Raw genomic sequence first — 55,781 nt, 5'->3', positions numbered from 1 at the left:
CGCCGCCGCTCCGCTGCGGACCGCCGCCGTCCCGGCCAGATCGGTGCCGAGGGCAACGTCCAGGCGGCACTGAACCGTCGCGCGGGACCGGTTCACCAGTCTGATCCGCTCGGTCATCCCGTCGGTGCCGACCTCACGGGTGCGGTACAGCATCACGGTCGGGTCGTGCCGGTTGGAGTCGCCCAGTCCTTCGACCACAGCGACGTACTCATGGGACGCGGCGGTGCGTTCGTCCGCGTGGATCGGGACCGGCGGCGCGCCGTCGATCGTGACGCTGAGCCGGGACAGGATCCGCCGGTCGCGGGCGTAGACCCCCTCCGCGCCGGAGCCGGTGAGCTGACCCGAGCGCGGCGACAGAACCACCCAGGGCGCGGCGAGTGCGGTGACGAGTTCATGCAACTGAGGCATGTGTCCACACTAGGGGGCCGGTTTTGCGGCAGAGTGGTCCGGGTGAACAGTGTTGCGACGCTCCTGGTCGGGGTGGCGATCTTCGTCGGCATCCTGGGCATCGTCATCCCGATCCTGCCCGGCGCCCTGCTGAGCCTGGCGGCGATCCTGGTCTGGGCGCTGGAGGAGCAGAGCCCGACCGGCTGGATCGTGCTGGCCGCCGCGGTCGTCCTGATCGGTGCCAGCCAGGTGGTCAAGTACGTCGTACCGGAGCGGCGACTGCGGGAATCGGGAGTGCCACGGCGCTCCATGGTGGTCGGCGTGCTGCTCGGCATCGTCGGATTCTTCGTGATCCCGGTGGTCGGCATGTTCGTCGGCTTCCCGCTCGGCGTCTACCTGTCCGAACGGCAGCGGCTCGGCGCCCACGCCAACGCCTGGCAGTCCACCAAGCACGCGTTGCGGGCGACCGGCCTGTCGATCCTGATCGAGGTCATCGGTACGTCGCTCGCCGCGGCCGTCTGGCTGACCGCCGTACTGTTCCTGGTCTAGTCACGCTGTGCAGCCTTGCGATTGCCAGGGTTTTTCCAGAGCCGCCCAAGGGCCGTGCCAGGTCTGCCGGTGACGGTGGGAAGGACCAGCGCTGGGCATCCTCCCGGCGCGCAACGGAAGGCACGACAGCATGGCGTTGCACCAGAAGCTCATCGACAACCGCTGGCGGGCGGCCGGCACGGTCGCCGCGGTGGCGGCGACTACCGTCGCCGGCGGCGTCGCGTGGGCGTCCACGGGCGACAACACTCCCGCACCCTCGACCGGGACCCAGCAGAACGCACCTCAGCAGGACAAGGGCCCCGGCCCGCGCGGCGGCCAGTTCGGCGACGCGCTGCACGGTGAGTTCGTGACCGCGAAGGACGGCGGCGGCTACGAGACCGTCGCGACCCAGAAGGGTGAGGTGACCGCGGTCAGCGCGACCTCGATCACGGTCAAGAGCGCCGACGGCTACAGCCGGACGTACACGGTCAACGCGGACACCAAGGTCAACCGCGACGGGAAGATCGCCGACATCACGACCGGCGAGACGGTCCGGGTCCGGGCGGTGGTCTCCGACGGTACGGCGACCGCCACGACGATCAGCGACAGCACCGACCGGCCGGAGCGGGGCGCCAAGCCTGGTTCCGAGGAACGCCAGCCGGAGGGCTCGACGCCGAGCGCCACGCCGACGAAGTAGTAGCAGCCGCGCGGGTGAGGACCGGCAATCGCCGGTCCTCACTCTCCGCGTCCGTGCGATTGCCAGGGTTTTCTTATCCGCACCGGAGCTTCGTCCAAGGTTGGCGAGGCAGGGTGGGATGGACCAGTGCCAGGTGCTCGGCCTGGCACGCAGTACGGAAGGTACTTCAGCATGGCGTCGTACCAGAAGCTCATCGAGAATCGCTGGCGACTGGCCGGCACGGCGGCAGCGGTGGTGGCCACCAGCATGGCCGGCGGAGTGGCGTGGGCATCGTCCAACGCGGACCCGACCCCATCGCCCTCGGCCTCCCCGTCCACTCCGTCCACCACGCCGGACCGGCCGGCTGAGCCCGGCAAGGGTGGGCCCGGTCACCGCGGCCAGTTCGGCCTCGGCGGCGCGCTGCACGGCGAGTTCGTGGTCAAGAAGGACGACGGGAGCTACCAGACCGTCGCCACCCAGCGCGGCGAGGTGATGGCCGTCAGCCAGGACTCGATCACGGTCAAGAGCGAGGACGGCTACAGCCGGACCTATACGATCACCGAGGACACCTTGGTGAACGCTGCCCGGGACGGCATCGACGACGTGAAGACCGGCAATTCGGTCACCGTGTCGGCCGTGGTCGCCGACGGCAAGGCCACCGCCGCCTCGATCAACGACGGCACTGTCCGGCAGGCCGCCGGCGAGAAGTGGGGGTTCGGCCGCGGTCCCCGCTGAGCACGTGGCGACTCACAGCTGATTGCCAGGAACCTTCCAGGCCTCCCACGGGTAGGAGCGGCAGACTGAGGGCATGAGCCCGCATCTGCTGGTGGTCGACGACGAGCCGAACATCGTCGAGCTGCTGTCCGCGAGTCTGCGTTTCGCCGGGTACGAGGTCACCACGGCGACCCACGGCGCCGAGGCGCTGCGCAAGGCCCGGGAGGTGGAACCCGACCTGGTCGTGCTGGACGTGATGATGCCCGGCCTAGACGGCTTCGAGGTGGTCCGCCGACTGCGCAGTGAGGACCGGCACGTGCCGGTGCTGTTCCTCACCGCTCGCGATGCGGTCGAGGACAAGGTGCTCGGCCTCCACACCGGCGGGGACGACTACGTCACCAAGCCGTTCAGCCTGGACGAGCTGGTCGCCCGGGTTCGTGCCCTGCTCCGCCGGTCCGGTCACCGCGAGCAGACCACGACCGAGGCCGCCGTACTGCGGTATGCCGACCTGGAGCTGAACGAGGACAGCTACGAGGTCTTCAAGTCCGGCCAGGCCGTTCAGTTGTCGCTCACCGAGTTCAAGCTGCTGCGCTGCCTGCTGGAGAACGCCGAGCGGGTGATGTCGAAGGGCCAGATCCTGTCGGCGGTCTGGAACTACGACTTCGCCGGTGACGCGGGCGTGGTCGAGTCGTACATGTCATACCTGCGCCGCAAGGTCGACACCGGCGACCAGAAGCTCCTGCACACCGTCCGGGGCGTCGGCTATGTCCTGCGCACGCCGCGAGGCCCCAACTGATGCAGCTCACCCACCGGCGTTTCACCGACCGGTACCCCCTCCGCGTCACCATCGTCGTCGTACTCCTGACGCTGGTGGCGCTGGCCCTTCTCGCCTCCGGTGTGCTGGCGACGACGATCATGCGCGGCTACCTGGTCGACCGGGTCGACACCCAACTGACGAAGACGGCCGCCGCCTTCCAGCAGGACGACGGCCAGTCCAATCGGCCGCCCCGGCCCGGTCCTGGCCGGAACCGGCCGCTGCCGAGCCTCATCGTGATCCAGTTCAACGACTCCGAGGGCACCCCTGACGAGTCGCCGTTCCGGGCACCGCTGGCCGAGACCGAGCCGCTGCCGGACCTGCCGAAACTCAACCTCAACCAGGTGCGCGCCCTCGAGGGGAAGCCGTTCAACACCGACGCCGTGTCCGGCAGCGCGACGTGGCGCGTCGTGGCGTTGCCGCTGGACAACGGCAATGGTTCGGTGACGGTGGCTCAGAGCCTCGGCGACATGGATCGCACGATCCAGCGGCTGATCGGAGTACAAGCCGCGGCCGCCGTCATCCTGCTCGTGCTGCTGGCCGGCGTCGGGACCTACGTCGTACGGCGAAGTCTGCGCGGACTCGAGGACGTCGAGCACACGGCCGTCGCGATCGCGGGTGGCGACCTGAGCCAACGAGTGCCGCAGCGCGATCCGCGCACCGAGGTCGGGCGACTGTCACTCGCGCTGAACCAGATGCTCGGACAGATCGAGAATGCGTTCGCCCAGCGAACCGCGTCGGAGTTCGCCGCCCGCCGTTCCGAGGACGCGGCCAGGCAGTCCGAAGACCGGATGCGGCGGTTCGTCGCGGATGCCTCGCACGAACTGCGGACACCACTGACCTCCATCCGTGGGTTCGCGGAGCTCAGCCGGCAGCGTGGCGACACGACGGAATCGGACACCATGCGGCGGATCGAGGACGAGGCCAAGCGGATGGGCCTGCTCGTCGACGACCTGCTCCTGCTGGCCCGCCTGGATCAACAGCGGCCGCTGAAGATGGAACCGGTCGACCTGCTGCCGGTCGCGGCGGACGCGTTGCACAACGCCCAGGCGATGCAGCCGAACCGGGACATCTCACTGAAGATCCTGCCGGACTCCGAAGCACCAGTCGTCGAGGGCGACGAGGCGCGCCTGCGCCAGGTGCTCGGCAACCTGGTCAGCAACGCACTCCATCACACCCCAGCCGACGCACCCATCACAGTCTCGGTCGGCACCCGCGACGGCGCGGCGATTCTCGAGGTGAGTGACACCGGTCCCGGGCTGACCGACGAGCAGAAGGCCCGCGTCTTCGAACGCTTCTACCGCGCCGACTCGGCCCGCGCCCGCACCACCGGCGGCTCCGGCCTCGGACTCTCGATCGTCGCCGCCCTGGTCGCCGCGCATCGGGGACGGGTCGTCGTCACCGACACCGTCCCCCATGGCGCGACCTTCACCGTTCACCTGCCGCTGAGCACTTAGTGCACTGGTGTGCGGTCTCGAGGCCCGGTCGGCCCGTAGCTGAAGCCGTCTTCGGTCAGCGAGTGACGGCCACCTCGGAGCCGATCCTGGCGGACTCGTAGATCGCCGTCAGGATGCGAGCCATCTCCAGGCCCTGCTCCGCCGTGGCGTCGGCCGGGATCTCCCGGCGGCAGATCCGCAGGAAGTGGTCGATCTGGTTGGCGAACCCGACGGTGAAGTCGAACCCGAGTGAGTCGATCTGCGGCTGGATGTGCAGAAGGGTGTCGTGGCGCTCGGTGATCATCAGCAGCTCGGGCTCGATCTCCGCCCCGCCCTTGTCGCCGTGGATCTTCACACTCGTCGAGTTCCGCGCGTGCAGGGAGTACGACGTGTCCACGTCGAGGACCGCCCCGTTCTCGAACCGGACCTGCGCGGTCGCGTAGTCCTCGACATTGTTCACCCGCGACTCGGACGCGGCCCGGTACCGGGAGAGGTGCTGGATGTTGTCCCGGGCACCGAGCGGGGAGAACGTCGCTCCGGACACCGAGACCACGGTCGGCATGCCCATCAGGTACCAGCACAGGTCGATGATGTGGACACCCAGGTCGATCAGCGGGCCACCACCCGAGATGTCGACGTCGCCGAACCAGCCACCGGGGTTGCCGGCGGCACGGATGATCGTGGCCCGCGCCGCGTAGATGTCACCGAACTCGCCCTCGTCCAGGAAACGCTTGGCCACCAAGGCATTCGGGGCGTGGCGCCGGACGTAGCCGATCTGCAGCGCCTGCCCGGTCTCCTGGGTCGCGCGGACCAGCGACTCGGCCTCCTCGACCGTCACCGACATCGGCTTCTCCACTAGCACGTCCTTGCCGGCCCGCAGCGCCGCCTCCGCGATCTTCGCGTGCAGGAGGTTCGGCACGCAGATGCTGACGGCGTCGACATCGGGATCGTTCAGGACCTCGTCGACGACATCCGTCGCCCGCGGTACGCCGAACTCGTCGGCTCGCGCCTTGGCCCGTGTCCGGTCGATGTCGCACACGGCCACCAGCTCGGCCTGTGGGTTCTGCTGGTACGAGATCAGGTGCTGGGTCGCGATGGCACCCACACCGATGACAGCAATTCGGGTCGTCATGTCAGGCAGCTCCTGCCAGTCTGAGGATGTTGTTGAGCGAGCGCTCGATGGCGTCCGGAGTCGACTCCAGGCCCTCGAACTCGAGGCTCACCGGAAGGTCGGGCTTGGTGCCGACCAGAGCAAGCAAACCCGCCAGGTCCAGGTCGCCGTGTCCTGAGATCGTGCCGAGCAGGTAGTCCCCGGCCAGCGTCTTGAGCCAGCCGTCCCCTGCCGACCGGCGGATGTGGAAGTCCTTCACGCCCACGGAGGCCGCGATGTCGAGTAGTCCGGCGGCGGTCTTGCCGGGCACCTCGCCGACGCAGAGTCCGTTGCCGAGGTCGAGGGTGACCCGGAAGTTCGGGCGATCCACGGCGTGGACCAGCCGGGCCAGCCGGTCGCTGCCGTTCATGAAGAAGCCGTGGTTCTCGATCGTCGACACGATGCCCAGCTCGGCGGCATGGTCGGCGACGGCACGGCAGCCTTCCACGACCTGCTCGAACGTCGTCTCGAACTCCTCCGGGTCCTGTTCACGCCAGGCCCACGGGGCGACGTCGTGCCGGAAGATGCGTGCTCCGAACCGGTGCGCGACATCCAGTTGCCGGCGGAGGCGGTCGATCTCCTTGTCCTCCGCCGTCCGCAGGTCGCCACTGACCAGGTAGTTCACGATCGGTACGCCGACATCATCGGCGTGCTTGGCCGTATCGCGCACGACGTCGTCGCGCTCCAGGTAGTACTCCCCGTCCATGGCGGCGATCTCGAGATGCCCGGCCGGCGATTTCGCGACCCAATCCAGGACAGCGATCAGGTCCATCTCGCCGCTGGCCATGAGCCCGCGAAAGCAGTATGAGCTGACTCCTAGCTTCACTTACTGGTCCTCTCGTTGGTGAGCTGGATCCACGGACTCGGGTAGTCGTGAACCCCGTAGATGGCGGAACTGAACTGGTCGAACGCGTTTCCGGCCGCCCCGAGCACCACGGCCTCACGGCCCAGGGCCGAGGCGACGAACGGTGGGCGCTCGGGGAAGACCAGCTCCTTCTCGACCGCGGCCGCGAGCGGACGAAGGAGCGCGCCGGTGTGCTGCGGGAGCCCGCCCCGCACGACCACGACCTCCGGATCGACGACCAGCAGCACGGTGGCGATGCGTCCGGCGATCTGCTCGCAGAAGTCCTCGACCTCTGCCTGGGCGGCCGGATCGCCGCCGGCTGCCGCCGACAGGACGGCCTCACCCGTCGGGTGTGATGTCCAGGTCAACTGGCCCCGCTGCGCATTGCGGGTCCAGCGCATCCCTCGCTGCGCGCCGAGTTCACCGGCGAGGCGGTGGCGTCCTTGCCGGATGACTCCGTTCAGGACGATCGACACGGACAACCGGCGACCGATCTGGAGGTAGACGACATCGGAGTACCCGCGCCCGGAGCCGCCGCGCTGCTCGGCGAGTGCGGCCAGCTTGATGTCGTTGTCGACGGCCACTGGACAGCCCAAGTCCTGGGACACGGTCTCCGCGATCGGCAGGCCGACCAGTTCGGGCAGCGCGAGACTGGCGCGCAGGTGACCGCTCGTCTCGATCACACCGGGCAGAGCGACGCCGACCGCACGAAGTCGCCCGACATCGATCGAGCTCTCTTCGGCCGCGGCGTGGACTGCGCGCTGGATCATCGAGACCTCGGCGCGCCGGTCGCGCTTCAGCTCGGTGTAGCCCAGCCGGCGGCCGGACAGGTCGCAGATGACGGCCCGTGCCCCGCGCGGGCCGAGGTCCACACCGGCGACAAGCCCAGCCTCCCCGGCGAACCGAAAGGCCCGCGCGGGCCGTCCTGGCCCGGCGGCCGACGGCTCGGTGGACACCACCAGACCCGCCTCGAGAAGGTCGTCGAGGACAGCATGCACGGTGGGTCGCGACAGTCCGGTCCCCGCGCTGATGGCCCCGACCGTCTGGGCGGCATCGGCGTCGGCCAGGAGTCGCAGGCAGGCGACCTGGTTCTCCGAGCGCTCAGCGTGCATTGGTCCCCAGTCGTTATGAAACCGGCTTTATTAAAGACCGTATCAGAATCTCCTCATCGGGAGCAACGAAGTTCAGCGCTGAAGGATGGTGCGTTCCACCACGGTCCACGTGGTGGTCGTGAGGAGGTACAGCCCAGCGGCGAGCGGGACGAAGGCCGCCGTCGCCAACGTGCCGAACGGGAGGAGCTGAGCGAGCCGCCGAGTCAGCGGGGTTGCGGTCTCGTCCAGCTGGCGCACTTGCAGGCGGGCGGAGAAGAACGCGACGACCGCGAGCAGTACGGCGAGCGCGAGGAACGCCGGCGTCCCGGTGAGGACCGGCCAGTGCTGACCGAGCGGCGCACCGAGCAGGCTGCCGCTGATCAGCTGGTTCGACTCCCCCGCCACCGCCGCGCGGGAGAACAGCGTGTACATCAACCAGAAGAACGGCAGCTGCGCGAGCATGGGCAGGAACCCGGCGAACAGCGTCGTCCCCGACTCCGCCTGCAGCTTCGCGACCTCACGCCGTACCCGCTCCGGATCTTTCTGATGGCGTTGGGTGATCTCACGAAGTTGAGGCATCAGCTCGGCACGGGCTTTCAGCCCACGATGTGCCCTGAGGCTGAGCGGCAGAAGCAGCAGGCGTACGGCGAGAGTGCACAAGACGATCGCGATGACCGCGGCGTAGGCACCGGTGAGCGGCTCGATGGCGGTGACGAGTGAGGTGATCAGGTGATAGGCACCGGCGACCGGTGCCTCCAGGAAAGAAGGCATGGCAAAACTCCACGAGTGAGACGGAACGGTGAGCGAGGCAGCGCTCTACCGTCCGGGTGCTCGTGGGCGGGGCCGTCCGGCGGCGTCGGGATCGCGAAGCCGCAGGAACGCGGTCTCCTCGGCGACTTCACGGACCGAGGTGGCGATCGCGAGAAGTGGAGCGGTCGCGGGCGCGGACGTCCGGGCGACCAGCAGCAGTGTGAACAGCAAGGCCGCCGCCGTGAGAACGGCGGCGGCCAGTGAAGCCGTGTCGAGGACAGGGATCACCAGCGCGAGCACGCCGGCGATCCACTGGCCCATCGATGGGGCGTGTCTAAGGGTCCCGCGCCGTAGCGAGCAGGTGCTCGGTGCGGTAGCTCGGCGTGCTGGAGTGAGGGCCTCGATGCGGTTCCATCGTGGCCTTTGCTCCAGTGCGGCGAGATACCGTGCCGAGTGCCGCGCAGTAGGCGGGGGACCCTTGGACACGCCCTAGTCCAGGTAGTCCCGCAGAACCTGCGAGCGGGACGGGTGACGCAACTTCGACATCGTCTTGGACTCGATCTGCCGGATCCGCTCCCGGGTCACCCCGTAGACCTTGCCGATCTCGTCCAGCGTCTTCGGCTGGCCGTCGGTCAGACCGAACCGCATCGAGACGACACCCGCCTCGCGCTCGGACAGCGTGTCCAGGACAGCGTGCAACTGCTCCTGCAGCAAGGTGAACGAGACCGCCTCGGCCGGCACGATCGCCTCGGAGTCCTCGATCAGGTCGCCGAACTCGGAGTCGCCGTCCTCACCGAGCGGAGTGTGCAGGGAGATCGGCTCGCGGCCGTACTTCTGCACCTCGATGACCTTCTCCGGGGTCATGTCGAGCTCCTTGGCGAGCTCTTCCGGAGTGGGTTCGCGCCCGAGGTCCTGCAGCATCTGCCGCTGGACGCGGGCCAGCTTGTTGATGACCTCGACCATGTGCACCGGGATCCGGATGGTGCGGGCCTGGTCGGCCATCGCGCGGGTGATCGCCTGCCGGATCCACCAGGTGGCGTACGTCGAGAACTTGTAGCCCTTGGTGTAGTCGAACTTCTCGACCGCACGGATCAGGCCCAGGTTGCCCTCCTGGATCAGGTCCAGGAACAGCATGCCGCGGCCGGTGTAGCGCTTGGCCAACGACACCACCAGGCGCAGGTTGGCCTCGAGCAGGTGGTTCTTCGCGCGGCGGCCGTCCTCGGAGATCCAGTCGTACTCGTCGCGGACCTTGTCCTTGAGCTTGGCGGCCTCGTCGCCCAACTGCTCCTCGGCGAACAGGCCGGCCTCGATCCGCTTGGCGAGCTCGACCTCCTGCTCGGCGTTCAGCAGCGGGACCTTGCCGATCTGCTTCAGGTAGTCCTTCACCGGGTCGGCGGTCGCACCGGCGACCATGACCTGCTGCTCGGGCTCGTCGGTCTCGTCGGCCTCGGAGACGACGAAGCCCTCGTCCTCGGTGAGCTCCTTCTCCAGCGGCTTCACGGCGTCAGGGCTGAAGTCGGCCTCGTCGACCTCGTCCAGCGCGCGCGGCTTGCCGGTCTTGGGATCAATCGCCAAACCGGCTTCGGAGACGGCCTTCTTCGCCGGCGCCTTCTTCGCGGCGGCCTTCTTCGCGGGGATACCGTCCTCCTTGGTGGCGGCAGCAGACTTGGCCGCGGCCTTCTTCACGGCCGCCTTCTTGGCGGGCGACTCGGTCACTCGGGCGCTGGTCCTCGGAGCCGTGCTGCGGGCAGTGGCGGCCACGGCCCGGGCTGACTCGGCGGGAAGATTCTCGGACGAGCTGGACGACACGAATTACCTCTCGTCTGACGCAGGGTTTGTAATACGGCGGTACGACGTTGTTGGTGCTGGCGATGCTGATTCCGGATACGACTCAGTGCGGCTGCTCGCTGGTCAGGCGGCGGCAACACTACATTGTAATCCGCGAACCAAGCCCGAGCGCGCCGCGACCCCCCGAACGACATACTCAGGCCCCTGCCGGTCGGGTGGTCCCGCGCCGGCAGAGGCCTAGGTCGGGTCTGATCGTCCCCCGCCGTAGCGAGCAGGTGCTCCGTGCGGTAGCTCGGTGTACTGGGGTGAGGGGCTCGATGCGGAGCATCGTGACCCTCGCACCAGTGCAGCGAGATGCCGTGCCGAGTGCCGCGCAGTAGGCGGGGGGCCATCAGACCCGACCTCAGCACTTCAACGTTCAAACGTCGCCTTCTCAGTCGTCCTCAGCCGTTCCGGGTCCGCCGCAGCGGCCGGGCCACCACGCGTTGCTGGACCAGCTGCTGTTCCTGCTTGAACTGCCTCACCTTCACCAACGACGCCACATCGATCACGTCCGCGACGGACTTGTACGCGCCGTCCTCGCCGTACGGCTCGGATGCCTCGCGCCAGCCCCGCGGCCGGACCTTGAGCTGCTTGCCGAGCAACGCGACGAAGATCTTCGCCTTCTGCGCGCCGAACCCCGGCAGGGCCGACAGCCTGGCCAGCAGGTCGTCCCCTGACTTGACATCGGACCACAGGGCCGAGGCGTTACCGCCGTACTCCTCGTCGAGGTGTTTGGCCAGGGTCTGGATCCGGGCGGCCATCGCGGTGGGGAACCGGTGCACGGCCGGCGGGCCGGCCACCACCTCGACGAAGGCGTCCGGGTCGTAGTGCGCGACCGTGGACGGATCGAAGGGACCGGCCATCCGCTTCGCGATCGCGACCGGGCCCGCGAACGCGCGCTCCATCGGGATCTGCTGGTCGAGCAGCATGCCCACCAGCAGTGCGAACGGATCTCTGCTCAGCATCTCGTCGGCGTCGGGCTGCTGTGCGAGGCACAGCTTCTTGCTGCGTGTCGAAGTCACCTCAGTCCTCCCCTTCGTCGGCCTTCACGGCCAGCACCGGACACGGAGCGTCGAGCAGCACCCGCTGGGCGTTGCTGCCGAGGATGAGCTTGCCGACCGGGGACCGGCGCCGAAGGCCGATCACGATGAACTCCGCGTGCACCTGCTCGGCGACGGCCACCAGGTCCTCCGCCGGATCGAGTCCACGCACCAGCTGCCGCACCTCGTAGGGCACGCCGGTCGAGTCGAGTTGCTCCCGTACCTCCATCAGCGCGGCGTCACTCGCCGCAGCCTCGTCGCTGTCGAAGCTGCGTCCGCCCCGGTGCGAGTTCACCACCACCAGCTTCGCGTCGCGAAGCGTCGCCTCTTCCGCCGCGCGTCGAAGGGCTGCACGGCCCTCCGCCTTCGGCACGTAACCCACGACGATGGTCGTCATCGCCCTGCCTCACCTCCGGGTGTCGTGTCGACCCGTTCCGAACGATACTGCTCCCGACCGTGGTCGGCATCCGCTGGATTTACACCAGCTGTGTCGCGGTCGTGACGGACGGCTGATCGTCGTACGGGTAGTACTCCACCATCGGCGCAGCGACCGTTGCGGCTGCCGCGCCGGTGCCCGAGTACTACCCGCGACGGGTCTCTCTAACCTTCCGGTGGCCACACCTTTGCAGGGCTGTCACCCAACGCGCCACCCCTGTAGTCCGGGTCGTTATCGAACTCCTCACCCAGTTGCCTTGGGCAAGTGCGCGGCAGTTCCGTCCGGCTGACCGAAGTTCCGCGCTCAACCCCATTGGCCACCAATCGAAATGAGGCCGCGCTTGTCCCACGTTGTCTGCGTGACTAACCGGTTCAGTCGACCGGCCACTCATGGACGGGAGTGTTCTCGTGCATGTGGTCGGCGTACCGGCGGAGCATGCCGCGCAACGCATCGCGGCGTCCATGCGAGCCCTTTGTATACAGTCGATGGAACTCGTCGGCCTGCCACGCGGCACCGTTGCGGTTCAACAGGCAGCGCTGCTCGATGATGCCGAGCAGGCGATCCCGCACCGCGGCGTCCACACCCCAGGCGTCCAAACCCCGAGACGCCAACGGCAGCAGGCGTCGCAGCACGAGCTCGGTCGCGCGGGCCGTACCGACGCCGGGCCAGAAGACCTCCGCGTCGATGCCGTGCCGGGCCGCTTCGTGGAAGTTCTCTTCCGCCGCGCTGAACGACATCTGCGACCAGATCGGCCGTTCGTCATCGGCCAGCGCGCGGACCAGGCCGAAGTAGAAGGCGCCGTTGGCCATCGTGTCGACGACGGTCGGGCCGGCCGGCAACACGCGATTCTCCACCCGCAGATGCGGCTTCTCCCGGACAACGTCGTACACCGGACGGTTCCAGCGATAGATCGTCCCGTTGTGCAGCCGCAATTCCGAAAGGGCCGGGGTGTCGCCGCGGTCCAGCACGGCGATCGGGTCCTCGTCGGTGATGACCGGCAGCAGTGCCGGGTAGTAGCGCGAGTTCTCCTCGAAGAGGTCGAAGATCGAGGTGATCCATCGTTCACCGAACCAGACCCGCGGCCGGACGCCCTGGGTCTTCAGCTCGTGTGTGCGGGTGTCGGCGGCCTGCTCGAACAAGGGGATCCGGGTCTCCCGCATCAGCTCCTTGCCGAACAGGAACGGCGAGTTGGCGCCGACCGCGAGTTGCACCCCGGAGATCGCCTGGGCCGCGTTCCAGTAGCGCGGGAACGCTTCCGGCGTGACCTGCAGGTGGAACTGTGTCGACGTACAGGCGGCCTCCGGCACGATGCTGTCCGCGGTCACCGCCAGCCGCTCGATCCCGTCGATCGAGATCTGCACGTCCTCCCCGCGGGCGGCGAAGATCTGGTCGTTCAGCAACGCGTAGCGCGGGTTGGTGCTGAGCGCCTCGCGGTGGATGTGATCCGTCATCAGCGTCGGCAGGATCCCGACGATCACCATCGACGACCCGGTCCGGGCCGCCTTCTCCTCGGCGGCGTTCAGGCTGTCGCGGATGTTCGACTCCATCGTGTCCAGCCCGATGCCGTCGATCTGGCCGGGTGGCACGTTGATCTCGATGTTGAACTGGCCGAGCTCGGTCTGGAACGCGTCGTCCTCGATCGCGCTCAGCACCTCGGTGTTCTTGAACGCCGGGTCGTTGTGCTCGTCGACCAGGTTCAGCTCGATCTCGATCCCCGTCATCGGCCGCTCGGGGGCGAACCGGGCCTCGCGCAACATCCGTGCGAACGCGTCCAGGTTGCGATGGACCTGGTCGCGGAACGCGGTCCGGTCCGCCCGGGTGAACTCGACCCGGTCGACTTCCTCACCCATGATGGCCTCCCCTGCTGGCTCCTGGCCTCAGTGTGCCTGAAGGTGCCCGCAGATGTGAGGCGCAATCGCGTGGTGCCTCAGACCGGGTAGACGATGAAGTCGTCCCGCACGATCCGGGCGGGTTCCGGGCCGGCCGCGTCGAGCACCGCCGCGAGCTCGGTCAGTACGGCGGGCGCGAGCTGCAGGACGTGCTCGGCCGGGTGCTTGTCCGCCCCCATCTCGTAGTCCTCCCCCGGTCGCTCGGTCAGCTCGATGTGCGCACCCAGGACCCACTCGACAGGATTGCCCTCGGCAACAAAACCGGCCAGCCGGGACATACTCGCCCGGAACGCGGGCCAGTCGAAGACGTACAGCCGGCCCGGGTACAACGAGTCGCCGCTGAACAGCAGCCGCGTCGTCCGGTCGTAGACGGCGATGTGGGACGCGTGGTGCCCCGGGATCGGGACGATGTCGAGGACTCGGTCGCCGAGGTCGAGCTGGACCACGTCGTTGGGCCAGTCGCCGACCCCGAAGTACGTCGCCACGTCCTCGGCCGACTTCCCGACGACGTCGTCGAACTCGGCATCGCCGCCGACATGATCGCCGTGGCTGTGCGTGTGCGCGACGATCAACCGCTGACCGGACAGCAGCCCGTCGACGACCGGCCGCAGCTTCGCGTGACCCGTGCCGGTGTCGAGGAGCAGGGCCCGCTCGGTGCCGAGCAGCAGGTAGATGAACGGCCCTTCGAAGTTGGTCCGCAGGGCCTGCCGGATGATGACGGTGCGGTCGTCGTACCAGTGGATCTGGTGTTCGGGACCGGCCGGGTCGGTGCCGTCGTCCCACTGCTCCGGGAAGCTCGTCATGACCGATAGATAGCACGTGGCCGAAATTGTCCGTGCTACCGGCGAGACTGGGTCCGTGCGTGGTGAACCGTCGGTGCTGCATGTCGATCTGGACGCGTTCTTCGCGGCCGTCGAGCAGCGGGACAAACCGTCGTTGCGGGGGAAGCCGGTGGTGGTCGGCGGGATCGGCCTGCGCGGAGTCGTCTCGACCGCGTCGTACGAGGCACGCAAGTACGGCGTCCGGTCGGCGATGTCGACCGCGGAAGCACGATCGCGGTGCCCGCACGCGGCGTACCTGGGGCCCCGGTTCGAGGTGTACCGGCGGACCAGTCAGGCGGTGATGGCACAGATGCGGGCGCTGTCGCCGCTGGTCGAGCCGCTGTCGCTGGACGAGGCGTTCGTCGATCTGTCCGCGGCCGGGCTGACCGGGCTCACGGTCGACGACGTGCACGCGATCGCGCTCGACCTGAAGGCGGCGATCCAGAAGGCGAGCGGCGGTCTCACCGCCTCGGTCGGCGCCGGTACGTCGAAGCTGATCGCGAAGATCGCCAGTGACCTGGACAAGCCGGACGGCGTGGTCGTCGTGCCGGCAGGCACCGAGGCCGAGTTCCTCGCGCCGATGCAGGTGACCGTCATTCCGGGTGTCGGGCCGGCGACCGCGCAGCGGTTGAGCATGGCCGGCGTTCGGACCGTCGCCGAATTGCAGCAACTCGACGAGGCCGAGCTGATCCGGCAGGTCGGGTCGGCGCACGGTTCGAGCCTGTACCGGTTGGCGATCGCCGCCGACGACCGGCCGGTGGTGAGCGATCGCGAGACCAAGTCGGTCAGTGTCGAGGACACCTTCGAGACCGACATCATCGACCGCTCGCTGCTCGCCGCGATCGCCGACCGGATGGCCCACCGCGTCGCCGAACGCCTGCAGAAGGCGCAACTGTCCGGCCGGACCGTGACGGTGAAGACCCGGATGCACGACTTCACCACCCACACCCGGTCGTCGACGCTGGCCGGGCCGACCGACGACGCGCGGGTGGTCGCCCGGGTCGCTCGCCGGTTGCTCGAGGAGAGCGACATCTCCGGCGGCATCCGCTTGCTCGGTGTAGGAGTCTCGTCGCTGGCCGACTGGATCCAGGACGACCTCTTCACCGAGAGCGAGTACGCCGACGCGCCGCCCGAGGTGGTCGAGTTGCCGGAGCGCGCTCGCGACCTCACCGGGTATTACCCGGGTCAGGACGTCGAGCATCCGGACTACGGCCGCGGCTGGGTGTGGGGCTCCGGACTCGGCCGGGTGACGGTTCGGTTCGAGACCGCGGACACTCCGCCCGGGCCGGTGCGGACCTTCGCCGTCGACGATTCCGCACTGGAGAAAGTGGCATCAACCGGACCGGATGAGGACGACGAACCCGAAGTCGACCAGAATAGGTCGAATGAATGAGGAACGGCGGGGGGTCTACCCGTTCTGCGCACGCTGCACCGCGTCGTCGACTGCTTGGCGCGCGCCCGACGCGGCCGGCCCGAGCGGGATCGGCAGCCGCTTCTACGGTCACCGTGACGTCTGCGAGAGCTGCGGCTCGTCGGTCCGCACGCTGTACTCGACCTTCCTGTGGATCCCGGTGTCCCGGCGTGGCCAGTTCCGGATCATCCCGACCGGCGGCTGCAGCTACATCGGCCGCAAGGTCGTCGACCGGCCGGTGCAGTCCGTCGTACGGCGTGCGCCGGTCACCGAGCACGCTGAGCTCGACGGGGATCCGGCGTACCAGCAGGCCGAGGCGTACTGGGACGACAGCGAGCCCGGTCGGGCGTTGCCGTTCTACCAGTCGGCGCTGATCGACCGGGAGAAGGTGCTGCCGGCCGACGACCCGGCCACGCTGCGGGTCCGGCTGCGGGTGGCGCAGGGTCTGCTCGCGACCGCGAACTACGGCCGGGCGATCGCGTGGTTCGAGTTGCTGATACCTCAGCTGGTGGAGGTGTTCGGGCCGAACCATGAGCTGACCCGTGCGGCGACCGAAGCGGTCACCGGTGCGCGGTTGATGGTCGGCGGTCCGCGCTCGGAGGCGAAGTTGCTCGCCAACATCGTGGCCGTCGACGAGCGGGATCTCGATCGGCACGACCCGCAACTGCTGCGGGATCGCGCTGCCCTCGGTCGTGCGCTGCTGGCCTGTGGTGAGATCGCCGACGCGATCCAGGCGCTCACCAAGGCGGTCGCCGACAGCGTCGAGTCGCTCGGCGTCTCGCACCCGGACACGACGGTCTATCGCGCGGCGCTGGTGGATGCGTGCGGCGTTGCCGAGGCCCGGGGCAAGAAGCGGGATCTGCTCGCTGCCGATGCAGTGCGGTTGTTGCTCAACGACGCAGGCGCACCGACAAGCAGGTGACGCAGCCCTCGAGCTTCTCGAACTCGCTGATGTCGACGACCACGGGCGTGTAGCCGAGCTGCTCGAACAGTTCCGTGGACTTCGGCGCCGACGCGGCCATCAGCAGCCGGTCCGCCCCCAGCAATACGACGTGCGACCCGGACTCCTCGGGGACGGGCTTGAATGCCTCGAACGCCTGCGGGTCGTCGACCAGTGGCTCGTAGCCGATGACCGTTCCATCAGGTAGCGCTGTGACCGCGGACTTCAGGTGCAGCACCTTGCGCACGGGTACGGCGTGCACGGTCGCACCGAGCGGCTCGAGCGCCTCGGCCAGTTGCCGGATGCCTTCCTCGTTGGTGCGGCCGCCGAGTCCGGCGTACACGGTCGAACCGATCTTGAGGATGTCGCCGCCGTCGAGTGTGCCCGGCTCGGTGATGTGAGTGATGCGGTAGCCCTGCGCGGCGACGGTCTGCTCGGCCGCCGCGGCCTCAGGCCGGCGCTCCTCCGCGCCTGCGCGGGCGATCACGGCCAGGTCGCCGTACACGACCATCGTGTCCTCGATGAAGACGCTGTCCGGGCACTCGTCGATCGCCAGCACCTCGACCGTGGTCCAGCCGGTGGCCTCGAGCGCGTCGACGTACCGCTGCCACTGGCGGACGGCGAGGTCCGCGTCGACCGGCGAGCGTTCGATGTGGGTGACGATGCCATCGGCGAGGCGGGGGCTGGGGTGTCGGACCAGGGCTGTCGGCATGCCTGCAGGTTAACCGGTATGGACCTGGGGTACCGGCCCCGCAGACGTTCGAGAGATGGAGGCGACGAATGCCGAAGATCCTGCCGGCGACGGGTGGCGACGTGGTGGAGATCATCCTCGCGGACCACCGGTGGTTCGAAGAAGCTCTGCGCGAACTGCGGGATGTGCAGAGCGACCGGTCCGCCGTACTGGCCGACCTCGCGACAGTGCTGATCGCGCATGCCGAGGCCGAGGAGTCGAAGGTCTACCCGCAGTTGCGGAAGAAGGACGCGATCGACGCCGAAGAGGTCGAGCATTCCGAGCACGAGCACGACGAGGGCAACGCGGCGCTGCTCGCGTTGATGGAAGTCGAGGACACCGGCAGCGAGGACTTCAGCGAGAAGCTGCACGAGCTCTCCGAGGCACTCTCGCACCACCTCGACGAAGAGGAACGCGACGTGCTCAACCCGGCGCGCACCGACGTGTCCGAGGAAGTACGCCGCCAGCTGGGTGACGCCTTCGCCGGGGAGCGCGCCCGGTTGATCGATTCCGGCTGTGGTGACATCGCCAACGTCCGGAAGCTCGTCGAGGCGGCCTGACCCAGAAGTTCGGCGCCACGCCGCATAGGGTTGCGGCGTGGCCGGCCTGCTGGAGCATCGCGGATACGTCCGGTTCTGGATCGCCGACGCGGTCTCGATGGTCGGCTCGTCCGTCACCGCGCTCGCCCTGCAGGTCGTTGCCGTCGTCACCTTGCAGGCGTCCGGCACCGAGGTCGGGATCCTCAACGCGGCCCGGTGGCTGCCGTACCTGCTGTTCGGCCTGATCGCCGGAGTGATCGTCGATCGCTACCGGCGACAGCCCATCCTCGTGGGCGCCGACCTCGCTCGGGCTGCCGTCCTCGGCGTCATCCCGCTCGCGGCCCTGCTGGACGTGCTCAGCCTGCCGCTGCTGATCGCCGTCGTCCTCGTCTTCGGCACGTTCTCCCTCGCGTACGACGCCGCACACCAGTCGTTCCCACCGTCGCTGGTCCCCGCCGAGCTGCTCACCCCGGCGTACGCGCGACTGGAGCAGACGAGTGCGGTCGCGCAGACCGGTGGACCGGTGTTCGCCGGTGCACTGATCAAGCTGATCGGCGCACCGGCCGCGATCCTGGTCGACGCGGCGTCGTACCTGATCTCCGGGATCGTGCTCGCCACCGTCCGGCCGCGAACGCCCGAAGTTGCCGTAGGCACCGGTCAGCCGCGGAACCTGCGCCGGGAGATCCGCGAGGGGCTCAGCTGGGTCTATCGCGACAGCGCCCTCGGCCCGCTCACCGCGACGTCGCATGTGTGGTTCGTGTTCCAGGGTCTGCTCACCACGGTCTTCGTGCTCTTCGTCCTCAAGACGCTGGGATTGAGCGCGTTCTGGCTCGGCGTCACGTACGCGGCGCTCGGTGTCGGTGCACTGATCGGGGCGACCGCGTCCGGTTGGGTCGGCCGGCGGTTCGAGGTCGGTCCGACGATCATCGCCTGCCGCTGGCTCAGCCCGCTCGCCTACCTGAGCGCGCCACTCGCCGGCGACAACTCTGCCGGAATCGTCGTGCTCTGCGCCGGTCAATTCATCCTGGGGCTGTCGTTCGGCATCGACAGCCCGACCGAGATGGGGTACCGCCAGTCGATCACGCCGCCCGGCCTGCTCGGCCGCATGAACGGCACGACGCGCTCCTTCAATCGCGCCGCCATCGTCATCGGTGCACCCGCCGGCGGCCTGCTGGCCGATCACCTCGGCACCCGTACGGCGCTCTGGATCGGCGTCGGCGGGATGGTCGTCCAAGCCGTCCTGCTGCATCGATCGGACTTCCGGCACGCGCGCCTCACAGTGCGATCGTGAGGCCTTCCTCGGCCGCGATCACCTCGCCGCTGAACTCCTCACGCGCCTCGGCGACCGACACCGACCGGTCCGAGCCCGGCCAGAAGTGGGTCAACAGCAACCGCGTTGCCCCGTGGGCTCCGCGTGCAGCCTCGGTCGCGGTCATCACGTAGCGCGGAGTGGTCTGTGGTGACGGTCCCTGCAGCGTCGCGTCGGAGATGAACAGGTCGGTGCCCTCGGCAAGCTTTGCCAGCTCCGGAGAGGGTCCGCTGTCGCCGGTGTAGGCGACGGACACCCCAGGTGCCGTCAACCGGATGCCGAGGTTGGTGACGTAGTGCGGCAGCAGCACGGTCTCCAGGGTGAACGGACCGATCTGCTTGGTGGTGGCAAGGTCGTGGACGTCGAAGACCGTCGCCGGGTCCGGGTTGGGCTCGAGCGCTCGCAGTACGTCGAGCACACCGGGCGGGCTGTAGAGCGGTATCGGCGCTGCGTCGGGTGCTTCGTAGTACCGGACCCGGGCGAGTGCACTGACGTCGACACAGTGGTCGGGGTGCTGATGCGTGACGACGATCGCGTCGACCTCACCGGTCGGCAGATGGTGTAGGAGCTGTGGCAGGGCGGCGTACCCGAGATCGAGGACGACCTTGAAGCCGTCGTACTCGAGCAGGAAGCCGGCGCACGCGCGGCCGGCTTCGGGCCACGCGCCGCACGAGCCGAGGACGGTGAGCGACCTCACCAGGCGCTCACCGGACGGCGAACGGCTGGTCGGTGGGGACGATGTCCTTACCCAGCGGCAGCAGCGAGATCGGGATCAGCTTGAAGTTGGCCACACCGAGCGGGATGCCGATGATCGTGATGCAGAGCGCGATCCCGGTGGCCAGGTGGCCGAGGGCCAGCCACCAGCCGGCGAAGATCACCCAGATGATGTTGCCGAGGACGGCGCCGGCCCCGGCGGACGGCTTGTCCACCACCGTCCGGCCGAACGGCCAGAGGGTGAACCCGGCGATCCGGAACGCGGCGATGCCGAACGGGATCGTCACGATCAGTACGCAGCAGATGATGCCGGCGATCGCGTACCCGACCGCAAGCCAGAACCCGGCCAGTACCAGCCAGATCAGGTTGAGAAGCGTCCTCATACCCCCAGCCTGCCACCCGCCGGGGGTGATCCAGTACCAGCCGCACCACAACCCCGGGATCATTCCGGGGCAACCAGTACCTACCCTGACCGTTAGTAGACGTCCGTGCTCAGGGTTGCGAACGCCATGCCGGCTTTGACGAGGCGTTCTCGAAGGGCCGGGCCCATGGCGGCTGCTGTGGTGGTTTGACCTGCTGTCCCGGGGAGGTCGTCGAGGGCGAGGCAGAGGGCGCTCTCAGCGAGCATCTTGGCGGTCTCGTCGTACCCGGGATCGCCGCCGGCGACCTCGGTGATGACCTGCTTGCCGCCACCGCGGCCGATGAAGCGGACGTTGAACCAGGACTTGGCGCGGCGTTCGGGACTGGGGCCGTCGCCGGGCCGGAGCCGGTTGAGCAAGGCGTTGCGGACGGGCGGGATCTGGGCGGCGGCCGCCAGCAGCGCGACTCCACCGATGCCTCCGGCAACCATCGGCAAACGTTTGACCGCGGCGTAGTGCGAGTAGCGGAAGTCGGGGCCGTAGCGGTCGAGCAGGCGGGCGGAGTAGCCGACGATCTGCGGATCGACGGTCGGCAGCGGGACGGCCCAGAAGCCCTGCGCGCGGTGGATCCTGCCCTGGACGGCCTTCGCCGACCGGCCTTCGGGACGCGGCTCGGCACGCCGCCTGGCGCGGTGGGCTTCGAGGTTCTGCTTCGGACGGGAGAGCGCCGTGACCGCGGTGTGGAAAGTTCCTCCCGAGGGCCGGCCACCGCCGCGGATCAGACCGTCGACCTGGATCGGGACGCGCTCGGGCAGCTGCTCGACGGTGAACTGGACGCCGAGGTCGTACGGGATCGAGTCGAATCCGCACGCGTGGATGATCCGGGCTCCGGTCTCGACAGCGCGTGTGTGGTAGCCGACGTACATCCGGTCGACGAACTCGGACTCACCGGTCAGGTCGAGGTAGTCCGTGCCCGCGTCCGCACAGGCCGCGACGAGTGGCTCGCCGTACCGCATATAGGGACCGACCGTGGTGACCACGATCCGCGTCGACTCGGCGAGGGCCTTCAGCGACTTTGCGTCGGTGACGTCGGCGTGCAGGACGTCCTTGCCGAAGCCTTGCAGCTTCGCTTGGTTGCGTCCGGCAACTGCCCAGTCGAGGTCTGCCGGGGCGTGCTTCGCGAGGTACTCCGCGGTCAGGGCACCGGTGAACCCGCTGGCGCCGAGGAGGACTACGTCGTACTGGCGACTCATCGGCCGGCTGCCTTCTCTTTGTCGGCGGCCTTCTCGGAGTCGGCGAGACCGCCGGCGCCGGATGCGCGGGTGGACGCGGCGGCGCCGCGGGCCTGGATGTCGGCGAGCGCGGCCCGGTCGGCCCTCGGCACGCTGAACCGGGAGCCGGCCTCGATCACGTGCGGGATGATCCAGCGGAACACCTTCATCGCGCCGATCCACCCGGGCACATGCACCGTCCGCGAGCGCTTCTCGATGCCCCGGGTGAACTTCTCCACCGCGAACTCCAACGGGTACACCTTGCTCGCCAGCGGCACCCCGGTCCGCACCTTGCCGAACACCGGGTGCTCGTCGACCCCACGCACCATGTCGGTGTCCACGAACGTCATATGCGCGACGCCGACCCGTACGCCGAGGTGCTTCAGCTCCACACGAAGAGTGTCCCCCATTGCCTCCACACCTGCCTTGGCCACGTTGTACGACGCCAGGCCGGGGATGTGCACGATCGCCGCGAGGGACGACACCAGGAGCAGATAGCCCTTGCTCTCCAACAGGTACGGCAGGGTCAGGTGGACCGTGCGCCACACGCCGTACAGGTCGACGTCGAGCACCCGCTCCCACACCTTCGGGTCCATGCTCCGGCTGAACCCTGGCGCCGCGATACCGGCGTTGGCCATCACCACGTCGATCCGGCCGTACCGCTCCACCACGCCTTCGACCGCGGCCCGCAGCGACTCGGTGTCGGTGACGTCGGCCTCCCACCAGCCGGCGTCCGGACCGCAGTCCTCGGCGACCTTCTTCAGCTCGTCCGGCTCCAGCCCGATCAGCGCCAGGGTCGCGCCCTGCTGGGCGAGCCTGCGGGCCACCGCGGCGCCGATGCCGCGCGACGCTCCGGTGATGAGGACAACCTGGCCGGGCAACGGGCGCATCGGGACCTCCAGCTTGTTGAGCGGGTACTCAACAGTAAGTGACTGTTGACCGAATACTCAATAGACTCACCCCGTGACCCAGACCTCGTCCGCCCGGCTGCGCCCCGACCAGCGGCGTGCGCAGATCCTCGAGGCCGCCCGCCGGGTCCTGGTCGCCGACCCGCATCGCGAGCTCAGCGTCGAACTGGTCGCCGCCGAGGCGCAGGTCTCCCCTGCTCTGCTCTTCCACTACTTCGGCTCGAAGAAGAAGTTCCAGTACGCCGTCATCGAGGAAGCCGCCGCGGAAGTCATGCTGCGGACCGCTCCCGACCCTTCCCTCCCGCCGGACGAACAACTGCGCTCCGGTATCCGCGCGTTCGTCCGCGCCGTCCTCGAAGCGCCCCAGCTCTACCGGGCGACCCTGCTGATGTCAGCGGCCGGCGATCCCGACGTACGCGCACTGCACTCGAAGATCCGTCAGGTGTTCAGCACCTGGGTGATCGGCGCCGTCGCCCAGCGCGGGATCGAGATCACGCCTACCGTCGAGCTCGCGTGTCACGGCTGGCAGGGGTACGTCGAGCAGACCCTGTTGACCTGGATCGACAACCGGACGATCTCCGCCGACGAGCTCGAGCACCTCTGCGAGGGCTCGCTGGACGCCATCCTGTCTACGACTCGCTGAACGCGGTCAGTGCTTTGAGAGTGGAATCGGCCATGCGGTCCGTCTGGTCCGCGCCGACAGCATCGCGGAGACGTGCGTCGACCTCATTCAGTACTGCGCGGCAGCGGTCCAGAAGCTCGTGACCCGATTCGGTGACCTGCAGGTCGGCGGTGCGGCCGCGGCCGGGGGCAGTACGCCGTTCGACCGCACCCATCTCCTGGAGCTGGAGCAGGGTGGACTGCATGCTCTGGGCGGTGATGCCGTCGCGGCGGGCCAGTTCGCTGTACGAGAGGCCGGGTTTGTGGGCCAGGTGGCCGAGCGCCGAGAAGTGGCGCATCGAGAGCCCCTGCCGACGCAGTTCCGCATCGGCCCGGTCGCGGAGCTGGCGGCCGAGCATCATCAGCAGCAGCGCGGGGCTGATCGGCGGCTGACCGGTCTCTTCCATCGGCACATCATCGCAGCAGGGGTCAGTTTCAGGTTGACTGATACTTGAGTTACAGTCTGCCTGAAACTCGCCCCTCTCGTGTGGAGACCCCCGGATGAACAAGTTCCTGCTCAGCGTCCACGTGCTGGCCGCCATCATCTTCGTCGGACCGGTGACGGTCGCGGCGAGTATGTTCCCACCACTCGCCCGGCGTGCACTGGCTTCCGATCAGCCGGAGACCGGCGTACTGAAGGTGCTGCACCGGATCAGCCGCGGGTACGCCGTCGGCGGGCTGACGGTGCCGGTGTTCGGGATCGCCGTCGCCGCCGGGCTCGGGGTGCTCACCGACTACTGGCTGATCGTTTCGATGGTCCTGACGGCTCTCGCGGCCGCCCTGCTGGCGTTCGTCGTACTGCCTGCTCAGGGGCGGGTGCTCGCCGCGGCTGATGGGTCGCGGGAGGTGCGGGACGGCGTACTGCCGCAGGCGAAGGTGTTGTCGATGACGACCGGGATCTTCGCGCTGTTGTGGGCGGTCGTCGTGGTCCTGATGGTTGTCCGTCCCGGCTCCACGACGGGGGTCTGAAGGTGTTGTCGTTCGTGCCGGCGGTCGGTGGCTATCTAGCGCTGCGCAATCTGTCGGTGCAGGCACGTTAGGGTTTGGGCGTGCTGACGGTCGCCACGGTGAATGTGAACGGGATCAGGGCTGCGTACCGGCGTGGGATGGCGCCGTGGCTGGAACGGACGGATCCGGATCTGCTGCTGATGCAGGAAGTTCGGGCCACTGACGAGGTCCTGCGGGAACACCTCGGCGGCGACTGGAACATCGCGCATGCCGAGCCGTCGATCGACGGTCACAAGGGCCGGGCCGGTGTGGCGGTGGCTTCGCGACGCCCGATCAAGGCGGAGCAGGCCGAGATCGGGCCGGAGCGCTTCGCCGGATGCGGGCGGTGGATCGAGGCGGACGTCGTACTCGACGACGGGTCGACGCTGACGGCGGTGAGCACGTACGTGTTCACCGGGGAGTTCGAGACGCCGCCGCGGCAGGAGGAGAAGTACGCGTTCCTGGACGCGATCACCGCGCGACTGACGAAGTTGCGGGCCGACGGGCGGCACGTGCTGATGTGCGGCGACCTGAACATCGCCCATCGCGAGGTCGACCTGAAGGCGTGGAAGGCGAACCGCAAGAAGAGCGGCTTCCTGCCCGAGGAACGCGCCTGGATGGACCGGCTCTTCGAATCCGGCTGGGTCGACCTCGGCCGCCGCTTCGGTGGTGACGGCCCCGGTCCGTACTCCTGGTGGTCGTGGCGCGGCAAGGCGTTCGACAACGACGCGGGCTGGCGAATCGACTACCAGATCGCCTCTCCCGACCTGGCCACCGCGGCCACCGGCTGCGAGATCCACCGAGCCCCCACGTACGCCGAACGCTGGAGCGACCACGCTCCGGTGGTGGCGACGTACGCGCTCTGATCCGGGGGCTGTGGAAACCGGCCGCCGGTTGTCGTCGCGGGCGGGTAGTCTCGCCGCATGTCCGAGTTGAATTCTTCTCCGAAGCCCCCGGTTGCTGCCCGGAAGCCGGTTGAGCGTCGGCATCATGGCGACGTGTTCGTCGACGAGTACGAGTGGTTGCGGGACAAGTCCGACGACGAGGTGCTGGCGTACCTGCGCGCCGAGAACGAGTACACCGAGGCCCGCACGGCGCATCTGGAATCGTTGCGTGAGGCAATCTTCAAGGAGATCTCGGACCGGACCCTGCAGACCGACCTGAGCGTGCCGGCCCGGCGCGGCGGGTACTGGTACTACTCGCGCACGATCGAGGGCAAGCAGTACGGGATCCACTGCCGGGTGAAGGCGGACGGCGACGAGCCGCCCGTGACCGACGGCGACATCGAGGGCGAAGAGGTGATGCTCGACGGCAACGAGGTGGCCGGCGACTCGGAGTTCTTCGCGCTCGGCACGGTCGACGTCTCCCCCGACGGCCGGCTGCTCGCGTACTCGGTCGACCTCAAGGGCGACGAGCGGTTCACCCTGCGGATCAAGGATCTGTCGACCGGCGAGCTGCTGCGGGACGAGCTGCCCGAGGTGCACTACGGCTCGGCCTGGTCCGCCGACGGGTCGACGATCTTCTACACCAAGGTCGACGACGCCTGGCGGCCGTACCAGGTCTGGCGGCACGCCCTCGGCGCGGCCGACGACGCGCTGGTGATGGAGGAGCCGGACGAGCGGTTCTGGGTCGGCGTCGACCTGACCCGCAACGAGCAGGCGATCATGATCGCGCTCGGCAGCAAGCTGACCAGTGAGGTCTGGCTGCTCGACGCCAACGATCCGGCCGGTCAGCCGGTCGTCGTCGCACCGCGCCGTGAGGGCGTCGAGTACGACGTCGAGCACGCAGGCGACCAGCTGCTGATCACGCACAACGCGGACGCGGCGAACTTCTCGCTCGCGACCGCATCACTCGACTCCCCCGGTTCGTGGACCACGCTGATCCAGGGCGACGAGACCAGCCGGCTGCTCGGCGTCGACGCCTTCGCCGACCACGTCATCCTGTACCGCCGGCGCGACGCGCTCACTGAGCTGGCGATCATGCGCCGTACGCCGGAAGGCTTCGGTGCGCCGGAGGCGCTGGAGTTCGAGGAGCCGATCTACACCGTCTCCCCCGGGCGCAACGACGAGTGGCACGACACGCGCTACCGGTTCGGCTACACATCGCTCATCACCCCTGGTTCGACGTACGACGTGAACCTCGCGACCGGCGAGCGTCGTCTGCTCAAGCAGCAGCCGGTCCTCGGTGGGGTCGACCTTAGCGCGTACACGCAGTACCGGGAGTGGGCGACGGCGGCCGACGGGACATCGGTGCCGATCTCGCTCGTCGCCCGCAAGGACGTGGCGAAGGACGGGAACGCGCCGGTCGTGCTGTACGGGTACGGGTCGTACGAGAGCTCGATGGATCCGTGGTTCTCGATTCCGCGGCTGTCGTTGCTGGACCGCGGTGTGGTGTTCGCGATCGCGCATGTCCGTGGTGGCGGTGAGCTCGGGCGGCACTGGTACGACAACGGGAAGATGCTGACCAAGCGGAACACGTTCACCGACTTCATCGCGGCGGCCGAGCACCTGGTGAAGGACGGCTGGACGCGGCCGGAGCGGATCGTCGCGCAGGGTGGCAGCGCGGGCGGGCTGCTGATGGGCGCGGTGGCGAACCTGGCGCCGGGAGCGTTCGGCGGCATCGTCGCCGAGGTGCCGTTCGTGGACGCGCTGACGACGATCCTGGACCCGTCCCTGCCGCTCACCGTGATCGAGTGGGAGGAATGGGGCAATCCGCTCGAGGACGCCGCGGTGTACGAGTACATGAAGTCCTACTCGCCGTACGAGAACGTCAGCGCGCAGGAGTATCCGCGGATCCTGGCGATCACCAGCCTCAACGACACCCGGGTGTTCTTCGTCGAGCCGGCCAAGTGGGTCGCCAAACTCCGCGCCACCGCCGCCGGGAACGTCGACGTCCTGCTGAAGACCGAGATGGAGGCCGGCCACGGCGGTCGCTCCGGCCGCTACGACGCGTGGCGCGAACTCGCCTTCACCCTCTCCTGGGAACTCGACACCCTGGGCCTCGCCTGACCCCGGCCCGAGCCACCTGAACCCGGGCGACCGGAACCCGGGCGACCGGAACCCGAGCCACCTGAACCCGAGCCACCTGAACCCGGGCGCCGTCCTCGCGGCAGCGAGGCGACGCCCGGGAGGCGGGCCACGGCAGCGCGTGACGGTTTCGCCGGGGAACACGGCGGGTACCTGCGGCGTTGCTGCACGATGGAGAGCCTCAATGGTGTGTTGTGCAACACATTCTGTGGCCGGACAGGCCGGGATTCTGCAGAGATTCTCAGCTTCGGCCACCGGTGCGGCGCTGGACTCGGTCGGTGGAATTCCGGCAAAACCCCACGGAAGGTGCGTGATGACACCGAAATGCGCGCACGTTCGGGCTGCGGCGTCCGGCCGGCGACGGCGAACGGACCCGCAGAGCCGGGTTTCCGCACCTGATCGGTGCCGGGAACTCTCAGGGAACGTTCAGGCTGTTTACACACTCGTCGTGGAATCTTGAACCTCACTCGAGCGTTGCTCTCCATGTAACGACGAAGGGAGTTTCGGTGGCTCGCACGACTCGTGTCCGCACCGCGGACGACGGTATCGACGGCAAGGACAGCGTCGGTCTCTACCTTGAAGAGATCGCGCGCACGCCCCTGCTGACGGCTGAGGAAGAGGTCGAGCTCGCTGAGACGGTCGAGGCAGGTCTCCTCGCGGAGCAACTGCTGGCCGAGGGGCGGGTTGGACGCAAGAAGGGCGGAGCGCCCAAATATGCGACGGAGGAAGAGCTGGAGTGGCTGGCCGAAGAGGGCCAGCGCGCGCAGCAGCGGTTCGTGACCGCGAACCTCCGGCTCGTGGTGTCGATCGCTCGCCGGTACGGACGATCCCAGATGCCGCTGCTGGACCTGGTCCAGGAGGGCAACACGGGGCTGATCCGTGCGGTGGAGAAGTTCGACTACCGCAAGGGATTCAAGTTCTCGACGTACGCGACCTGGTGGGTGCGGCAGGCCATCACCCGCGGTATCGCGCAGCAGGCCCGTGTGGTCCGGCTGCCGGTGCACGTGGTGGAGCAGCTGAACCAGATCGGGTCCGCCCGGCGCACGCTGGAGCGCAAGCTCGGCCGGGAGCCGGAGATCGACGAGATCGCGGCGGAGCTGGACCTGGACGTGGAGCGGGTCACGGAGCTGATCCGGATCGGCCGGGACCACATCAGCCTGGACAACCCGATCGACGACGAGGGTGAGACCTCGCTGGGCGACCTGATCGCGGCCGAGACCGCGCCGGGTCCGGACCAGCTGGTCGCCGACGCGTCGGACCGCTCGGGCCTGTTCAGTCTGGTCGACCAGCTCGACCCGCGGTCCGCGGACGTGATCCGGCGCCGGTACGGCCTGCACGACGGCCGCCAGGCGAAGCTCGCCGACATCGGCGCCGTGCACGGCATCTCGGCCGAGCGCGTCCGCCAGATCGAGCGCGAGGCCCTGGGCCGGCTGCGGTTGCTCGCCGACCCGACCCTGGCCGCGTAACGCACCACCCCGAAACCCCCAGCAAGGACCCCCGAGCCGCTCCGGCGGCCGGGGGTCCTTTCACGTCCCAGGGGGTCAGGGCAGGTGGATCCAGGACTCGACCGGAAGGTGGTCGCTCGGGAACTGGTTGTCCTTGCTGAACGTGTTGATCGAGGCCTTCGAGACGCGCAGGCCCGGGGTGGTGAGGATCCAGTCGATGCGGTTGCCGTTCGGGGTCAGCGGCTTGTAGCCGTGGAACGTGCCCCACAGGGCGCCGCGGCGCTCGGCCGTCACCCAGCTGTCGGCGAGCTTGCCACTTGTGACGAGCTTGTCGTAGACGTTCACGCCGGCCGCGGCCGCCTCGTTGAAGTCACCGGTCACGATCACCGGCAGCGCCGGGTCAAGTGCGGTCATCCGCTGCAGGATCAGGTCGGCCGACTTCGACCGTGCGGTCGCGTCGAATGCCTCCAGATGCGTGTTGATCGCGTAGAACTCCTTCGACGTCGCCTTGTCCTTGAACCGGACCCACGTCACCATCCGCGCGCAGCAACCACCCCAAGTCTTGGAGCCGATCACCTCAGGCGTGTCCGACAGCCAGTAGTGGTCGTACTCCAGCGGCTGCAGCCGGCGGGTGTCGAAGAAGATCATCATGAACTCGCCCTTGCTGCCGCCCTCGCGTCCCAGCCCGATCGAGTCGTACGACGGCCCGAGGTCGGTCGCGAGGTCCTGCAACTGGGCGTACAGCCCCTCCTGCGTGCCGATCAGCTGCGGCCGCGCAGTACGCAACTGCTCCCGCATCACCGGCCGCCGCGCGCTCCACTCGTTCGGCGGGGTGTCGCTGGCGTACCGCAGGTTGTACGACATCACGTGCAGCGGACCGTCGGTGACGGCCGCCGCCGCCTCGGTCTCCCGTGCGGTCTGCTCACCGGCGGCCTGCGAGATACCGCTGGTGAGGGTGAGGCCGAGCGCGGCGGCTGCCACGAGCGCGGCGAATCTACGGCGGGTGCTGAGCATGGTCAAAAACCTCCATGGGCGGATAGCTCGGAGGTTGGACGTTAACCAGAGTCGGTGTCCGGCGGCTAGCCGTAGCGCGTCGGGAACGTGACGGGACGGCTCAGACGGCGGCCTTGTTCCAGGTGTCGATCAGGGCGGGGAGCTCGGAGAGCCGGTGGATGGTCGCGTCCGGCGTACCCTCCGTGTGGCCGATCTGCTCGACCGGGATCGCGCTGTGCGGGATGTGCGCGGCCCGCATGCCGACGTTCTGCGCGCCCCAGACGTCGTCGAACAGCCGGTCGCCGACGAACAGGCACCGGGCCGGGTCGGTCACCCCGACCGCCTTCATCACGGCCAGGAACGCCTCCGGATGCGGCTTCGTGTGCGGGATCTCGCTGGTGTAGACCGCGCCGTCGAGCAGCTCCAGGACGCCGTCGCGCGCGAAGATCTCCTCGTGCCGCCGGCGCGACCAGATCGTGTTCGACAGCACGCCGAGCTTCAGGTCGCGGGCCCGGAGCTCCTGCAGCATCCCGACGGCGTCCGGGTCGAGCTCGGTGTGCGGGTGCCACTGACGCTCGTACTCCGCCAGGGCCGCAGGCGTCATCACCACGTCGGCCAGCAGGCACACCTCCTCGAGTGTGCTGCTCAGGTGCTCGTCGCGCGAACGCAGCCACACGGAGCTCTCCGCCTGGTGCAGCCGGGCCGCCAGCTCGTCCGCCTCGGCGTCGTCGATCAACTCCGCCACCGACCGCCAGACGGCGTACAGGTCGATGTCGTGCCAGGTCGCCAGCGTGCCGCCCCAGTCGAACAGGACGGCCTCGATCGGTTCGGTCTTCACGTTCGTCACGGCCGATACCTTGCCAGACCGCACCGACAGTTCTCCTCCGGTTTTCTCAGCTCACCCGGGCGATCCGGTGGCGCTTGGCCAGCCAGACGACCGCGGTCGCGTAGAACGCCAGGCAGGGCACATCCACGAGCAGCAAGGTCCACGGCGCCCCGCCCTGCTCGTCCCAGCCGTCCAGCTGACCCATTGCCGCAGGCAACAAGAACGCGAACAGGTTGTTCAGCGCGTGCACCGAGATGGCCGCCTCCAGTCCCCCGGTGTAGACGGTCAGCCAGCCGATCGTCATGGCGAACACGAAGATGTCGGCCATCGCCCAGCCGGTGTACCCGTGGGCCGACACGAACGCCACGCTGCTGATCACGATCCCGGGCCACGGCGTCCGCAGCAGCGCCCTGAACCACTGCGCGCGGCCGGTCACCTGGTCCGGTCCGTAGGCGCCGATCGCCTGGATCAGCCAGCCGCGGAACACGAACTCCTCCGCCGCCGACTGGAACGGGACCAGGAAGAGGATCACCAGCGCCGGTACGACGAACGCGGCCAGACCGACCCACGAGCCCTCGTCCGTCGCGATCGGGTCCTCGGTCGGGAAGATCTGCTCGACCAGGATCCCGAGGGCGTAGGAGAGGACGAGGTAGCCGAGGGCGGGCAGGCAGGACAGCAGCAGCCAGCGCCAGCGGACCCGGTTGAGGACGGACGCGACGCTCAACCACGGGCGGCGTTGCACCAGCCAGGCGGCGAGCAGCACGAGCGGCGTGAGGATGCCGAGCATCACCAGGGTGACGGCGAGGTTCTCGGTATCGCTCGGGAAGATGTCGCTGCCCTGAGGCTCCGGGAACTCGCCGGTGATCAGGCTGTGGACGATCTCCCAGGCGACGAGCACGGCCGCGGTGAGGAAGAACGCGCCGGCGGCGAGGAACAGGGTGCCGACGATCGGGCGCCACCACCGGTGCTTCGAGGTGCGGGCCAGGCGGTGGTACGGCGTATTCGGTGGAGCCGCGACGATGCTGGGCTCGCGGACGGCGAACTGCCCCGGGTACGGCGGCGGGTACTGACCACCAGGCGGTGGGTACTGCCCCGGTGGGTATTGGCCGGGCGGGTATTGGCCCGGCGGCGGGTACTGCCCCGGCGGGTATTGGCCAGGCGGTGGGTATTGGGCCGGGGGCGGGTACTGCCCTGGCGGGTATTGGCCCGGCGGTGGGTATTGGGCCGGCGGCGGGTACTGCCCTGGCGGGTATTGGGCCGGCGGTGGATAGGTGCCCGGCGGTGGGTAGCTACCCGGCTGGGGGTACGGCGGCTGCTGGTTCGGACCCGGCGGCGGATACGGCCCCTGCTGCGGGTGGGGTGCCGGAGGTGGGTACTGCCCGGGCTGCGAATATGGGCCGGGGCGTGGCGAATCCTGCGGGCGCGGCTCGCCTTGTTGCGGGTCCATGAGTGGACTCTAGAAGATCGGGACAAGTAGCACTCGGAGGAGAGCGCAGTGGTGACAAATCCGACCCCGGGACCGACCGCTTCGACGCGCGTACTGCCGCAATCGGTGCTGATGCCACTCACCGGATCGGCGATCTTTCTGGTGGTCCGGATCGAGCCGGGCGGTGAGGAGAAGACCCGCGATCTGCTCGAGCGGGTCAGCGGTCTCATCCGTTCGGTCGGCTTCCGCGTGCCGGCCGGGAACCTGTCCTGCGTGACCAGCATCGGCTCCGACGTGTGGGACCGGCTGTTCAGCGGCCCGCGACCGGCCGAGCTGCACCCGTTCGCCGAGTTGCGCGGCGCCAAGCACCACGCGGTCTCGACGCCCGGCGACCTGCTGTTCCACATCCGCGCCGCTCACCAGGACCAGTGCTTCGAGCTCGCGGGCCAGATCATGAACGGCCTCGACGGCGCCGCGACGGTGGTCGACGAGGTCCACGGCTTCAAGTACTTCGAGATGCGCGACCTGCTCGGCTTCGTCGACGGGACCGAGAACCCGACCGGCTCCGAGGCCCAGGACGCCGTACTGGTCGGAGCCGAGGACCCGGACTTCGCGGGCGGCAGCTACGTGATCGTGCAGAAGTACCTGCACGACCTGAAGGCGTGGAACGCGCTCACGGTCGAGCAGCAGGAGCTCGTGGTCGGCCGGACCAAGCTCGAGGACATCGAGCTGTCCGACGAGGTGAAGCCGGCGAACGCGCACATCGCGCTGAACGTGATCGAGGACGAGGACGGCAACGAGCTGCAGATCCTGCGCGACAACATGCCGTTCGGGACGATCGGGACGCAGACCTTCGGCACCTACTTCATCGGCTACGCGAAGTCCCCGTCGGTCACCGAGCTGATGCTGCGCCGGATGTTCCTCGGCGAGCCCGAGGGCAACTACGACCGCATCCTCGACTTCTCGACCGCGGTGACCGGCACCCTGTTCTTCACCCCGACGGCCGCCTTCCTCGACGACCTCCCGCCGGCTCCCTGACCCACCCTGAGGGTCAGGGAGCCCGGGAAGACTCACTCCCCGAACAACGGCTCGTCGACGCCGAGGTTCATCAGGCGGAAGTCGAACGGGTACGGGAAGGTGCCGGGCACCTTGCCGAGGCTCTGGATCACCGTGGCGGTCCCGTTCGCGTGGCCGACGGCGTACAGGTATCCGGAGCGGATGTCCTTGTCGATGCCGAGCAGCAGTGTTCCGGTGCGGCCGCAGCGACTGGCCACCAGCGTCTCGAAACCCTGCCAGGTCGACGCACGGACCTTCTTGACGACCGGCGTCGTCGGCTGGCTGTGCGGGATCCGAACGGTGTACAGCGCTCCCCCGCGAGTCGTCACCAGCAGGGTGTCGTACGTCGCCGTCCGGCTGAACAGCGCCATCGTCTTGACCGCGGAGAACCCGCTGAACACCCCGTTGCGCGTCCAGACCGGCTTGTCGTTCACGTACCGCACCACCCACCGGTAGAGCGTCCCGTCCGCGTGCAGCCCGTACTGCCGTTGGACCGGCTCGGGATCCGACCCGATCGGCTGCGACGTCACCAAAGCCCGGAACCCGGTCCAGCCGCCGCCGATCCGGATCAGCCGGCTGTCCTTGGGTACTTCGGCCGGACGCTGCACCCAGTACGTAAAGTCGTACAGGATGTCCCCGGCGACCAGGTAGCCGCCGAACACCCGCGTGTTCCAGTCGGCATCCGGGTTCACGAACCAGTCGGAGTAGAACCGGATGGGAAGATCCAGCGCGCCGCGAGCACTCGTGCTGTCGGTCCGCGTGATCGGCTTCGTCGCCTCGAGGTAGGTACCGAAGTGGTCGCCTGCCGTCGCGGACGCGGCCCCCACCGCGCACGGGACCGTCGCGCCGGCCACCGACGGTGCGGCCGCGGCTGGTGTGGTCAGGACAGCGGTCAGTGCGAGACCAGTTGCCGCGGCTAGCGTGCGTCGCATTGTGTCCCCTCATCATCCCCAGCGATGGACTTGCAACGTTCGATGCGTGGGCGGTCGGGAAAGTTATGGTGACCGAAAGTGTCGGTGGGATGGGTGAGACTGGGGGCATGTTGCTCTCCGAGGTGGTCGAGACGTCGACCGGGCTGGCCGGGACTCGCTCGCGCCTGAAGAAGGCCGAGCTGATCGCCGGACTGCTGGCCACCGCGACCGATCCGGACGAGACCGAGGTCGTGGTCACCTATCTGTCCGGCGAGCTGCGCCAGCGCCGGACCGGGGTCGGCTGGCGGACGCTGATGGACGCGGCGGCGCCGGCCGAGGCGCCATCGCTGACTGTCGCGGAGGTCGATCGGGCGTTCGCGGAGCTCGCTGTCATGGCCGGTCCCGGTTCACAGGCGCGCAGGCGGGAGGCGGTCGACGCGCTGTTCGGGCGGGCGACCGAGGCCGAGCAGCAGTTCCTGCGGTTGCTCGTCGGCGGCGAGCTGCGGCAGGGCGCGCTCGATGGGGTGATGGCCGACGCGGTCGCACGGGCGACCGGGATCCCGCTGGAAAAGATCCGGGCCGCGACCATGCTGCGTGGTGCGGCGGCTCCGGTAGCGGTCGCCGCACTGACCGAAGGAGAGGCTGGGCTGGCGCAGTTCGGCTTGGAGGTCGGGCGCGGGGTGCAACCGATGCTGGCGCAGTCGGCGACCAGCGTGGCCGAGGCGCTCGGCAAGACGGGTACGCCGGCGGCGCTCGAGTGGAAGCTGGACGGGATCCGGATCCAGGCGCACCGTGACGGGTCCAAGGTCGTGGTGTACACGCGGACGCTCGACGACATCACTGGCCGGGTGCCTGAAGTGGTCAGCGCCGTGCTCGCGTTGGATGCGGAGCAGGTCGTGCTCGACGGTGAACTGATCGCCTTGAAGACCGACGGGCGGCCGGAGGCGTTCCAGGTCACAGGATCACGAACCGCGACACGTGCGGCGACCGGGCCGGATTCAGTGCCGTTGACGCCGTACTTCTTCGACATCCTGCATCAGAACGGTCAAGACCTCCTCGGGCTCGACGGTGCGACGCGACACGAGTGGCTGAGCAAACTGATCCCCGAGGAGCAACGGATCCCGCGGCTCGTCACCGACGATGCCGAGTCGGGGCACGCGTTCTTCGTCGATGCGGTGAAGCGCGGGCACGAGGGCGTGATGGTGAAGTCCCTGACAGTGCCGTACGAAGCCGGTCGGCGTGGGTCTGGCTGGGTCAAGGTGAAACAGACGCACACGCTCGACCTACTCGTGCTGGCGGCCGAGTGGGGTCACGGCCGTCGTACGGGCTGGCTGTCGAACCTGCACCTGGGCGCTCGGGACTCGGAGACCGGTGAGTTCGTGATGCTCGGCAAGACGTTCAAGGGACTGACGGACGAGCTGCTGCGGTGGCAGACCGAGCGCTTCCAGGAGTTGGAGGTACGGCGGGATTCGTACACCGTCTACCTGCGGCCGGAGGTGGTGGTCGAGATCGCCTTCGACGGGGTGCAGACGTCCCCGCGGTACCCGGCCGGCATGGCGTTGCGGTTCGCGCGAGTGCTGCGCTATCGCGACGACAAGAGGCCGGATGATGTTGACACCGTGCAAACCGTGCGGGCGATACACGAAGGAGCTGTGGATGAGTGAACCGGCGGAGGATCCCGACGTCCTGGCGCGGCGGATCGCGCGCGAGTCGCTGGATCAAGAGGATCCCACTGGTTGGTTCGAGCGGCTCTACTCGGCCGCGTCGGAAGGCGACGCGGTGGTGCCGTGGGATCGCGGTGCGGCGCATCCGCTGCTGGCCGAGTGGGTCGAGGAGTCGCAGCCTTCCGGTGCCGGCAAGACCGCGCTGATCGTCGGCGCCGGGACCGGGTGGGACGCGGAGCTGATCGCCGACCTCGGGTTCGACACGACCGCCTTCGACATCTCCCCCACCGCGATCGAGGCCGCTCGCCGGAACCACCCCGACTCCAAGGCGCACTACGTCACCGCCGACCTTCTCGCCCCACCACCGCGGTGGCACCGCGCCTTCGACCTGGTCGTCGAGATCTACACCGTCCAAGCCCTCCCGATCGAGCTGCAGTCAGCCGCAACCCAACAGGTCGGCGAACAGGTCGCCCCTGGCGGCACCCTCCTGGTCATCGCCGCCGCCCGCCCCGACAACCAACCCGACGAGGCGGTCGAAGGCCCACCCTGGCCGCTGACCCGCGCCGCCATCGAGTCCTTCGCCAGACCGGACCTTCGACTGATCCAGGTCGTCCAGTCCCCCAGCCCAGCGGACCCCAGCATCCAGCGCTGGCGCGCGGAGTACCTGCGCGACTAACTGTTCGACACACGCGGCTCCACCGAGCAGACTGCGCACCTGGCGGGTGCCTAGCTGACGAGGAGCCGAATGAGTTCGCCTTGGGGTCGGGTTGAGCGGATGGATGCTGAGCGGGTAGCTGCTCAGTTGGCGGAGGAAGCCGGCGTACGGCTGGTTGTCGAGGGACCGTGTGCCGGTGGGCAGGTCGGGGCAGCGTTCGTGCGGTGGCCTGATGGCCGGCGTTCGGTGCTGAAATGGCGGCCGGGCACGCGGCTCGAGGATCTGCTGGCGGGTCCGGTCGCCGTGTCCGAAGCGGTGCGTGCTGCCGGTGCGCCGGTGCCGGAGACGCAGTTGGCCGTGCAGCTCGGATCCGCGATCGCCACCGTGCAGGAACTGTTGCCCGGGGCACCGATCACGGAGCTCGACTCAGACGGGCTGGACCAGGCGCTGGCGTTCAACGAACTCCAGGCCGGCCTGCTGGCGGAGCGTCCCGACATCCCGTCGCTCGCGTTGTTCCTGCGTGAGGACGGGCCGGGCTTCTGCCTGCACGGTCCCCTCCGCGCGCACAACCGCCGTACCGCTCGCCTCGACGACTGGATCACCACGGTCGGCGCCGAGCATCCCGGGCCGCTGCGTGGCGACGATGCGGTGCACGTCGACTACCACCCCGGCAACCTGCTCGCCGTCGACGGCACGATCACCGGCATCATCGACTGGGACGGCGCAGGTCGCGGCGATCGCCGGCTGGACCTCGTCACGCTCCGCTTCGGGGTACATGGCGACAAGCCCGACTCTACGGTCGTCGCGCGGCTCGACGCCGTACTCGATGGCTTCCCGGATGACGTACTCCGACCACTCTGGGCACACATGAGTTTGCGCATGGTGGACTGGGCGATCCGGCACTTCACCCCCGCCGCGGTCGACCACTGGCTGGCGCTTGCGGAGGCTCGAACCGACTAGAACATATGTTCGATAGTGCTGTATTGTGGGTTCATGGCGGGGCAGGGTGAGGTTGGGCCGACAGCGCTGCGGATGATGCTCGGCAGTCATCTGCGGCGCTTGCGGGAGCGAGCGGGGGTGAGCCGGTCGGACGCCGGGTGGGCGATCCGGGCGTCGGAGTCGAAGATCAGCCGGCTGGAGCTGGGCCGGGTCGGGTTCAAGGAGCGCGACGTCCAGGACCTGCTGACGCTGTACGGCGTCAGCGAGACGCGCGAGCGGGAGCGACTCCTGCAGCTGGCCCGGGAGGCGAACAACCGCGGCTGGTGGCATCGGTACGGCGACGTGACGCCGGACTGGTTCGACGCCTACCTCGGGCTCGAGGCGGCGGCCGAACTGATCCGGACGTACGAGATCCAGTTCGTGCCAGGCTTGCTGCAGACCGCCGACTACGCCCGTGCCGTCGCCCGGCTGACCCCCGACAGCGCGCGCTCGGAGGCCGAGGTCGAGCGCGTCGCCGACCTCCGCACCAGGCGCCAACGCGTCCTGGATCGTGAGCCCCCGTTGAAGCTCTGGGCCGTCATCGAGGAGTCCGTCCTGCTCCGCCCGATCGGCGGGCTGCAGGTGCTGCGCGATCAACTCGACGCACTCCGCTCCGCCGTCGACCGCCCGAACATCACCCTCCAGATCATCCCGGTCGACAGCCCCGGCCACGCCGCCACCGGAGGCGCCTTCACCATCCTCCGCTTCCCCCAGCGCGACCTACCCGACGTCGTCTACCTGGAGCACCTGACCAGCGCCCTCTACCTCGACAAACGAGAAGACGTCGACACCTACACCCAAGCCCTCAACCTCCTGGCCTCTACCGGCCCTCCACCCCAATCCGCCCGCGACCACCTGACCACCCTCCTCAACCAGCTCTCCGCCTGACACCTCATCCGCCGGGCGGGGTTGGAGTTAGGGGTGGGCGGTTGGTGGGTTGGGGGTGTTGTCGTCGGGTGATTCGGATTTGAGGTGGTCTACGCGGCCTTGGTCTTCGCCGGCGTCCAGGAGGCTGTCCTCGGGGGCTCGGTTGGCGCTGTATTCGGTGAGGGCTATGTCGGGGTGGTGGTAGTCGAAGGCGGGGCTTTCGGAGCGGATGCGTGGGAGCTTCTCGAAGTTGTGGCGTGGAGGCGGACAGCTTGTCGCCCACTCCAGCGAGCGGCCCCAGCCCCACGGGTCGTCGACGGTGACGCGTGGGGAGCGCCGGGACTTGTAGACGTTGTAGAGGAACGGCAGCGTCGAGATACCGAGCACGAAGGCGCCGACGCTGGACACCTGATGCAGCGTGGTGAAGCCCTCGTTCGCGCCGTACGCCGCATAGCGCCGCGGCATCCCCTCGACACCCAGCCAGTGCTGCACCAGGAACGTGGTGTGGAAGCCGAGGAACAGCAGCCAGAAGTGCAGCTTCCCCAACCGCTCGTCCAGCATCCGCCCGGTCATCTTCGGCCACCAGAAGTAGAACCCGGCGAACATCGCGAACACCACGGTTCCGAAGACGACATAGTGGAAGTGCGCGACCACGAAGTACGAGTCGTTGAGCTGATAGTCCAGTGCCGGCGACGCCAGGATGATCCCGGTCAGACCGCCGAACAGGAAGGTCACCAGGAACCCGACCGCCCACAGCATCGGCGTCTCCATCGACACCGAACCACCCCAGATCGTGCCGATCCAGTTGAAGAACTTCACCCCGGTCGGCACCGCGATCAGGAACGTCATGAACGAGAAGAACGGCAGGTTGACGCCACCGGTGGTGAACATGTGGTGCGCCCACACCGCGATCGAGAGCAGGCCGATGGCCAGCGTCGCCGCGACCAGACCGAAGTACCCGAACACCGGCTTGCGGCTGAAGACCGGCAGGATCTCGGTGATGATGCCGAAGAACGGCAGCGCGATGATGTACACCTCTGGATGCCCGAAGAACCAGAACAGGTGCTGCCACAACAGCGCACCACCGTTCGCCGCCGTGAAGACCTGAGCCCCGAGGGCTCGATCCGCCTCCAGCATCAACAGCGCGGCGGCGAGGATCGGGAACGCGATCAGCACCAGGATCGATGTGATCAGGATGTTCCAGCAGAAGATCGGCATCCGGAACATCGTCATCCCGGGTGCGCGCATGGTGATGATCGTGGTGACGAAGTTGACGCCACCGAGGATGGTGCCCAGACCGGCCATCCACAGGCCCATGATCCACAGGTCACCGCCGACGCCCGGTGAGCGTTCGGCCGTCGACAGCGGCGCGTACGCCGTCCAGCCGAAGTCGGCCGCACCGCCCGGGGTCAAGAACGCGCCCATCGTGATCAGTCCGCCGAACAGGAACAGCCAGTAGCTGAACATGTTCAGGCGTGGGAACGCGACGTCGGGCGCGCCGAGTTGCACGGGCATCACGACGTTCGCGAAGCCGACGAACAGCGGGGTCGCGAACAGCAGCAGCATGATCGTGCCGTGCATGGTGAAGAGCTGGTTGTAGACCTCTTCGTTCACGAACTGCAGGCTGGGTTCGGCGAGTTCGGCGCGGATGATCAGCGCCATCACGCCGGCGACCAGGAAGAACAGGAACGACGTGACGAGGTAGAGCTGACCGATCACCTTGTGGTCGGTTGTGGACAGCAGCCGGCCGATCACCTGCCCGAGCGGTCGCCGCGCCGTCCCGGCGGCAATCGGCGTGCCGGTGCGTTCGGTGATCCCGGTACGTTCGCTGACACTCGCCATGCGACCTCCCGTGCCCCCACTCCGCGCGCGGAGTGCTCACATTGCTTCGATTACACACCCGTCGGCGGCAGGACAACAGACGTCGCCCTGGTGACGCTCCGTCATCGAACAAGAATCGGCAGCAACTCAGCGCGGCGGTCCCGACCGCACCACGTCCTGTACGTCGGCCAGCCGCAGCGCAGCCGGGTCGAAGTCCGTCAGGCACCACGTGGCACCGGCGGCGGCATACGGGCGTACGTCGGTCGACGGAGGCAACGCGATCACCATGTCGAACCCGTCGAGCGAACCGCGTTCCGCCGACACGGCTGCGACGGCCGATGCCACCTGGTCCGGCGACGTCAGGTTGACCGGGAAGTACCCGTCGTACCGCGCCGCTCGCCGGATCGGCTTGAGGTTGCCCGGAAAGCCGGCACCCCAGATCGGGATCCTGCCGTTCACCGGCCGAGGCTCGAAGCGCACCGAGTCGACCAGGTAGTGCTTGCCGCGATGGTCGACCGTCTCCCCCGACCAGCCGGCGGTCAGGATCTCCAGACACTCGTCCAGCTGCTCGGCACGAACCCGGTCGTCCGTCTCGTCACCGGACCGCGAGAACTCCCCCGCGAACCGATCGCCGCCGAGCCCCACCCCGAACGTCAGCCGGCCGTTGCTCAACACGTCCAGTGTCGTTGTCTCGCGCAACAGCTTCACCGGCCGGCGGCGGGCGACCGGTGTCACCATCGGCCCGATCCGCAGCCGCTCGGTGGCGACGGCGACCGCCGCCAACGTGATCCACGGATCCGCGACCGCGGAGATCGGCGGCCGCCACCACAGCTGGTCCCAGACGAAGAACCCGTCCCAACCCGCCTCCTCGGCCGACGCCGCGAGCCGCGCCACCACCAGCGGATCCGCCAACTCGTCGAACAACGGAACCCACACCGCGTGCAGCATCATCGTCCCCCGGTGTGCTGGATGACGGCATCGACGAACTCGCCCCACAACTTCGAGGGCACCCCATGCCCAGCACCCTTCAACACAACGAGCGACGCACCAGGCACCGCATCGCGCACCGCCTCCCCGTGCGCCAACGGCAGCAACGGATCCAGTTCACCGTGGATCACCAGCACCGGCATCGAGAGATCGCCGAAGCCACCGTGCACCGGACCGTCGAAGTCCATCGCGAAGTGATTCGTCAACGACGCCTCGAAGTCACGAGCCCGCTCGATGTCCCGCCGTACCAGGTCCCGCGTCGACCCCGCGTCGAACAGCGGACCCATCTCCGCGGCCGCCGACTGTACGACGTACTCCTCCAACGCGGCGCGGTCCGCGAAGTCGGGACTGCCGAGGCGAGGCATGTCGGCGGAGGGCGGCGGAAGGTCGTCGGCGCCGGTGCTCGTCGACACGAAGGTCACCGAGGCGACCCTGGCCGGATGGTCGACACCGAGGACCAGCGCCACCCCGCCGGACATCGACTGAGCGACCACATGGGCCCGATCGATGCCCAAGGCATCCAGTAGACCGACCGCATCGGCGGCCAGGTCACGCATCGAGTACCCGGGCCGGCCCGGCGGGTACGACGTCGATCGCCCGGTGTCACGCTGGTCGTACCGGATCACGTACCGCCCGCGGCCGGCCAACTGAGCGCACAGCTGCTCCGGCCACCAGAGCATGGACGCCGAAGCGCCGTGGATCAGCAGCACAGCCGGGTCGGCCGGGTCGCCGAAGGTCTCGGCACACAGTTCGACACCGTTGACGGGATAGATGGTTTCCATACCCACGACGCTAAGTGGTCGGCAGCATCACGAAAAGCGATTGTTTCCGATCAAGCTCATCGCGATCAGCAATAGAACAGCGAGGCCGGCCACCCAAGCGGCGGCCGGCCTCACCCACAAGGACCCAAGCTCAGCTGACGGTCAGCACCTTCGACGCCGTCTGCGTGCCCTGGTGATCAGCGTCAGCCAGCCACACCACCCGGTACGTGTACGTGCCACGCGCCGTCGGCTTGATGCTGAACGCGTACTTCCCGTTCGTCGCCAGCTTGCCCGTCGTCACCGCGACCCAGCTCGTCCCCGAGCGCCGCTGCAGGTAGACGGTCATCCCGGCGTGCGGCGGGTTCAGGTACCCGTACAGCGCCGCCGCCTTCCCCAGCACCATCGACCCCGGGACCAGGTACGCCGACATCGCCGGCTGCACCTGCACGAGCAACGCGGCACTCCGCGTGCCCAGGAGCCCGGTCGCGCCGTTGTAACCCCACATGTAGTACGTCGACACAGCCGGCGTCTGCGCCGAGCTGACGACACCGTTCGCATCCGAGGTGAACTGGCCGGCCACGGACCACTTCGACGCGGTCTTCGCCTTCGAATACAGCACGACCGGCACGCCGGCCAGCTTGGCGCCGTCGTTGATCCGCGTCACCGTGGTGCTCAGCGTGGAAGCGCGGGTGTACATGATCGTGGCCGCACTGGCCGTGATCGTGGCCGTCGTGCCGACCAGCCGTGTATCGACGCCCGGACCGATCTTGCCGGTGCTGTCCTTCACGAAGACCCGATAGGCGTAGCTGGCCGAGTTCGGCAAACCGGTGATGGTGTACATGCTGGCGGTGCCGCCGTAGATCGCGGCACCGGAGGTCGGCAGCGCCGGCGGGGTGTTGCCCGACGCACCGCGAACGATGATCTGGGCGACGGTCGTGTTGGCCGGCTTGGTCCACCGCAGCGTCGCCGCGCCTGGTCCCCCGGTGACACTGAAGCTGCTGACCGGTGGCGGCGGTGCGGTGAGGTCCACCCAGTTCTTGTCGATGTTGACCTCGACCCCGCCGTTGGTCTCCTTGATGTTGCCCTGGTACTGGTGCACTCGCTGGTGGTTGGTCCAGTACGTCGCCGGGATGAACCTGCTGGTGCCGACCGGCGATGAGCCCCAGTGCGCGAACCACAGGTTGTCCGGCCGCGTGTACGCCGTACTGGTGTAGGCACTCGCCAGGTCGACGCCACCCGAGCCGGCTGCGACGTACGCACCGCCGACGTACCCGCGGGCGTTGAGCTCCTGGGTCCAGCCGCTCAGGTAGGACAGCACCGACGCCTTGCAGGCCGCAGTGGACGGGTAGGCCTCAATGTCGCTGTAGATCGCACTGCGCTGGGCGAAGCCGAGTGCCTGCGCGGCCGCCACGGCGTTCGCCGCAGCAGTCTTGCCTTGCGCGAGCGCGGTGGCCGGGACGGTCGACATCTTGCTCGAGTACGAGCTGCACGGTGCCTGCATGCCGACGTCGATCAGCAGGAACTGCCAGCCCTTGCTCGCGTTCGTCGACACCCAGTCCGGGGTCAGGTTCGGCTGCTGGCACGCGCGCAGGCCGCCGCTGATGTAGATGCCGACGGCCTTGTAGGTCGGCAGCCAGGCGTCCATCGTCGACTGACTCGGCGCGTCACAGGTGTCGAAGGCGTAGCCCTTGAAGGTGCCCGAGGCAACCACGGTCGGTGTGACCGCGGCCGGCTGGACAGCCTGTGCTGACTTGGACTTCGTGACCACCCGGCCGGTGGCCAGTACGTCGTTCGCCGCCTGCTCGCCACCGGGTGTGTAGTAGGCGGTCGCCAGCACACCGGCATCCCGTACGACGCGGCGCAGCAGACCGGGCGTGGACTCCTGGGCCGTGGTCAGCGGCTCGAGCACGATGCCCTCGCTGCGGCCGACCAGGTGGGCGGGGCAATCGGCCTGAGCGGTACTGCGGCCGAGGTAGACAGCAGGTTGGTCGAGACGGACGCATGTGGTCGGGTTGGCGGCCAGGTCCACGACCGGCCAACTCGAAGGCACCTGCACCTCGTATCCGCGGTAGGACACGGTCTTCGTCTCGTCGGCGGCGGCCGGGCGACTGATGGTCACCACTGCGGCCACGCCGGCGACCAGGGCGAGGGCAAGAGCCACCGCCCCGGGTTTGTACAGCCTCACAGAAGCTCCTCACTTTCGGCGGACGGCCGGTCCCGAAAGCGCACTGAGCCCCCCAGTCCCAACCCCAGATCCCCAAGTCAAGGCGAGTGCCCGCCGCTCTGTCGAAGAGCTTCCGGCACTCGCCTCGATGGCCAAATGCTATCGATGCAGATCGTCGGGCCTCGATCGGGTTTTGGATCGATCGATCTAGAACGTGTTAGGGTGATTCGCATGGCCAGGCCGAGGACGTTCGACGAGGATCGCGCCGTCGATGCCGCGATGAGGACGTTCTGGACGTTCGGCTACGAAGGCACCTCGACCCAGGACCTCTGCGAGGCCACCGGGTTGGGGCGGAGCAGCATCTACAACACCTTCAGCAGCAAGCGCGTCCTGTTCGATCGGGCCATCCGGCGCTACCTGGAGACCAAGACCGCGCGGCAACTCGAGCTGATCCGGAGCAGCGACCTGCCGATCCGCGAGCGCGTCCGCCAGATCCTGTGGGACGCGGTCGAGCCGGACCCGGCTGACCCACTCGGCTGCCTGGTGGTCAACACGCTCGTCGAGCTCGCGCCGCACGAGCCTGAGGTCGCCGAGGCGCTCGACCGCGACCATGCCGTCAAGATCGAGGCGCTCACCGCGGCCTTCCGGGCCGCTCAGGCGGCGGGTGAGGTCGATGCCGACCATGACCCGACCGCGCTCGCCGACTACGTGTTCGTCGTCCTGAGCGGACTGCGCGTCGCGGCCCGCGGTGGCGCGACGCAGGCCGGCCAGGAGGCCGTCGTCGCCTCCGCACTCCGAACTTTCTGACCCAACCAATCCCGTCAGTGCCGCACGCGCGCGTTTTGCACTGATTGATCCAATATGAGAGGAACCCGATGCCGCTCGCTGTCTACGTGCTCGGCCTGGCGATCTTCGCCCAGGGCACGTCCGAACTGATGCTGGCCGGCCTGCTCCCCGAGATCGCCGGTGACCTGGACGTGTCGATCCCGGCCGCCGGCCTGCTCATCTCCGCGTTCGCGGCCGGGATGCTGATCGGCGCACCGATCCTGGCCGTCGTGACGCTGCGCTGGTCCCGTCGGGCGGCGATGCTGGCCTTCCTCGCCGTGTTCGTCGTCACGCACGTCCTCGGCGCGCTGACGCCCGGATACGGAATGCTCGTCGCGACGCGGATCGTCGGAGCCTTCGTGTACGCCGGTTTCTGGGCGGTAGCCGCTGTCACAGTCATCGGACTGGCCGGCCCGGAGTCGCGGGCCAAGGCGATGAGCATCCTGGCCGGCGGTCTCACCGTCGCCACCATCGTCGGTCTCCCGGCCGGGACGGTCATCGGCCAGCACCTGGGCTGGCGGGCCGCGTTCTGGGCGGTTGCGGCCTTGTCGGCGCTCGCGATGATCGGTGTGGTCGCGACCATCCCGGGCGGCCGCTCGGACAGTACGCCGGAACTCCGTCAGGAGCTGCGGACGATGGCGAGGCCGGCACTCTGGCTTGCCTACGGCACCACGGCCCTGTCGACCGGCGCGGTCCTGGTCGTCTTCAGCTACCTCGCTCCCCTGCTGACCGATTCGACGGGCCTGTCCGCTGAGTGGATCCCGGTGGTTCTTGCTCTGTACGGCGTTGGCGCACTGGCCGGGATCACGATCGGCGGGCGGACGGCTGATGCTCGTCCGTTCGCGACACTGCGGGTCGGCATGACCGGAGTCATCGCGGCGTCCGTCGTACTCGCGGTGTGGACCGGTACGGCGTGGGTCGCCGTACCGGCCGTCGTGGCCATTGGCGCGTTCGGGTTCGCCAACAATCCGGCGGTGAACTCGCGGGTGTTCACGGTGGCCGGGTCGGCGCCGACGCTGGCGGCGGCCTTCAACATCTCGGCGTTCAACGTCGGGATCACCGCCGGGCCGTGGCTCGGCGGACTGGCGATCGAGGCCGGAGCCGGCTACTCGTCGGTGGGCTGGATCGGGGCTGGGCTCGGAGTGCTTGCCTTGAGCACCGTTCTGGTGGCCTCAGCGGGTGTAGGTGAGCGCCAGGTCGATCACGGGCTGGTAGGCGTCGCGGTTGGCGGGAAGGTCGGCGGAGTAGTCGGTGGTGATGCGGTAGATCAGGGCGCGGACGAGCATCTGGCCCCAGTCCGGGAGGTGTGACCAACGCGCGGCCAGTTCAGGCTTGGCGTCGTACCAGCAGAGCGCGTCGACCACGGCGACGGCCGCAGCCCACGACGGCGGACGCCAGTACACCGGCCAGTCGATGATCGCCGGCGGCAGCCCGTCGGCGAACATCACGTTCCCCAGCAGATCCCCGTGGACCACCTGCGCGCCGAGCTCCACCGGCTGTCGAGCCTCGAGCAACTTGACCAACACCTCCTCGTTCCCCTCAACCGGCTGCTCCTCCCAGGCCACCCGATCGCCAACGGTCCACGGATCGTCGCGCACGTCCAAGAACTCCGGCCGCGGCAACTCGGCCACCGCCTCATGAAACGCAGCGCCGGCTGTCAGTACCTCGTCCGGCCGCCCAGCGTCGGTCGCTCCCTCCAGCAGCCCGGACGCCTCCCACCCGTCAACAACCCACGAGCCGTCGGCCGCCTGCACCGGCCGGGGCACCCGAAACCCCAGCCCATCCGGCAATCCTGCAAGCACCTCCGCGCGCCACACCGCCTCCGGCGCAAACCCCACCGGCTTCACCACGACGTCCCCCACCTGCCAGGTCTCGCCCTGCCCACCCGGAAGCAACACAGGCTGGGCGGAAAGGCCGAAGGCGGCGAGCACACCGTCCGGTGGAGAGTCCATCGGACGATCGTAGACCGGAGATCGGCCCGTCAGCGCCGGGTTTTCCGCCACTGCCGAGTGTGCTCGTCGGCGCCTTCTATCGCGAGCTGTCCGCGGAGTTGTCGCTGTGGCTGCCCGAGATCCTGCGTGACTAGGTGCGCGTCTGCTTCTTCGTGCCCGGGTCCTTGGCGGTGTCGTCGGCGAGTTTCTGCATGCGGTTGCAGAACTCGTCGGCGCTGATCCGCGCGGCGGCGAGCTCGGCGTAGATGCTGCGGGACGGCTTGTCCATCGTCGAGTACCAGCCGGCGAAGTACTGCGTCCAGTTGTTGGTGCCGCCGGACTTGATCAGCGCGTCGGACGAGGCGGCGCCCGCGCTCAGCTTGATGCCCTCGGTCGCGCCCTTCACGATCGTCGGCGACCCGGTCAGCTCGGTGAACTTGCCGGCCGCCTCCTTGGACAGCATGATCCGCAGGTACTCCAGCCCGCCGGCCTTGTTCTTCGCCTTCTCCGGCACGATGAAGTTCTCACCGGCGGCGATCCGGGCGACGTCGACCGGCAGCTTGGAACCGTCGAGCAACGGCGTGTACGTCGCGGTGGTCTCGAAGTCCTTCGGTGCCACGGTCTTCTGCTCGTTCTCCAGCCAGGAACCCGACGGGATGAACGCGGCCTTGCCCTGGTTCCACGCCGTCTGGGACTGGATGTGGTCCAGCCCTTCGGTGCCCTGCATGATGTAACCCTTGCCCTTGAGCTCCAGCAGCGCCTCGGCGGCCAGCTTGATCGACTCGTGCTTCCAGGCGTTCGGCTCGAGCGAGTCGATCGCCTTGATCACGTCGTGGCCGCCGTGCTTCACGGCCATGTCCATCACGACACCGCCGATGTAGTTGCCGTGCTTGCCCTGGTGCGCGAGCGGCGCGATCCCGGCCTTCTTGATCTCCTCGCACAGGGCCAGGAACTCGGCCCAGGTCTTGGCCGGCGTCCAACCGTGCTTGGTGAACAAGGGTTTGTTGTACCAGATCGCGTACACGGTCAGCACGTACTCGAGCACCAGCGGCTTGCCGTTCAGCATCGCGGCCTCGAGCGCGATCGGCTCGAGCGTGTCGCGGACCTTCTTGTTCGGGTCGTCGACCGACGGCGCGTCGAACAGCTGGGTCAGGTCGGTCAGCTGACCGCTGGTCGCGAGCGTCGACATCGGCAGCAGCGAGGCGCCCGAGTTGTCGATGACGTCGGGCGGGTTGCCGCCGTTGAAGCGCGGCTGCAACTGCGGGGTGATGTCGGTGATGCCGGCGTGCTTGATCGAGGTCTCGGAGAACTTCTTCTTGTAGAGGTCCTCGTGCGCCTTGGCGTAGTCGTCGCCGTACCCGCCCTTGAAGATCACCACGTCCAGCGGGTCGGAGCCCTTGACCCCGAACGGGTTCTCCGACGTCTTCTCCGCGCCGCCACCGCCGCCGGAGCTGTCAGAGTCGCTGCCGCCGCTGGCACAGGCCGACAGCAGGGTCCCGCCGCCGGTGGCCAGCAGGGTGCCGACCGCCGCGCGCTGCAGAAACAGCCGCCGCGACAGGTTGTCAGGAGTGGTCATCGATCCCGCCCTTCGAGTAACAGTCCCTTTCCAATGGCGGAAACATTCCGTCATATCCGCCCTGTTTGGGAAGAATTTTTCCTACCTCTCCTCCGAAGTCAAGGTTGAGGCGGAAACGTGCCCCTTCGGTGACCTGGCCGCCATCAGCCGGCTGTTGGCCGCGACGCCGAGCAACAACGGCAACAGGCCGGTGAACGTCCAGACCAATCCGACCGCCGCGGCGAACCAGCCGACGACCGCGGGACCGATCAGGATTCCGGCGTACGTGAAGGTGGTCAGCTGCGACACCGCCGTCGCCGCCTCGATCCCTCCGACCCGGCCGACTGCGCTGAAGATCAGCGGCAGCAGCACCGATCCGCCGAGCCCGACCAGGGCGAATCCGGCGAGCGCCGCCGGCCACAGCGGTACGGCGACCACCACGGTCAGCCCGATCACGGCGACCAGCGCGCAACCACGGAACAGGACGTCGGCGCCGTACCGCTCGGTCAAACGGTCGCCGATCACCCGGCCCGCTGTCTGGAAGGTGGTGAACGCCGTGAAGGCCAGTCCCGCCGTGGCGAGACCGGCGCCGCGGGACTCGTGCAGGAGGACGCCGCTCCAGCTGATCACGGCCGCCTCGCCGATCATCACGACGAAGCCCATCGCGCCGAAGATCACCAGTGGACGGGTCCAGCCGCCGGACGTTTGCTTCTTCCTGGGTGTCTGGTCGGCCGAGGGCGGAAGCAGCCCGCGGGTCGCGAGCTGTCCCGCGACCAGCAGTACAGCGCCGACGGCAACGAACTGGGTACCGATGTCGACCCCGGCGCGCGTGACCGCGGCACTCACGAGTGACGCGAGTACGGCGCTCACACTCCACGCGGCGTGGCAGCCGCTCATGATCGGCCGGCCGCGGAGGCGTTCGACGGCGACGGCGTGGGCGTTCATGGCGACGTCGACCGCGCCGTGCACGAGGCCCATCAGCGCGACCGCGATGCCCAATTGGACTACTCCGCGGGCCTGGCCGACCGCGGCCAACAGGATCGGCAGCAGCGCCAGGGCCAGGCGGATCAGCCGACCGCTGCCGATTCGCGCGACCACTCCGCCGACGAACTGCATCGACACCAGCGCCGCCGCACCGAACAGGGTGAGGACGATCCCCAACTCGCTCTCGCTCAGTTGGTACTCGACCTTGATCGACGGGATCCGGGCGAGGTAGCTCGACACCAGACACCCGTTGACGAAGAACACCGTGGTCACCGCCCAGCGCGCTCTGCCGACGTTCATGACAACCTCCTGACTCGACCTGTTCTTGCCGGCGACGTCGGAGACAGATCGCGGATGTTGCCGATCCGGCGCGGCGGGCCCGGAACTTGTCGGTGCGGGGTCCTAACATTCCGCGGGTGACTGATGTGGAGCTTTTCGGGGACCTGGACACGGCGGCACTGCCGGAGCGGCAGCAGCGGATGCTGGTGGTGATTCGCGACTGGGTGGTCAGGTACGGCTACGCCCCCAGCAGCCGGCAGATCGGCGACGCGGTCGGGCTGAAGTCTTCATCATCGGTGTCCAAGCATCTGGCCAGCCTCGAGGACAAGGGGTTCCTGCGCCGCAGCCCGTCGGTCTCCCGGCCGATCGACGTCCGGATGTTCCTGCAGGAGACGGCGACGCGGGAGTCGGGTGAGGACTCGGTGCCGGTGCCCGTCGTCGGCGACATCGCCGCCGGTACGCCGATAGCCGCCATCGAACATGTGGACGACGTGATGCAGTTGCCGCGCGAGCTGACCGGGCGCGGGAACGTGTTCGGCCTGCGGGTCCGCGGTGAGTCGATGATCGACGCGGCCATCTGCGACGGCGACATCGTCGTGGTCCGGCAGCAATCCGAGGCGCACTCCGGTCAGATCGTCGCCGCGATGATCGACGAGGAGGCGACGGTCAAGGTGTTCCGCCGGCGCAACGGGCACGTGTACCTGGAGCCGCGCAACCCGGCGTACGAGGTGATCGACGGGGACAACGCGGTCATCCTCGGCATCGTGGTGTCGGTGCTGCGCAGCGTCTGAGCTCAGGCCGGGTGGGAGTGGCTGGGCAGCTCCCGGTCGAGGTGGTCGGCGTGGAAGAGGGCCTGGTCGAGCAGTCTCTGCACGTGGTGGTCGGCGGCCGAGTAGTAGACGAAGGTGCCTTCGCGGCGGCCTTTGACCAGGCCGGCCAGGCGGAGCTTGGCGAGATGCTGGCTGACCGCGGCCGGCGCGGCACCGGCCAGCTCGGCCAGACAGGCGACCGACGACTCCCCCTGCAGCAGCGCCCACAGCACCTTGATGCGGGTCGGGTCGGCGAGCAACCGGAAGGATTCGGCCGCCAGGTGGACCTGTTCGTCGTTCGGCATCTCGAAGTCTTCGATCGACGAATGCATGTCTCGCACTCTAGCTTCTGCCGGGCCGCTGCTCGACGGGCATGCGCTGCCGCTTCACACCGAAGAGGACCGAGACTCCCGGCAGGGCCGACAGCAGCCAGGCCAGTCCGGCTGACACAACGAAGGCTGTAGGCAGCAGTACGGCGTACTTGGACCAGAGGCCGTTCCACTCGACGACGTAGTACGCGATCAGCAGGATGATCGGTTGGTGGACCAGGAAGAACGGCATCGCAGCACGGGCCAGTGGTGCCGGCAGAGGTCGCTGGAACCCGCGTAGACGCATGCCCCCGCCCAGTACGGCGACCAGCCAGCCCCACACCGCGAGGGTGATCAGCAGCGAGTACCAGGCGTACGGCCACGAGTAGCCCGGGTCCTCCCACCAGTCCTCGAGGAAGTCGATGATCCCGGTGGCCACGCCGGTGACGAACGCGGTGATGCCGAGGATGAGGCCCGGTACGGCGTCTCGTCGTACCGCCGCGGTCAAGCGGTCGTCCGACATCACCAGGAAGCCGACGACGAAGAAGTCGAAGAAGAACACGAACTCGCCCCAGCCGTGATCCGGCCCGGGCGCGGCCAGCAACAGCAGGTGCACCGGTACGAGCGGTACGGCGAGCAAGAGGATCGACCCGCGACGTGTGCAGTGCCGGACGATCCAGTCGACCAGCCGCCGGCCGTGCTGACCGCGCAGCCAGAGGAAGATCGGCAGACCGAGCAACGCGAACTGCAGCAGATAGACGAGGAACCACAGGTGGTAGGTGTCGCGGAGCCACAGCGGCGCGTCCCCACCCAGGTCACTGAAGAACGCCTTCACGGACGCGCCCGACCGGCCCTTGTGACTCTCTTCGAGCAGGTACTGCGGCGGCGACAACAGCACGTACGCGATCGCGAACGGCAGCAGCAACCGGAGCAGCCGCTCCTTCACGAAGCCCCCCGCCGTCCGCCACCGCAACGCCAGCCAGGCACCTGCGCCTGACAACAGGAAGAAGAACGCGAGTCCCCACAGCCCGAGGAACGCGATCCCGATCGAGATCCCCTCACTCCGCTCCGCGTTCTTCACGTGCCAGTCCGCGTCGTCGAACGGCCGCAACGTGTGGAACACGAACACCCCGAACACCGCCAGCACCCGCAACCAGTCCAGGTACGAAAGCCGCCCCACCTCTTGACCCATTCCTCAAGAATGAGCCCTGCGCAGGCCATGCCGCACCGGTACACCGGCCTTCCCAACGTCGCACACCTGGCGCTAACATCGCCACATGGCGATGACAACGCGCATCAAAGATCCTGCGGTCGACGAGAGTGCTGCGCTGAGTGTGGCGGCGTGTCTGTTCCACGGGTTCAGTGATCCGTCGCGACTGGCGATCGTGCGGCATCTCACGCTGGGTGAGCACCGGGTCGTCGACCTGACCGAGCACTTGGGCCTGGCCCAATCGACAGTGTCGAAGCACCTGTCCTGCTTGCGTGACTGCGGACTGGTCGACTCCCGGCCGCAGGGCCGGGCCTCGCTGTTCAGCCTCACCCACCCGGAGGCGACCCTCGAGCTGCTGTCGGCCGCCGAGCGGTTGCTGGGCCTGACCGGCGACGCCGTTGCTCTGTGCCCGGTCTACGGCACGGCCGCGCAGGAGGTTCAGCCGTGAGCGAGCAACAGATTCCGCTGCAGCTCAGCACTCGCCCGACCACCTGGACGACCGACCCCGAGCAGCGGCGTCGCTTGAGCCGGCGTGCGCAACTGCTGGCCGGTGCTTCGGTGACCTACAACGTGATCGAGGCGGCCATCGCCATCACCGCCGGGCTGGTCGCCGGATCGGTTGCCCTGGTCGGCTTCGGGCTCGATTCGGTCGTCGAGGTGTCCAGCGGCCTGATCATCCTGTGGCAGTTCGGCCATCGGCTGCCCGAGACTCGCGAGCGCCAGGCGCTCCGGTTGCTGGCATTCTCGTTCTTCGGACTCGCCGCCTACGTCACCTTCGAGTCGGCCCGTGCCCTGATCAGCGGCAGCGAGCCCGATCCATCACCGGTGGGCATCGGCCTGGCGATCGCTTCCCTCATCGTGATGCCGTTCCTGTCCTGGGCCCAGCGTCGTACCGGCAAGGCGCTCGGCTCCGACGCAGTCGTTGCCGACAGCACCCAAACTCTCCTCTGCACCTACCTGTCCGCCGTCCTCCTGGCCGGCCTCCTCCTGAACGCAACGCTCGGCTGGGCCTGGGCCGACCCGATCGCCGGCCTCTTCATCGCCGCCGTCGCCGCCAAGGAAGGCCGAGAGGCCTGGCGCGGCAAAGGTTGTTGCTCTGATCCGACTGCTCCCTGTGGGATTGCTGCTACCGAGCGCTGACGTGCGCCCGGGCGGCAGGATCGGTGTGCGACGGAGCTGGGGCTCACCGTGACGACTAGCAGGGAAACGCCTTGTTTACTAGGGCATTTGGGTACTGGACTTTTCAAAGAGCAGGTTGGCAGGGTGTGGAGCGGGGCGACCGGGGGGAGCTTGTCCAACGCATGGGGGAACACGCATGTCCGTCAAGGATCGCCTGCAGGTAGGGGTCAACGGGGTACTCCGGCCGTTCGGCGTACAGCTGGTTCGTGGGTTCAGCACTGATCCGTTGATCAGTCCGTTCCTGCCGGCGCGACAAACGATCAAGCGCGCCACGGCAGCAGGACTGTCGGTCGGCGACTATCTCGACAACTACAGCTCGGAACCGGGCGCAACGGCCGACACCGTCAGCGCGATGCTCGCGGCCAGTGGCCTGTCCGAGGCGGGTGCCGTCGGCAAGGTTCTCGAGATCGGGCCGGGCTCCGGCCGGTACACGTCCCGGGTGATCATGGCGCTGCGGCCGCAGACGTACGACGTCTACGAGACGGCGCCGGACTGGGTCCGCTATCTCCGCGGTGAGTTCCCGGAGCTCACGTTCCACCCGGCCGACGGCCACACGCTGGCGTCCACCGGCTCGTCCACGGTCGATCTCGTCCACGCGCACAAACTGCTCTGCTACATCCCGTTCGTCACCGCCGTCTGCTACCTCGACGAGATGGCCCGGGTGGTCCGTCCCGGCGGCACGGCGGCGTTCGACCTCATCACCGACGACTGCATGGACTCGCAGATGACGAAGACGTGGCTGGCCGAGCCTTCACGTGGCGCCATCTACTCGGTCGCGCCGCGCGACTGGGTGCTCCAGTTCATGGCCCAGCGCGACCTCGAGCTCACCGGCAGCCATTTCGTCCCGCTCAGCGGCGGCCGCACCGAACTGCTCGTCTTCACCCGCAGGTGACACAGGTCCCGGCCGGCAGGGACCTCTGGCACTGCGACGACCTACGGGGGGACCGCTGAGATGGGAGGAGGTGCTTGAGGGGAGCCAGTGATGACAGCGTCCAACCAGTCCCGGGCGACGAACGGAGATGACCAGTCCAGCCGGGCGACCCGCGTCGGACTCGCACGGACGGAGGGGTGCGAGCGAGCCGACGCGGACGCGCTGCCGGCTGGGGCGCTGATCCGGTTAGCCGGGGCGCTGGACACCACGGTGGCCAACCGCATCCGGCGCATCCCGGTGCGCGGATCGTCCGCGCTGCACCCGGTCCTGGACCACCTCAGGGAGGACGAGTGCCTGGAACTGGTCGCGGCGGGAGACTCCGGCCGGCTCGGGTTCGAGCTGGCCGGCCGGCTGGCGGTGATGTCGGTGACCTACACGCTGCACGACCGAAGGCTGATCATCCGGACCGGAGCAACGACCTCGATCGCCCGGTACGGCGACGGGCCGGTGGCCTTCGAGGCGGATGGGATCGACGAGGCCGAGCGTGAGGGCTGGAGCGTCCTGGTCTCGGGATGGAGCTCGGTGCAGAGGTGGGGAGGGCTGATGGATGGGGACAACGAGGTTCTCGTCCTGGTCGAGCCGGAACACGTCAGTGGTCGCCGGATCCGGACCTGGTGACGCGGTCCTCAGGGTGAACCGGAGATGGTGATGCGGACAGCACGGCGCTTCGATCGCAGCGGGCTCGAGATCCTCGACCCGGGCGAGTGCCTGCGGCTGCTCCAGTCCGTCCCGGTCGGCCGCCTCGTCTTCACCCAGGGCGGTCTGCCCGCCGTCCGGCTGGTCAACTTCTCGATCGACGGCGACACGATCGTGTTCGCCTCCGACGACGGGGAGAAGTTCTGGGCCGCGGAGCGGGGCGACGTGGTCGCGTTCGAGGTGGACGAGATCGACCTCGACCGCCACCTCGGCTGGACCGTCACCGCGGTCGGCCACCTGTCCGTCGTACCGGTCGGCGAAGCCTCCCAGCTGCGGCGGGCCACCCCGCTGCGAACCTGGGCGCCGTTGCCCGAACAGCGGCTGATCCGCCTCGGCGCCGAGTCGCTCACCGGCCGCCGCCTGGTCCCCTGGGGTCAGCGCCCGCGGCCCTGACCCCTCCGACGGTCGTTCCCAACCAGCCCTTCCATCCGTACGGTGGACAGCGTGGGAGGGACTTCGAAGGACCGGGTGGACAAGGCTCTCCTGGACGCCGTGATCGGGATCGGCACCGACCTGGACCTCAGCGGCACGCTGGACCGGATCGTCACCGCGGCCTGTGCGCTCGTCGGCGCCCGGTACGGCGCGCTGGGCGTGGTCGGCCCCAACGGCAAGCGCATGATCCGGTTCATCCCCCACGGCGTCACCGAGGCCGAGATCGCCGCGATCGGCCCGCTCCCGGAGGGACACGGTCTGCTCGGACTCCTGATCGAGCACCCGGTGCCGCTCCGGCTCCACGACCTGACCGCGCATCCGCAGTCGTTCGGCTTCCCGCCGAACCACCCGCCGATGCAGAGCTTCCTCGGCGTACCGATCCGCACCCGGGAGCACGTCTACGGCAACCTCTACCTGACCGAGAAGGCCGCGGGCGCCGACTTCACCGAGGAGGACGAGCACGCGGTCACCGCGCTCGCGGCCGCGGCCGGCGTCGTGATCGACAACGCCCGCCTGTACGACGACACCGAGCGCCGGCGCCGCTGGCACGAGGTGACCGCCGAGATCACCCAGCTGATGCTCGGCGACTTCGACCCCGGCGACGCGCTCCGGCTGATCGCCCGCCGCGCCCGCGAGGTGTCCGGCTCCTTGGTCGGCGTCGTGATGTTGTCCTCCGGCGACGGCCTGGTGATCGAGGCGATCGACGGGCCCGAGGAGTTCCAGCAGTACGTCGGCCGACGGCTGCCGGGTGACCTGCCGGTGCTCGGTGCCATCGTGCACGGCGATCGGCGGGTGGTGATCGACGATCTGGCCCAGGCGGCGAAGGAG

Annotated in this window: 57 protein-coding genes and 1 pseudogene (2 of these 58 cut by a window edge); 28 read left to right on the top strand and 30 right to left on the bottom strand. The window is 68.5% G+C overall.

Annotation, left to right across the window (positions count from 1 at the left end):
• On the bottom strand, positions 1-408 hold the 5' end (the start) of the coding sequence (locus tag ACGFIF_RS08315; RefSeq protein WP_393152795.1) for a glycogen debranching N-terminal domain-containing protein. Its footprint begins 1,605 nt before the window's first position; only the first 408 of its 2,013 coding nucleotides appear in the window; the start codon lies at positions 406-408; the stop codon falls past the left edge of the window.
• A gap of 42 nt (positions 409-450) precedes the next feature.
• On the opposite strand from ACGFIF_RS08315, the gene ACGFIF_RS08310 reads away from it, so the two are divergent.
• The 5 genes from ACGFIF_RS08310 (at position 451) to ACGFIF_RS08290 (ending at position 4,576) form a co-directional block, all read left to right on the top strand.
• The gene (locus tag ACGFIF_RS08310; protein ID WP_393152793.1) at positions 451-936 is read left to right on the top strand and encodes a DUF456 domain-containing protein; all 486 of its coding nucleotides are present in this window, start codon (positions 451-453) and stop codon (positions 934-936) included.
• 130 nt (positions 937-1,066) lie between these two features.
• Positions 1,067-1,612 (top strand): DUF5666 domain-containing protein, encoded by a 546-nt coding sequence (locus ACGFIF_RS08305; RefSeq protein ID WP_393152791.1) that lies wholly within the window; start codon positions 1,067-1,069, stop codon positions 1,610-1,612.
• Between the two features lie 171 nt (positions 1,613-1,783).
• Positions 1,784-2,326, top strand: coding sequence for a hypothetical protein (locus tag ACGFIF_RS08300; protein WP_393152789.1), 543 nt, complete (start codon positions 1,784-1,786; stop codon positions 2,324-2,326).
• A gap of 73 nt (positions 2,327-2,399) precedes the next feature.
• Complete coding sequence (locus ACGFIF_RS08295) at positions 2,400-3,101, top strand: response regulator transcription factor (RefSeq protein ID WP_393152787.1); 702 nt, start codon at positions 2,400-2,402, stop codon at positions 3,099-3,101.
• A complete protein-coding gene (locus ACGFIF_RS08290; RefSeq protein ID WP_393152785.1) occupies positions 3,101-4,576 on the top strand; it encodes a sensor histidine kinase in 1,476 nt (491 codons plus the stop codon). Before ACGFIF_RS08295 ends, ACGFIF_RS08290 begins: the two co-directional genes overlap by 1 nt.
• Positions 4,577-4,631: 55 nt before the next feature.
• Here the strand turns inward: ACGFIF_RS08290 and ACGFIF_RS08285 are convergent, their stop codons facing one another.
• The 10 genes from ACGFIF_RS08285 to ACGFIF_RS08240 form a co-directional block, all read right to left on the bottom strand.
• Complete coding sequence (locus tag ACGFIF_RS08285) at positions 4,632-5,687, bottom strand: Gfo/Idh/MocA family protein (protein ID WP_393152783.1); 1,056 nt, start codon at positions 5,685-5,687, stop codon at positions 4,632-4,634.
• A 1-nt stretch (position 5,688) separates the two neighbouring features.
• Entirely contained in the window at positions 5,689-6,492 is an 804-nt protein-coding gene (locus ACGFIF_RS08280) for a sugar phosphate isomerase/epimerase family protein (protein WP_393152781.1), read from the bottom strand.
• Positions 6,493-6,527: 35 nt separating this feature from the next.
• On the bottom strand, positions 6,528-7,661 hold the full coding sequence (locus ACGFIF_RS08275) for an ROK family protein (RefSeq protein ID WP_393152779.1): 1,134 nt from the start codon (positions 7,659-7,661) through the stop codon (positions 6,528-6,530).
• Between the two features lie 72 nt (positions 7,662-7,733).
• On the bottom strand, positions 7,734-8,411 hold the full coding sequence (gene yidC / locus ACGFIF_RS08270) for a membrane protein insertase YidC (protein WP_393152777.1): 678 nt from the start codon (positions 8,409-8,411) through the stop codon (positions 7,734-7,736).
• Between the two features lie 45 nt (positions 8,412-8,456).
• Positions 8,457-8,711: a DUF6412 domain-containing protein gene (locus ACGFIF_RS08265; protein WP_393152775.1), complete on the bottom strand. Its 255-nt coding sequence runs from the start codon at positions 8,709-8,711 to the stop codon at positions 8,457-8,459.
• 168 nt (positions 8,712-8,879) lie between these two features.
• Positions 8,880-10,199: an RNA polymerase sigma factor gene (locus tag ACGFIF_RS08260; protein WP_393152773.1), complete on the bottom strand. Its 1,320-nt coding sequence runs from the start codon at positions 10,197-10,199 to the stop codon at positions 8,880-8,882.
• Between the two features lie 422 nt (positions 10,200-10,621).
• Positions 10,622-11,242: an HhH-GPD-type base excision DNA repair protein gene (locus ACGFIF_RS08255; protein WP_132321761.1), complete on the bottom strand. Its 621-nt coding sequence runs from the start codon at positions 11,240-11,242 to the stop codon at positions 10,622-10,624.
• Position 11,243: 1 nt separating this feature from the next.
• Entirely contained in the window at positions 11,244-11,657 is a 414-nt protein-coding gene (locus ACGFIF_RS08250; protein WP_393152771.1) for a universal stress protein, read from the bottom strand.
• Between the two features lie 410 nt (positions 11,658-12,067).
• On the bottom strand, positions 12,068-13,546 hold the full coding sequence (locus tag ACGFIF_RS08245) for a glutamate--cysteine ligase (RefSeq protein WP_393152769.1): 1,479 nt from the start codon (positions 13,544-13,546) through the stop codon (positions 12,068-12,070).
• Between the two features lie 77 nt (positions 13,547-13,623).
• The gene (locus ACGFIF_RS08240; RefSeq protein ID WP_393152767.1) at positions 13,624-14,388 is read right to left on the bottom strand and encodes an MBL fold metallo-hydrolase; all 765 of its coding nucleotides are present in this window, start codon (positions 14,386-14,388) and stop codon (positions 13,624-13,626) included.
• Between the two features lie 55 nt (positions 14,389-14,443).
• Between ACGFIF_RS08240 and ACGFIF_RS08235 the strand changes: the two genes are divergently transcribed.
• Positions 14,444-15,799: a DNA polymerase IV gene (locus tag ACGFIF_RS08235; protein WP_393152765.1), complete on the top strand. Its 1,356-nt coding sequence runs from the start codon at positions 14,444-14,446 to the stop codon at positions 15,797-15,799.
• Positions 15,792-16,739: a tetratricopeptide repeat protein gene (locus ACGFIF_RS08230; RefSeq protein WP_393152763.1), complete on the top strand. Its 948-nt coding sequence runs from the start codon at positions 15,792-15,794 to the stop codon at positions 16,737-16,739. The genes ACGFIF_RS08235 and ACGFIF_RS08230 overlap by 8 nt, the downstream gene beginning before the upstream one ends.
• Here ACGFIF_RS08230 and ddaH read toward each other — a convergent pair.
• Positions 16,708-17,469 (bottom strand): dimethylargininase, encoded by a 762-nt coding sequence (gene ddaH, locus ACGFIF_RS08225; protein WP_393152761.1) that lies wholly within the window; start codon positions 17,467-17,469, stop codon positions 16,708-16,710. The genes ACGFIF_RS08230 and ddaH overlap by 32 nt on opposite strands.
• A 68-nt stretch (positions 17,470-17,537) precedes the next feature.
• Between ddaH and ACGFIF_RS08220 the strand changes: the two genes are divergently transcribed.
• Positions 17,538-18,047 carry a hemerythrin domain-containing protein gene (locus tag ACGFIF_RS08220; protein ID WP_393152759.1) on the top strand — a complete coding sequence of 170 codons (510 nt, stop codon included), beginning with the start codon at positions 17,538-17,540 and terminating at the stop codon, positions 18,045-18,047.
• A 37-nt stretch (positions 18,048-18,084) separates the two neighbouring features.
• On the top strand, positions 18,085-19,317 hold the full coding sequence (locus tag ACGFIF_RS08215) for an MFS transporter (protein WP_393152757.1): 1,233 nt from the start codon (positions 18,085-18,087) through the stop codon (positions 19,315-19,317).
• On the opposite strand, the gene ACGFIF_RS08210 is transcribed toward ACGFIF_RS08215, so the two are convergent.
• From ACGFIF_RS08210 to ACGFIF_RS08195, 4 genes are all read right to left on the bottom strand, one after another.
• Positions 19,301-20,032 (bottom strand): MBL fold metallo-hydrolase, encoded by a 732-nt coding sequence (locus tag ACGFIF_RS08210; protein WP_393152755.1) that lies wholly within the window; start codon positions 20,030-20,032, stop codon positions 19,301-19,303. The genes ACGFIF_RS08215 and ACGFIF_RS08210 overlap by 17 nt on opposite strands.
• Before the next feature lie 7 nt (positions 20,033-20,039).
• The gene (locus tag ACGFIF_RS08205) at positions 20,040-20,432 is read right to left on the bottom strand and encodes a YccF domain-containing protein (RefSeq protein ID WP_393152753.1); all 393 of its coding nucleotides are present in this window, start codon (positions 20,430-20,432) and stop codon (positions 20,040-20,042) included.
• Positions 20,433-20,524: 92 nt separating this feature from the next.
• On the bottom strand, positions 20,525-21,661 hold the full coding sequence (locus tag ACGFIF_RS08200; protein ID WP_393152751.1) for a saccharopine dehydrogenase family protein: 1,137 nt from the start codon (positions 21,659-21,661) through the stop codon (positions 20,525-20,527).
• Positions 21,658-22,569 (bottom strand): SDR family oxidoreductase, encoded by a 912-nt coding sequence (locus ACGFIF_RS08195; protein WP_393152749.1) that lies wholly within the window; start codon positions 22,567-22,569, stop codon positions 21,658-21,660. The genes ACGFIF_RS08200 and ACGFIF_RS08195 overlap by 4 nt, the downstream gene beginning before the upstream one ends.
• Positions 22,570-22,642: 73 nt before the next feature.
• Between ACGFIF_RS08195 and ACGFIF_RS08190 the strand changes: the two genes are divergently transcribed.
• On the top strand, positions 22,643-23,230 hold the full coding sequence (locus ACGFIF_RS08190) for a TetR/AcrR family transcriptional regulator (RefSeq protein WP_393152747.1): 588 nt from the start codon (positions 22,643-22,645) through the stop codon (positions 23,228-23,230).
• On the opposite strand, the gene ACGFIF_RS08185 is transcribed toward ACGFIF_RS08190, so the two are convergent.
• Positions 23,217-23,654, bottom strand: a complete 438-nt coding sequence (locus ACGFIF_RS08185) for a MarR family winged helix-turn-helix transcriptional regulator (protein WP_393152745.1) — start codon at positions 23,652-23,654, stop codon at positions 23,217-23,219. The genes ACGFIF_RS08190 and ACGFIF_RS08185 overlap by 14 nt on opposite strands.
• Before the next feature lie 94 nt (positions 23,655-23,748).
• Between ACGFIF_RS08185 and ACGFIF_RS08180 the strand changes: the two genes are divergently transcribed.
• From ACGFIF_RS08180 to ACGFIF_RS08165, 4 genes are all read left to right on the top strand, one after another.
• On the top strand, positions 23,749-24,216 hold the full coding sequence (locus tag ACGFIF_RS08180) for a DUF2269 family protein (protein ID WP_393152743.1): 468 nt from the start codon (positions 23,749-23,751) through the stop codon (positions 24,214-24,216).
• An 80-nt stretch (positions 24,217-24,296) separates the two neighbouring features.
• Positions 24,297-25,100, top strand: a complete 804-nt coding sequence (gene xth, locus ACGFIF_RS08175) for an exodeoxyribonuclease III (RefSeq protein WP_393152741.1) — start codon at positions 24,297-24,299, stop codon at positions 25,098-25,100.
• Between the two features lie 57 nt (positions 25,101-25,157).
• Positions 25,158-27,242, top strand: coding sequence for a S9 family peptidase (locus ACGFIF_RS08170; protein WP_393152739.1), 2,085 nt, complete (start codon positions 25,158-25,160; stop codon positions 27,240-27,242).
• A gap of 524 nt (positions 27,243-27,766) precedes the next feature.
• Entirely contained in the window at positions 27,767-28,726 is a 960-nt protein-coding gene (locus tag ACGFIF_RS08165; RefSeq protein ID WP_393152737.1) for an RNA polymerase sigma factor RpoD/SigA, read from the top strand.
• 75 nt (positions 28,727-28,801) lie between these two features.
• Here ACGFIF_RS08165 and ACGFIF_RS08160 read toward each other — a convergent pair whose 3' ends face one another.
• From ACGFIF_RS08160 to ACGFIF_RS08150, 3 genes are all read right to left on the bottom strand, one after another.
• Positions 28,802-29,719 carry an endonuclease/exonuclease/phosphatase family protein gene (locus ACGFIF_RS08160; protein WP_393152735.1) on the bottom strand — a complete coding sequence of 306 codons (918 nt, stop codon included), beginning with the start codon at positions 29,717-29,719 and terminating at the stop codon, positions 28,802-28,804.
• A gap of 100 nt (positions 29,720-29,819) precedes the next feature.
• A complete protein-coding gene (locus tag ACGFIF_RS08155; RefSeq protein WP_393152733.1) occupies positions 29,820-30,545 on the bottom strand; it encodes an HAD family hydrolase in 726 nt (241 codons plus the stop codon).
• A 46-nt stretch (positions 30,546-30,591) separates the two neighbouring features.
• On the bottom strand, positions 30,592-31,971 hold the full coding sequence (locus ACGFIF_RS08150) for a type II CAAX prenyl endopeptidase Rce1 family protein (RefSeq protein ID WP_393152731.1): 1,380 nt from the start codon (positions 31,969-31,971) through the stop codon (positions 30,592-30,594).
• A gap of 51 nt (positions 31,972-32,022) precedes the next feature.
• Between ACGFIF_RS08150 and ACGFIF_RS08145 the strand changes: the two genes are divergently transcribed.
• Positions 32,023-32,988, top strand: coding sequence for a Dyp-type peroxidase (locus ACGFIF_RS08145; protein WP_393152729.1), 966 nt, complete (start codon positions 32,023-32,025; stop codon positions 32,986-32,988).
• Between the two features lie 32 nt (positions 32,989-33,020).
• On the opposite strand, the gene ACGFIF_RS08140 is transcribed toward ACGFIF_RS08145, so the two are convergent.
• Entirely contained in the window at positions 33,021-33,938 is a 918-nt protein-coding gene (locus ACGFIF_RS08140; RefSeq protein WP_393152727.1) for a hypothetical protein, read from the bottom strand.
• Positions 33,939-34,045: 107 nt separating this feature from the next.
• Between ACGFIF_RS08140 and ACGFIF_RS08135 the strand changes: the two genes are divergently transcribed.
• From ACGFIF_RS08135 to ACGFIF_RS08120, 4 genes are all read left to right on the top strand, one after another.
• Complete coding sequence (locus tag ACGFIF_RS08135; RefSeq protein WP_393152725.1) at positions 34,046-35,581, top strand: ATP-dependent DNA ligase; 1,536 nt, start codon at positions 34,046-34,048, stop codon at positions 35,579-35,581.
• Positions 35,574-36,257 carry a class I SAM-dependent methyltransferase gene (locus ACGFIF_RS08130; protein ID WP_393152723.1) on the top strand — a complete coding sequence of 228 codons (684 nt, stop codon included), beginning with the start codon at positions 35,574-35,576 and terminating at the stop codon, positions 36,255-36,257. Before ACGFIF_RS08135 ends, ACGFIF_RS08130 begins: the two co-directional genes overlap by 8 nt.
• Positions 36,258-36,356: 99 nt before the next feature.
• Positions 36,357-37,196 carry a phosphotransferase gene (locus ACGFIF_RS08125; RefSeq protein WP_393152721.1) on the top strand — a complete coding sequence of 280 codons (840 nt, stop codon included), beginning with the start codon at positions 36,357-36,359 and terminating at the stop codon, positions 37,194-37,196.
• A 33-nt stretch (positions 37,197-37,229) separates the two neighbouring features.
• Entirely contained in the window at positions 37,230-38,102 is an 873-nt protein-coding gene (locus tag ACGFIF_RS08120; protein WP_393152719.1) for a helix-turn-helix domain-containing protein, read from the top strand.
• 27 nt (positions 38,103-38,129) lie between these two features.
• Here ACGFIF_RS08120 and ctaD read toward each other — a convergent pair whose 3' ends face one another.
• The 4 genes from ctaD to ACGFIF_RS08100 form a co-directional block, all read right to left on the bottom strand.
• A complete protein-coding gene (gene ctaD, locus ACGFIF_RS08115; RefSeq protein ID WP_393152717.1) occupies positions 38,130-39,923 on the bottom strand; it encodes a cytochrome c oxidase subunit I in 1,794 nt (597 codons plus the stop codon).
• 126 nt (positions 39,924-40,049) lie between these two features.
• On the bottom strand, positions 40,050-40,853 hold the full coding sequence (locus ACGFIF_RS08110) for an LLM class flavin-dependent oxidoreductase (RefSeq protein ID WP_393152715.1): 804 nt from the start codon (positions 40,851-40,853) through the stop codon (positions 40,050-40,052).
• Positions 40,850-41,671, bottom strand: coding sequence for an alpha/beta fold hydrolase (locus ACGFIF_RS08105; RefSeq protein ID WP_393152713.1), 822 nt, complete (start codon positions 41,669-41,671; stop codon positions 40,850-40,852). The genes ACGFIF_RS08110 and ACGFIF_RS08105 overlap by 4 nt, the downstream gene beginning before the upstream one ends.
• A gap of 130 nt (positions 41,672-41,801) precedes the next feature.
• Positions 41,802-43,835, bottom strand: a complete 2,034-nt coding sequence (locus ACGFIF_RS08100; protein ID WP_393152711.1) for a glycoside hydrolase domain-containing protein — start codon at positions 43,833-43,835, stop codon at positions 41,802-41,804.
• A 210-nt stretch (positions 43,836-44,045) separates the two neighbouring features.
• Between ACGFIF_RS08100 and ACGFIF_RS08095 the strand changes: the two genes are divergently transcribed.
• Both ACGFIF_RS08095 and ACGFIF_RS08090 read left to right on the top strand, forming a co-directional pair.
• Positions 44,046-44,621 (top strand): TetR/AcrR family transcriptional regulator, encoded by a 576-nt coding sequence (locus ACGFIF_RS08095; protein ID WP_393152709.1) that lies wholly within the window; start codon positions 44,046-44,048, stop codon positions 44,619-44,621.
• 68 nt (positions 44,622-44,689) lie between these two features.
• Positions 44,690-45,949: a Cmx/CmrA family chloramphenicol efflux MFS transporter gene (locus tag ACGFIF_RS08090; RefSeq protein ID WP_393152707.1), complete on the top strand. Its 1,260-nt coding sequence runs from the start codon at positions 44,690-44,692 to the stop codon at positions 45,947-45,949.
• Between the two features lie 3 nt (positions 45,950-45,952).
• Here the strand turns inward: ACGFIF_RS08090 and ACGFIF_RS08085 are convergent.
• From ACGFIF_RS08085 to ACGFIF_RS08075, 3 genes and pseudogenes are all read right to left on the bottom strand, one after another.
• Positions 45,953-46,591: pseudogene (locus ACGFIF_RS08085) on the bottom strand (TIGR02569 family protein); the annotation flags it as partial.
• A 130-nt stretch (positions 46,592-46,721) separates the two neighbouring features.
• Positions 46,722-48,146, bottom strand: a complete 1,425-nt coding sequence (gene ngcE, locus ACGFIF_RS08080) for an N-acetylglucosamine/diacetylchitobiose ABC transporter substrate-binding protein (protein ID WP_393152705.1) — start codon at positions 48,144-48,146, stop codon at positions 46,722-46,724.
• 81 nt (positions 48,147-48,227) lie between these two features.
• Positions 48,228-49,409 (bottom strand): MFS transporter, encoded by a 1,182-nt coding sequence (locus tag ACGFIF_RS08075; protein WP_393152703.1) that lies wholly within the window; start codon positions 49,407-49,409, stop codon positions 48,228-48,230.
• A 116-nt stretch (positions 49,410-49,525) separates the two neighbouring features.
• Here ACGFIF_RS08075 and lexA point away from each other — a divergent pair, with 116 nt between their 5' ends.
• The gene (lexA, locus tag ACGFIF_RS08070; protein ID WP_393152701.1) at positions 49,526-50,179 is read left to right on the top strand and encodes a transcriptional repressor LexA; all 654 of its coding nucleotides are present in this window, start codon (positions 49,526-49,528) and stop codon (positions 50,177-50,179) included.
• Positions 50,180-50,181: 2 nt separating this feature from the next.
• Here the strand turns inward: lexA and ACGFIF_RS08065 are convergent, their stop codons facing one another.
• Both ACGFIF_RS08065 and ACGFIF_RS08060 read right to left on the bottom strand, forming a co-directional pair.
• Positions 50,182-50,529 carry an ArsR/SmtB family transcription factor gene (locus tag ACGFIF_RS08065; protein ID WP_393152699.1) on the bottom strand — a complete coding sequence of 116 codons (348 nt, stop codon included), beginning with the start codon at positions 50,527-50,529 and terminating at the stop codon, positions 50,182-50,184.
• Between the two features lie 10 nt (positions 50,530-50,539).
• Entirely contained in the window at positions 50,540-51,697 is a 1,158-nt protein-coding gene (locus ACGFIF_RS08060; protein WP_393152697.1) for an acyltransferase, read from the bottom strand.
• A gap of 85 nt (positions 51,698-51,782) precedes the next feature.
• Between ACGFIF_RS08060 and ACGFIF_RS08055 the strand changes: the two genes are divergently transcribed.
• The 6 genes from ACGFIF_RS08055 to ACGFIF_RS08030 form a co-directional block, all read left to right on the top strand.
• Positions 51,783-52,163 (top strand): ArsR/SmtB family transcription factor, encoded by a 381-nt coding sequence (locus tag ACGFIF_RS08055; RefSeq protein WP_393152695.1) that lies wholly within the window; start codon positions 51,783-51,785, stop codon positions 52,161-52,163.
• The gene (locus ACGFIF_RS08050) at positions 52,160-52,855 is read left to right on the top strand and encodes a cation diffusion facilitator family transporter (RefSeq protein WP_393152693.1); all 696 of its coding nucleotides are present in this window, start codon (positions 52,160-52,162) and stop codon (positions 52,853-52,855) included. Before ACGFIF_RS08055 ends, ACGFIF_RS08050 begins: the two co-directional genes overlap by 4 nt.
• Positions 52,856-53,030: 175 nt before the next feature.
• Positions 53,031-53,786: a class I SAM-dependent methyltransferase gene (locus ACGFIF_RS08045; RefSeq protein ID WP_393152691.1), complete on the top strand. Its 756-nt coding sequence runs from the start codon at positions 53,031-53,033 to the stop codon at positions 53,784-53,786.
• A gap of 90 nt (positions 53,787-53,876) precedes the next feature.
• Positions 53,877-54,443, top strand: coding sequence for a pyridoxamine 5'-phosphate oxidase family protein (locus ACGFIF_RS08040; protein WP_393152689.1), 567 nt, complete (start codon positions 53,877-53,879; stop codon positions 54,441-54,443).
• A gap of 30 nt (positions 54,444-54,473) precedes the next feature.
• Positions 54,474-54,914 (top strand): pyridoxamine 5'-phosphate oxidase family protein, encoded by a 441-nt coding sequence (locus ACGFIF_RS08035; RefSeq protein ID WP_393152687.1) that lies wholly within the window; start codon positions 54,474-54,476, stop codon positions 54,912-54,914.
• A gap of 51 nt (positions 54,915-54,965) precedes the next feature.
• A protein-coding gene (locus tag ACGFIF_RS08030; RefSeq protein ID WP_393152685.1) for a GAF domain-containing protein crosses the window boundary here: on the top strand, positions 54,966-55,781 show its 5' portion. 804 nt of this gene lie beyond the right edge of the window; the window shows 816 of its 1,620 coding nt (coding positions 1-816); the start codon lies at positions 54,966-54,968; its stop codon lies off the right edge, out of view.

The sequence above is a fragment of the Kribbella sp. NPDC049174 genome, from assembly GCF_043197365.1.
Taxonomy (GTDB): Bacteria; Actinomycetota; Actinomycetes; order Propionibacteriales; family Kribbellaceae; genus Kribbella.
The sequence above is the reverse complement of the archived record's forward strand: the minus strand, read 5'-3'. Positions and strand labels throughout refer to the sequence as shown.

Coding starts and splice junctions, on each gene's coding strand:
- ACGFIF_RS08040 (WP_393152689.1), top strand. CDS start 53,877: ATGACAGCGTCCAACCAGTCCCGGGCGACGAACGGAGATGACCAGTCC.
- ACGFIF_RS08240 (WP_393152767.1), bottom strand. CDS start 14,388: ATGACGAGCTTCCCGGAGCAGTGGGACGACGGCACCGACCCGGCCGGT.
- ACGFIF_RS08170 (WP_393152739.1), top strand. CDS start 25,158: ATGTCCGAGTTGAATTCTTCTCCGAAGCCCCCGGTTGCTGCCCGGAAG.
- ACGFIF_RS08250 (WP_393152771.1), bottom strand. CDS start 11,657: ATGACGACCATCGTCGTGGGTTACGTGCCGAAGGCGGAGGGCCGTGCA.
- ACGFIF_RS08195 (WP_393152749.1), bottom strand. CDS start 22,569: ATGCGCCCGTTGCCCGGCCAGGTTGTCCTCATCACCGGAGCGTCGCGC.
- ACGFIF_RS08125 (WP_393152721.1), top strand. CDS start 36,357: ATGGATGCTGAGCGGGTAGCTGCTCAGTTGGCGGAGGAAGCCGGCGTA.
- ACGFIF_RS08220 (WP_393152759.1), top strand. CDS start 17,538: ATGCCGAAGATCCTGCCGGCGACGGGTGGCGACGTGGTGGAGATCATC.
- ACGFIF_RS08300 (WP_393152789.1), top strand. CDS start 1,784: ATGGCGTCGTACCAGAAGCTCATCGAGAATCGCTGGCGACTGGCCGGC.
- ACGFIF_RS08140 (WP_393152727.1), bottom strand. CDS start 33,938: ATGCGACGCACGCTAGCCGCGGCAACTGGTCTCGCACTGACCGCTGTC.
- ngcE (WP_393152705.1), bottom strand. CDS start 48,146: ATGACCACTCCTGACAACCTGTCGCGGCGGCTGTTTCTGCAGCGCGCG.
- ACGFIF_RS08245 (WP_393152769.1), bottom strand. CDS start 13,546: ATGGGTGAGGAAGTCGACCGGGTCGAGTTCACCCGGGCGGACCGGACC.
- ACGFIF_RS08185 (WP_393152745.1), bottom strand. CDS start 23,654: ATGGAAGAGACCGGTCAGCCGCCGATCAGCCCCGCGCTGCTGCTGATG.
- ACGFIF_RS08035 (WP_393152687.1), top strand. CDS start 54,474: ATGCGGACAGCACGGCGCTTCGATCGCAGCGGGCTCGAGATCCTCGAC.
- ACGFIF_RS08230 (WP_393152763.1), top strand. CDS start 15,792: ATGAATGAGGAACGGCGGGGGGTCTACCCGTTCTGCGCACGCTGCACC.
- yidC (WP_393152777.1), bottom strand. CDS start 8,411: ATGCCTTCTTTCCTGGAGGCACCGGTCGCCGGTGCCTATCACCTGATC.
- ACGFIF_RS08090 (WP_393152707.1), top strand. CDS start 44,690: ATGCCGCTCGCTGTCTACGTGCTCGGCCTGGCGATCTTCGCCCAGGGC.
- ACGFIF_RS08205 (WP_393152753.1), bottom strand. CDS start 20,432: ATGAGGACGCTTCTCAACCTGATCTGGCTGGTACTGGCCGGGTTCTGG.
- ACGFIF_RS08045 (WP_393152691.1), top strand. CDS start 53,031: ATGTCCGTCAAGGATCGCCTGCAGGTAGGGGTCAACGGGGTACTCCGG.
- ACGFIF_RS08110 (WP_393152715.1), bottom strand. CDS start 40,853: ATGATGCTGCACGCGGTGTGGGTTCCGTTGTTCGACGAGTTGGCGGAT.
- ctaD (WP_393152717.1), bottom strand. CDS start 39,923: ATGGCGAGTGTCAGCGAACGTACCGGGATCACCGAACGCACCGGCACG.
- ACGFIF_RS08130 (WP_393152723.1), top strand. CDS start 35,574: ATGAGTGAACCGGCGGAGGATCCCGACGTCCTGGCGCGGCGGATCGCG.
- ACGFIF_RS08075 (WP_393152703.1), bottom strand. CDS start 49,409: ATGAACGTCGGCAGAGCGCGCTGGGCGGTGACCACGGTGTTCTTCGTC.
- ACGFIF_RS08265 (WP_393152775.1), bottom strand. CDS start 8,711: ATGGGCCAGTGGATCGCCGGCGTGCTCGCGCTGGTGATCCCTGTCCTC.
- ACGFIF_RS08280 (WP_393152781.1), bottom strand. CDS start 6,492: ATGGCCAGCGGCGAGATGGACCTGATCGCTGTCCTGGATTGGGTCGCG.
- ACGFIF_RS08275 (WP_393152779.1), bottom strand. CDS start 7,661: ATGCACGCTGAGCGCTCGGAGAACCAGGTCGCCTGCCTGCGACTCCTG.
- ACGFIF_RS08060 (WP_393152697.1), bottom strand. CDS start 51,697: ATGGGTCAAGAGGTGGGGCGGCTTTCGTACCTGGACTGGTTGCGGGTG.
- ACGFIF_RS08160 (WP_393152735.1), bottom strand. CDS start 29,719: ATGCTCAGCACCCGCCGTAGATTCGCCGCGCTCGTGGCAGCCGCCGCG.
- ACGFIF_RS08295 (WP_393152787.1), top strand. CDS start 2,400: ATGAGCCCGCATCTGCTGGTGGTCGACGACGAGCCGAACATCGTCGAG.
- ddaH (WP_393152761.1), bottom strand. CDS start 17,469: ATGCCGACAGCCCTGGTCCGACACCCCAGCCCCCGCCTCGCCGATGGC.
- ACGFIF_RS08055 (WP_393152695.1), top strand. CDS start 51,783: ATGGCGATGACAACGCGCATCAAAGATCCTGCGGTCGACGAGAGTGCT.
- ACGFIF_RS08200 (WP_393152751.1), bottom strand. CDS start 21,661: ATGAGTCGCCAGTACGACGTAGTCCTCCTCGGCGCCAGCGGGTTCACC.
- ACGFIF_RS08180 (WP_393152743.1), top strand. CDS start 23,749: ATGAACAAGTTCCTGCTCAGCGTCCACGTGCTGGCCGCCATCATCTTC.
- ACGFIF_RS08065 (WP_393152699.1), bottom strand. CDS start 50,529: ATGCATTCGTCGATCGAAGACTTCGAGATGCCGAACGACGAACAGGTC.
- ACGFIF_RS08120 (WP_393152719.1), top strand. CDS start 37,230: ATGGCGGGGCAGGGTGAGGTTGGGCCGACAGCGCTGCGGATGATGCTC.
- ACGFIF_RS08285 (WP_393152783.1), bottom strand. CDS start 5,687: ATGACGACCCGAATTGCTGTCATCGGTGTGGGTGCCATCGCGACCCAG.
- ACGFIF_RS08305 (WP_393152791.1), top strand. CDS start 1,067: ATGGCGTTGCACCAGAAGCTCATCGACAACCGCTGGCGGGCGGCCGGC.
- ACGFIF_RS08290 (WP_393152785.1), top strand. CDS start 3,101: ATGCAGCTCACCCACCGGCGTTTCACCGACCGGTACCCCCTCCGCGTC.
- ACGFIF_RS08150 (WP_393152731.1), bottom strand. CDS start 31,971: ATGGACCCGCAACAAGGCGAGCCGCGCCCGCAGGATTCGCCACGCCCC.
- ACGFIF_RS08095 (WP_393152709.1), top strand. CDS start 44,046: ATGGCCAGGCCGAGGACGTTCGACGAGGATCGCGCCGTCGATGCCGCG.
- ACGFIF_RS08105 (WP_393152713.1), bottom strand. CDS start 41,671: ATGGAAACCATCTATCCCGTCAACGGTGTCGAACTGTGTGCCGAGACC.
- ACGFIF_RS08135 (WP_393152725.1), top strand. CDS start 34,046: ATGTTGCTCTCCGAGGTGGTCGAGACGTCGACCGGGCTGGCCGGGACT.